The 55,429-nt window shown below is 71.0% G+C and carries 54 protein-coding genes and 1 tRNA gene (2 of these 55 running past the window's edge); 38 read left to right on the forward strand and 17 right to left on the reverse strand.

Annotated elements, in window-relative coordinates; genetic code table 11:
• Positions 1–514: the 5' portion of a cytochrome c biogenesis protein CcsA gene (ccsA, locus tag JNX00_RS05405; RefSeq protein ID WP_070399052.1), read on the reverse strand. 287 nt of this gene lie to the left of the window's left edge; only the first 514 of its 801 coding nucleotides appear in the window; its start codon is at positions 512–514; its stop codon lies off the left edge, out of view.
• 148 nt (positions 515–662) lie between these two features.
• Between ccsA and ffh the strand changes: the two genes are divergently transcribed.
• The 5 genes from ffh (at position 663) to JNX00_RS05430 (ending at position 6,541) form a co-directional block, all read left to right on the forward strand.
• Positions 663–2,033 carry a signal recognition particle protein gene (ffh, locus tag JNX00_RS05410; protein ID WP_070399051.1) on the forward strand — a complete coding sequence of 457 codons (1,371 nt, stop codon included), beginning with the start codon at positions 663–665 and terminating at the stop codon, positions 2,031–2,033.
• A gap of 43 nt (positions 2,034–2,076) precedes the next feature.
• Positions 2,077–2,700: a hypothetical protein gene (locus JNX00_RS05415; RefSeq protein WP_204744322.1), complete on the forward strand. Its 624-nt coding sequence runs from the start codon at positions 2,077–2,079 to the stop codon at positions 2,698–2,700.
• Between the two features lie 108 nt (positions 2,701–2,808).
• Positions 2,809–3,441, forward strand: a complete 633-nt coding sequence (upp, locus tag JNX00_RS05420; protein WP_070399049.1) for a uracil phosphoribosyltransferase — start codon at positions 2,809–2,811, stop codon at positions 3,439–3,441.
• A gap of 147 nt (positions 3,442–3,588) precedes the next feature.
• Positions 3,589–6,117 (forward strand): FtsX-like permease family protein, encoded by a 2,529-nt coding sequence (locus JNX00_RS05425; protein WP_070399048.1) that lies wholly within the window; start codon positions 3,589–3,591, stop codon positions 6,115–6,117.
• A 4-nt stretch (positions 6,118–6,121) separates the two neighbouring features.
• Entirely contained in the window at positions 6,122–6,541 is a 420-nt protein-coding gene (locus JNX00_RS05430; protein WP_070399047.1) for a group II truncated hemoglobin, read from the forward strand.
• Positions 6,542–6,549: 8 nt separating this feature from the next.
• Here JNX00_RS05430 and JNX00_RS05435 read toward each other — a convergent pair whose 3' ends face one another.
• From JNX00_RS05435 to radC, 3 genes are all read right to left on the reverse strand, one after another.
• The gene (locus tag JNX00_RS05435) at positions 6,550–7,344 is read right to left on the reverse strand and encodes a DUF3047 domain-containing protein (RefSeq protein WP_204744323.1); all 795 of its coding nucleotides are present in this window, start codon (positions 7,342–7,344) and stop codon (positions 6,550–6,552) included.
• Positions 7,345–7,429: 85 nt separating this feature from the next.
• Positions 7,430–8,074, reverse strand: coding sequence for a Smr/MutS family protein (locus JNX00_RS05440; protein WP_204744324.1), 645 nt, complete (start codon positions 8,072–8,074; stop codon positions 7,430–7,432).
• A gap of 34 nt (positions 8,075–8,108) precedes the next feature.
• Positions 8,109–8,801 carry a DNA repair protein RadC gene (gene radC, locus JNX00_RS05445; protein ID WP_204744325.1) on the reverse strand — a complete coding sequence of 231 codons (693 nt, stop codon included), beginning with the start codon at positions 8,799–8,801 and terminating at the stop codon, positions 8,109–8,111.
• A gap of 79 nt (positions 8,802–8,880) precedes the next feature.
• Between radC and JNX00_RS05450 the strand changes: the two genes are divergently transcribed.
• From JNX00_RS05450 to JNX00_RS22470, 4 genes are all read left to right on the forward strand, one after another.
• A complete protein-coding gene (locus tag JNX00_RS05450) occupies positions 8,881–9,327 on the forward strand; it encodes an FKBP-type peptidyl-prolyl cis-trans isomerase (RefSeq protein WP_204744326.1) in 447 nt (148 codons plus the stop codon).
• The gene (ispH, locus tag JNX00_RS05455; protein WP_070399043.1) at positions 9,327–10,280 is read left to right on the forward strand and encodes a 4-hydroxy-3-methylbut-2-enyl diphosphate reductase; all 954 of its coding nucleotides are present in this window, start codon (positions 9,327–9,329) and stop codon (positions 10,278–10,280) included. The genes JNX00_RS05450 and ispH overlap by 1 nt, the downstream gene beginning before the upstream one ends.
• Before the next feature lie 22 nt (positions 10,281–10,302).
• Positions 10,303–11,649, forward strand: a complete 1,347-nt coding sequence (serS, locus tag JNX00_RS05460; protein WP_204744327.1) for a serine--tRNA ligase — start codon at positions 10,303–10,305, stop codon at positions 11,647–11,649.
• A 94-nt stretch (positions 11,650–11,743) separates the two neighbouring features.
• Positions 11,744–13,729 carry a methyl-accepting chemotaxis protein gene (locus JNX00_RS22470; protein ID WP_204744328.1) on the forward strand — a complete coding sequence of 662 codons (1,986 nt, stop codon included), beginning with the start codon at positions 11,744–11,746 and terminating at the stop codon, positions 13,727–13,729.
• A 34-nt stretch (positions 13,730–13,763) separates the two neighbouring features.
• Here JNX00_RS22470 and JNX00_RS05470 read toward each other — a convergent pair whose 3' ends face one another.
• Positions 13,764–14,210, reverse strand: a complete 447-nt coding sequence (locus JNX00_RS05470) for a MarR family transcriptional regulator (RefSeq protein WP_116958268.1) — start codon at positions 14,208–14,210, stop codon at positions 13,764–13,766.
• A 118-nt stretch (positions 14,211–14,328) separates the two neighbouring features.
• Between JNX00_RS05470 and JNX00_RS05475 the strand changes: the two genes are divergently transcribed.
• From JNX00_RS05475 to JNX00_RS05500, 6 genes are all read left to right on the forward strand, one after another.
• Positions 14,329–15,273, forward strand: a complete 945-nt coding sequence (locus tag JNX00_RS05475; protein ID WP_070399040.1) for an amidohydrolase family protein — start codon at positions 14,329–14,331, stop codon at positions 15,271–15,273.
• 29 nt (positions 15,274–15,302) lie between these two features.
• Positions 15,303–16,289, forward strand: a complete 987-nt coding sequence (locus JNX00_RS05480; RefSeq protein WP_070399039.1) for a tripartite tricarboxylate transporter substrate binding protein — start codon at positions 15,303–15,305, stop codon at positions 16,287–16,289.
• Between the two features lie 83 nt (positions 16,290–16,372).
• Positions 16,373–17,359, forward strand: a complete 987-nt coding sequence (locus JNX00_RS05485; RefSeq protein WP_204744329.1) for an HlyD family efflux transporter periplasmic adaptor subunit — start codon at positions 16,373–16,375, stop codon at positions 17,357–17,359.
• A complete protein-coding gene (locus JNX00_RS05490; RefSeq protein WP_070399037.1) occupies positions 17,356–18,261 on the forward strand; it encodes an ABC transporter ATP-binding protein in 906 nt (301 codons plus the stop codon). The genes JNX00_RS05485 and JNX00_RS05490 overlap by 4 nt, the downstream gene beginning before the upstream one ends.
• A complete protein-coding gene (locus JNX00_RS05495; RefSeq protein ID WP_204744330.1) occupies positions 18,258–19,391 on the forward strand; it encodes an ABC transporter permease in 1,134 nt (377 codons plus the stop codon). The genes JNX00_RS05490 and JNX00_RS05495 overlap by 4 nt, the downstream gene beginning before the upstream one ends.
• 67 nt (positions 19,392–19,458) lie before the next feature.
• Positions 19,459–20,061, forward strand: coding sequence for a TetR/AcrR family transcriptional regulator (locus JNX00_RS05500; protein WP_070399035.1), 603 nt, complete (start codon positions 19,459–19,461; stop codon positions 20,059–20,061).
• Here the strand turns inward: JNX00_RS05500 and JNX00_RS05505 are convergent.
• Entirely contained in the window at positions 20,058–20,741 is a 684-nt protein-coding gene (locus tag JNX00_RS05505; RefSeq protein ID WP_204744331.1) for a TetR/AcrR family transcriptional regulator, read from the reverse strand. The two genes, JNX00_RS05500 and JNX00_RS05505, sit on opposite strands and share 4 nt — an antisense overlap.
• An 88-nt stretch (positions 20,742–20,829) precedes the next feature.
• Between JNX00_RS05505 and JNX00_RS05510 the strand changes: the two genes are divergently transcribed.
• The 10 genes from JNX00_RS05510 (at position 20,830) to JNX00_RS05555 (ending at position 30,203) form a co-directional block, all read left to right on the forward strand.
• Positions 20,830–21,651 carry a class II aldolase/adducin family protein gene (locus tag JNX00_RS05510; RefSeq protein ID WP_083293148.1) on the forward strand — a complete coding sequence of 274 codons (822 nt, stop codon included), beginning with the start codon at positions 20,830–20,832 and terminating at the stop codon, positions 21,649–21,651.
• A gap of 32 nt (positions 21,652–21,683) precedes the next feature.
• The gene (locus JNX00_RS05515) at positions 21,684–22,658 is read left to right on the forward strand and encodes a TRAP transporter substrate-binding protein (RefSeq protein ID WP_204744332.1); all 975 of its coding nucleotides are present in this window, start codon (positions 21,684–21,686) and stop codon (positions 22,656–22,658) included.
• Entirely contained in the window at positions 22,655–23,182 is a 528-nt protein-coding gene (locus tag JNX00_RS05520; RefSeq protein ID WP_204744333.1) for a TRAP transporter small permease, read from the forward strand. Before JNX00_RS05515 ends, JNX00_RS05520 begins: the two co-directional genes overlap by 4 nt.
• Entirely contained in the window at positions 23,170–24,447 is a 1,278-nt protein-coding gene (locus JNX00_RS05525; protein ID WP_070399032.1) for a TRAP transporter large permease, read from the forward strand. The genes JNX00_RS05520 and JNX00_RS05525 overlap by 13 nt, the downstream gene beginning before the upstream one ends.
• Before the next feature lie 12 nt (positions 24,448–24,459).
• Positions 24,460–25,215 carry an SDR family oxidoreductase gene (locus JNX00_RS05530; protein WP_204744334.1) on the forward strand — a complete coding sequence of 252 codons (756 nt, stop codon included), beginning with the start codon at positions 24,460–24,462 and terminating at the stop codon, positions 25,213–25,215.
• Positions 25,208–26,008 carry an SDR family oxidoreductase gene (locus tag JNX00_RS05535; protein ID WP_070399030.1) on the forward strand — a complete coding sequence of 267 codons (801 nt, stop codon included), beginning with the start codon at positions 25,208–25,210 and terminating at the stop codon, positions 26,006–26,008. The genes JNX00_RS05530 and JNX00_RS05535 overlap by 8 nt, the downstream gene beginning before the upstream one ends.
• Positions 26,009–26,018: 10 nt before the next feature.
• A complete protein-coding gene (locus tag JNX00_RS05540; protein ID WP_204744335.1) occupies positions 26,019–27,551 on the forward strand; it encodes an AMP-binding protein in 1,533 nt (510 codons plus the stop codon).
• Positions 27,552–27,612: 61 nt separating this feature from the next.
• Positions 27,613–28,761, forward strand: coding sequence for a helix-turn-helix transcriptional regulator (locus JNX00_RS05545; RefSeq protein WP_204744336.1), 1,149 nt, complete (start codon positions 27,613–27,615; stop codon positions 28,759–28,761).
• 124 nt (positions 28,762–28,885) lie between these two features.
• Positions 28,886–29,650, forward strand: a complete 765-nt coding sequence (locus JNX00_RS05550; RefSeq protein WP_070399027.1) for a hypothetical protein — start codon at positions 28,886–28,888, stop codon at positions 29,648–29,650.
• Positions 29,651–29,660: 10 nt separating this feature from the next.
• Positions 29,661–30,203 (forward strand): hypothetical protein, encoded by a 543-nt coding sequence (locus JNX00_RS05555; protein WP_204744337.1) that lies wholly within the window; start codon positions 29,661–29,663, stop codon positions 30,201–30,203.
• A gap of 256 nt (positions 30,204–30,459) precedes the next feature.
• Here the strand turns inward: JNX00_RS05555 and JNX00_RS05560 are convergent.
• A tRNA-Ser gene (locus JNX00_RS05560) sits at positions 30,460–30,551 on the reverse strand.
• 100 nt (positions 30,552–30,651) lie between these two features.
• Here JNX00_RS05560 and JNX00_RS05565 point away from each other — a divergent pair.
• On the forward strand, positions 30,652–32,076 hold the full coding sequence (locus JNX00_RS05565; protein ID WP_204744338.1) for a HAMP domain-containing sensor histidine kinase: 1,425 nt from the start codon (positions 30,652–30,654) through the stop codon (positions 32,074–32,076).
• Positions 32,077–32,128: 52 nt separating this feature from the next.
• On the opposite strand, the gene JNX00_RS05570 is transcribed toward JNX00_RS05565, so the two are convergent.
• From JNX00_RS05570 to JNX00_RS05605, 8 genes are all read right to left on the reverse strand, one after another.
• Positions 32,129–32,722 carry a response regulator transcription factor gene (locus JNX00_RS05570; RefSeq protein ID WP_009517829.1) on the reverse strand — a complete coding sequence of 198 codons (594 nt, stop codon included), beginning with the start codon at positions 32,720–32,722 and terminating at the stop codon, positions 32,129–32,131.
• A 147-nt stretch (positions 32,723–32,869) separates the two neighbouring features.
• Positions 32,870–34,171, reverse strand: coding sequence for a tryptophan--tRNA ligase (locus tag JNX00_RS05575; RefSeq protein ID WP_070399021.1), 1,302 nt, complete (start codon positions 34,169–34,171; stop codon positions 32,870–32,872).
• A gap of 1 nt (position 34,172) precedes the next feature.
• The gene (locus JNX00_RS05580; protein ID WP_070399020.1) at positions 34,173–34,841 is read right to left on the reverse strand and encodes a site-2 protease family protein; all 669 of its coding nucleotides are present in this window, start codon (positions 34,839–34,841) and stop codon (positions 34,173–34,175) included.
• A 33-nt stretch (positions 34,842–34,874) separates the two neighbouring features.
• On the reverse strand, positions 34,875–35,510 hold the full coding sequence (locus JNX00_RS05585) for an L-threonylcarbamoyladenylate synthase (RefSeq protein ID WP_070399019.1): 636 nt from the start codon (positions 35,508–35,510) through the stop codon (positions 34,875–34,877).
• A 94-nt stretch (positions 35,511–35,604) separates the two neighbouring features.
• Positions 35,605–36,513: a DMT family transporter gene (locus JNX00_RS05590; protein ID WP_204744339.1), complete on the reverse strand. Its 909-nt coding sequence runs from the start codon at positions 36,511–36,513 to the stop codon at positions 35,605–35,607.
• Between the two features lie 13 nt (positions 36,514–36,526).
• On the reverse strand, positions 36,527–37,432 hold the full coding sequence (locus tag JNX00_RS05595) for a DMT family transporter (RefSeq protein ID WP_070399017.1): 906 nt from the start codon (positions 37,430–37,432) through the stop codon (positions 36,527–36,529).
• Positions 37,432–38,295: a 3',5'-nucleoside bisphosphate phosphatase gene (locus JNX00_RS05600; RefSeq protein WP_070399016.1), complete on the reverse strand. Its 864-nt coding sequence runs from the start codon at positions 38,293–38,295 to the stop codon at positions 37,432–37,434. The genes JNX00_RS05595 and JNX00_RS05600 overlap by 1 nt, the downstream gene beginning before the upstream one ends.
• Before the next feature lie 42 nt (positions 38,296–38,337).
• Positions 38,338–41,211 (reverse strand): phosphoenolpyruvate carboxylase, encoded by a 2,874-nt coding sequence (locus JNX00_RS05605; protein WP_204744340.1) that lies wholly within the window; start codon positions 41,209–41,211, stop codon positions 38,338–38,340.
• Between the two features lie 148 nt (positions 41,212–41,359).
• On the opposite strand from JNX00_RS05605, the gene hemC reads away from it, so the two are divergent.
• The 4 genes from hemC to JNX00_RS05625 are packed head-to-tail and all read left to right on the forward strand — an operon-like array spanning position 41,360 to position 45,618.
• Entirely contained in the window at positions 41,360–42,304 is a 945-nt protein-coding gene (hemC, locus tag JNX00_RS05610; protein WP_070399014.1) for a hydroxymethylbilane synthase, read from the forward strand.
• A 4-nt stretch (positions 42,305–42,308) separates the two neighbouring features.
• A complete protein-coding gene (locus JNX00_RS05615; protein ID WP_239478262.1) occupies positions 42,309–43,136 on the forward strand; it encodes a uroporphyrinogen-III synthase in 828 nt (275 codons plus the stop codon).
• The gene (locus tag JNX00_RS05620; protein ID WP_204744341.1) at positions 43,133–44,290 is read left to right on the forward strand and encodes a uroporphyrinogen-III C-methyltransferase; all 1,158 of its coding nucleotides are present in this window, start codon (positions 43,133–43,135) and stop codon (positions 44,288–44,290) included. The genes JNX00_RS05615 and JNX00_RS05620 overlap by 4 nt, the downstream gene beginning before the upstream one ends.
• A gap of 23 nt (positions 44,291–44,313) precedes the next feature.
• Positions 44,314–45,618: a heme biosynthesis HemY N-terminal domain-containing protein gene (locus JNX00_RS05625; RefSeq protein WP_204744342.1), complete on the forward strand. Its 1,305-nt coding sequence runs from the start codon at positions 44,314–44,316 to the stop codon at positions 45,616–45,618.
• 114 nt (positions 45,619–45,732) lie between these two features.
• On the opposite strand, the gene JNX00_RS05630 is transcribed toward JNX00_RS05625, so the two are convergent.
• Positions 45,733–48,663 (reverse strand): Rne/Rng family ribonuclease, encoded by a 2,931-nt coding sequence (locus JNX00_RS05630; protein ID WP_204744343.1) that lies wholly within the window; start codon positions 48,661–48,663, stop codon positions 45,733–45,735.
• A gap of 558 nt (positions 48,664–49,221) precedes the next feature.
• Here JNX00_RS05630 and JNX00_RS05635 point away from each other — a divergent pair.
• The 8 genes from JNX00_RS05635 (at position 49,222) to JNX00_RS05670 (ending at position 55,351) form a co-directional block, all read left to right on the forward strand.
• Positions 49,222–50,196 carry an RluA family pseudouridine synthase gene (locus tag JNX00_RS05635; RefSeq protein ID WP_204745003.1) on the forward strand — a complete coding sequence of 325 codons (975 nt, stop codon included), beginning with the start codon at positions 49,222–49,224 and terminating at the stop codon, positions 50,194–50,196.
• Positions 50,197–50,268: 72 nt separating this feature from the next.
• Positions 50,269–50,577, forward strand: a complete 309-nt coding sequence (locus JNX00_RS05640) for an H-NS histone family protein (RefSeq protein ID WP_070399010.1) — start codon at positions 50,269–50,271, stop codon at positions 50,575–50,577.
• A 138-nt stretch (positions 50,578–50,715) separates the two neighbouring features.
• Positions 50,716–51,390, forward strand: a complete 675-nt coding sequence (locus JNX00_RS05645; RefSeq protein ID WP_204744344.1) for a hypothetical protein — start codon at positions 50,716–50,718, stop codon at positions 51,388–51,390.
• A gap of 718 nt (positions 51,391–52,108) precedes the next feature.
• Positions 52,109–52,876 carry a metallophosphoesterase gene (locus tag JNX00_RS05650; protein ID WP_204744345.1) on the forward strand — a complete coding sequence of 256 codons (768 nt, stop codon included), beginning with the start codon at positions 52,109–52,111 and terminating at the stop codon, positions 52,874–52,876.
• Between the two features lie 65 nt (positions 52,877–52,941).
• The gene (locus JNX00_RS05655; RefSeq protein ID WP_204744346.1) at positions 52,942–53,640 is read left to right on the forward strand and encodes an RNA polymerase sigma factor; all 699 of its coding nucleotides are present in this window, start codon (positions 52,942–52,944) and stop codon (positions 53,638–53,640) included.
• Positions 53,641–53,742: 102 nt separating this feature from the next.
• The gene (locus tag JNX00_RS05660; protein WP_070399007.1) at positions 53,743–54,312 is read left to right on the forward strand and encodes a ferritin-like domain-containing protein; all 570 of its coding nucleotides are present in this window, start codon (positions 53,743–53,745) and stop codon (positions 54,310–54,312) included.
• 47 nt (positions 54,313–54,359) lie between these two features.
• On the forward strand, positions 54,360–54,785 hold the full coding sequence (locus tag JNX00_RS05665) for a c-type cytochrome (RefSeq protein ID WP_204744347.1): 426 nt from the start codon (positions 54,360–54,362) through the stop codon (positions 54,783–54,785).
• Between the two features lie 71 nt (positions 54,786–54,856).
• Positions 54,857–55,351, forward strand: a complete 495-nt coding sequence (locus JNX00_RS05670; protein ID WP_204744348.1) for a low molecular weight protein-tyrosine-phosphatase — start codon at positions 54,857–54,859, stop codon at positions 55,349–55,351.
• Here JNX00_RS05670 and JNX00_RS05675 read toward each other — a convergent pair.
• Positions 55,339–55,429 carry the 3' portion of an NAD-dependent epimerase gene (locus tag JNX00_RS05675; protein WP_070399004.1) on the reverse strand. Its footprint extends 887 nt past the window's final position, so the window shows 91 of its 978 coding nt (coding positions 888–978); its start codon lies beyond the right edge, outside the window; the stop codon is at positions 55,339–55,341. The two genes, JNX00_RS05670 and JNX00_RS05675, sit on opposite strands and share 13 nt — an antisense overlap.

Here is a 55,429-nt window from a genome sequence, read left to right on the forward strand (position 1 = left end):
CCAGCGTGAGCAGCGGCATGGTGGTGTCGCTGGCCACGCCGCTGCGCATGGCGCGCTCGGCGCGCTGCATCAGCCAGGCGTGCACCACGGCGGCGGCGATGAGTCCATAGGCCGCGATGCCCAGGGCCCAGTGCAGCGGCATCCACACCGAGGGCAGGGTGGGGTGCTCGGCGCCGGGGAAGACGATCACCAGCAGCATGACCGCCGCCCCCATCAGCGCCAGCGCCCAGCGCGCCCGCAATTGCGGGTACAGGCGGCTTTCGACCAGGTAGACGGTGAGCACCAGCCACAGCGTGACCGACAGCGCCGGCGCGAAGCCGAAGCGCACCGGCTCGCTGAGCAGGCCGGCCAGCAGCGCGAGCAGGTGCAGGCCCCAGGTGATGGCGAGCAGGGCGCGCGCCTGCAAACTGCCCAGCCGGGGGTGCGCCCAGGCCACCAGCGCGTACGCCAGCGCGGCCAGCGTGGACAGCACGGCGGCCGGCAGGTTGGAAGCCAGTTGGGGAAACAGGTTCATGGCCACGGGCCAACACGGGAGGTGCCGAGGGCTAAAATCAGCCGCACATCTTAACGGCGCCACCCGGGCCCCTCCCTTGCCCGGCCACCCGTTCGACGGGTCCACCGTGGCGCTCCGTCGGCGCCCTCCACACCCTCCCACCGCAGCCATGGCCTCAGCCCTGTCCGACCGCCTGTCACGCATCGTCAAGGAAATGCGTGGCCAGGCCCGCATCACCGAGAGCAACGTGAGCGACATGCTGCGCGAGGTGCGCATGGCCCTGCTCGAGGCCGACGTGGCGCTGCCGGTGGTGCGCGACTTCATCGCGCGCGTGAAGGACAAGGCGCTCGGCCAGGACGTGGTGGGCTCGCTCACCCCCGGCCAGGCCCTGGTGGGCATCGTCAACCGCGAGCTGGCCGCCACCATGGGCGAGGGCGTGGCCGACATCAACCTGGCCGCGCAGCCGCCCGCCGTCATCCTGATGGCCGGCCTGCAGGGCGCGGGCAAGACCACCACCACGGCCAAGCTGGCGCGCCACCTGATCGAGAAGCGCAAGAAGAAGGTGCTCACGGTGTCGGGCGACGTCTACCGCCCGGCCGCCATCGAGCAGCTCAAGACCGTGACGGCCCAGGCCGGCGCCGAGTGGTTCCCGAGTACGCCCGACCAGAAACCCGCCGACATCGCGCGCGCCGCGCTCGACCACGCGCGGCGCCACCACTTCGACGTGCTGCTGGTCGACACGGCCGGCCGGCTGGCCATCGACGAGGCGCTGATGCGCGAGATCCGCGAGCTGCACGCGGTGCTGAACCCGGTGGAAACCCTGTTCGTGGTGGATGCCATGCAGGGCCAGGACGCGGTCAACACCGCCAAGGCCTTCAAGGAAGCCCTGCCGCTCACCGGCATCGTGCTCACCAAGCTCGACGGCGACTCGCGCGGCGGCGCGGCCCTGTCGGTGCGCGCCATCACGGGCGCGCCGATCAAGTTCGCGGGCGTGTCGGAAAAGATCGACGGCCTGGAGGTGTTCGACGCCGACCGCCACGCGCAGCGCGTGCTGGGCATGGGCGACATCGTGGCCCTGGTCGAGCAGGTCACGGCCGGCGTCGACATGGCCTCGGCCCAGAAGCTGGCGGCCAAGGTCAAGAGCGGCGAGGGCTTCGACCTCGATGACTTCCTGGGCCAACTGCGCCAGATGAAGCAGATGGGCGGCCTGTCCAACCTGATCGACAAGCTGCCCGCGCAGATGGCGGCCAAGGCCGGCACCGCCGACCTCTCGCGCGCCGAGAAGGACATCCGCCGCAAGGAGGGGATCATCTGCAGCATGACCCCCGCCGAGCGCCGCAAGCCCGAGATCATCAAGGCCACGCGCAAGCGCCGCATCGCCGCCGGGGCGGGCGTGCACGTGCAGGAGGTCAACCGCCTGCTCAAGGAGTTCGAGCAGATGCAGGGCATGATGAAGAAGATGAAGGGCGGCGGCCTCATGAAGATGATGAAGCGCATGGGCGGCATGAAAGGCATGCCCAAGCTGCCCGGCATGGGCTGAGCGGCGCCGCCACCCAGCCCGGCCTGTCGGCGCACGGGGTTGCATGGAGGGGCTTCGCATCGAAACCATCGGCACGGCGCTGGCGCTGCTGTGCGCGCTCTGGTTGCGCCCCTGGCGGCTGCTCAAGGGCCCCTTGCTCACACCGGCGCTGGCGGCGCTGGTCCTGCTGCCCTTGCTTTGGCTCACGCCGCAGTCCATGCCCGCGGGCCTTCGGGTGCAGTTGTCCGGGGCCAGCCTGCTCGTGCTGGTGCTGGGCTGGCCGCTCGCGGTGCCCCTGCTGGCCGTGGTGGCGCTGCTGGTGTGGGGGCTGGGCACCGAGGGGCCGCGGCTGGCGCTGATCCAGCTCTGGTGGCTGGGCGTGGTGCCCGCCACCCTGGCGCTGGTCCTGGGCGCGGCCCTGCGCCGCTGGCTGCCGGCGAACCCCTTCGTCTACACGCTCGGGCGCGGCTTCCTGGGCACGGCGGTGTCGGTGTTCGTCGCCGGCGCCCTGATGCGTTGGCTTCAGCCCCTGGGCCACGACGGGTCGCTGGTGGCCGTCTGGCTCATGGCCTGGGGCGATGCTTTCCTGACCGGCATGGTGTGCGCGGTGTTCGTGGCCTTCGTGCCGCAGTGGCTGGCCACCTGGTCGGACGCGCGCTACCTGCGCCCGCCCGGCGCGGACCGGTAGGCCCGCCGGGCCGCAGGCGCCTGGGCGCGGCGCTGGCCAGGCCCTACACTCGACGGCCGCGCCGATACCCCCCGGCGATCCGCCTCTTTCACGCCGACCGACCCTGCCATGCCCCGCGACGTCCACGTCATCACCCACCCGCTGGTGCAGCACAAGCTCACGCTGATGCGCCGCAAGGACACCAGCACCAAGAGCTTTCGCGAGCTCGTGCACGAGCTCAGCGCGCTGCTGGCCTACGAGCTCACGCGCGACATGCCCATGCAGGAAATCGACATCGAAACCCCGTTGGAGCCCATGAAGTCGCGCGTGATCGACGGCAAGAAGATCGTGCTGGCCTCCATCCTGCGAGCGGGCAACGGCTTCCTCGACGGCATGCTGCAGGTGATCCCGGGCGCGCGCGTGGGTCACATCGGCCTCTACCGCGACCCGGCCACGCTGCAGGCCGTGGAGTACTACTTCAAGATGCCGCAGGACATGCACGAGCGCGACGTGATCGTGCTCGACCCGATGCTGGCCACGGGCAACTCGGCCGTGGCCGCGGTGGACCGGCTCAAGAAGACGCACCCGCGCTCCATCCGCTTCGTCTGCCTGGTCACCTGCCCCGAAGGCCTCAAGACCTTCCACGACGCCCACCCCGACGTGCCGGTCTACACGCCCGCGATCGACCGCGGCCTGAACGACCACGGCTACATCGTGCCGGGCCTGGGCGACGCCGGCGACCGCATCTTCGGCACGAAGTAGGCCCCCCTGCGGCGCTGCGCGCCTCCCCCCGAGGGGGCGATGCCGACGGACCGGCGGAGCCGGATCCGTGGCATCCCCGGTTTCGGGGCTGGCCTGCCGGTGTCCGGATGACAGCTTTGTTATTCCGTTTGCGATAGGGTCGCGGCCATGAATCCCCAAGCCCCTTCCTTCTGGCGCATCGGCTGGACCTCGCTGCTGCGCGACTGGCGCGCGGGCGAGCTGCGCCTGCTGGTGGTCGCCGTGACGCTGGCGGTGGCCGCGCTCACCGCCGTGGGCTTCTTCGCCGACCGCCTGCAGGGCGGCCTGGCGCGCGACGCGCGCGCCCTCATCGGCGGCGACGCCGTGGTGGTGTCCGACCAGCCGGCCGATCCGGCCTTCGCGGCGCGCGCCGAGGCCCTGGGCCTGCGCCACACGCTGAGCCTGGGCTTTCCCACCATGGGCCGCGCGCCCGACGAGCAGGGCGGCGCCGCCCGGCTGGTGGCGCTCAAGTCGGTGGGCGAGGGCTACCCGCTGCGCGGCACGGTGCGCGTGTCCGAATCGCCGGACGCGCCCGACGTGGTCGCCCCCGGCATTCCCGCGCGTGGCACCGCCTGGGTGGACGCGGCGCTGCTGGTGCAGCTCGACCTGCGCGTGGGCCAGCCGCTGCTGCTGGGCGATGCGCGCTTCACCATCGAGCGGGTGCTCACGGTGGAACCCGACCGGGGCAGCGGCTTCATGAGCTTCGCGCCGCGCGTGATGATCCGCAACGACGACCTGCCCGCCACCGGCCTGGTGCAGCCCGCCAGCCGCGTGAGCTACCGACTCGCCGTGGCCGGGCCCGACGCCGCCGTGGCCGCGTTCAGCCGCTGGGCGAAGGAAGCGCTCGAACGCCCGGGCGTGCGCGGCGTGCGGCTGGAGTCGCTGGAGGGCGGCCGGCCCGAGATGCAGCGCACCCTGGGCCGGGCCGAGAAGTTCCTCAACCTCGTGGCCCTGCTGGCCGCGCTGCTGTGCGCCGTGGCCGTGGCCATCGCCGCGCGCGGCTTCGCCCAGCGCCACCTGGACGACTGCGCCATGCTGCGCGTGCTGGGCCTGTCGCAGGGCAACATGGCGCGCGCCTACACGGTGGAGTTCGCCGCCGTCGGCCTGCTGGCCAGCGCGCTGGGCGTGCTGCTGGGCTGGGCCGTGCACCACGTCTTCGTGTGGCTGCTGGCGGGCCTGGTGGAATCCAGCCTGCCACCGCCCGGCCCGGTGCCGGTGCTGCTGGGCCTGGGCATGGGCCTGACGCTGCTGCTGGCCTTCGGCCTGCCGCCGGTGCTGCAGCTGGCCAAGGTGCCGCCGCTGCGCGTGATCCGCCGTGACGTGGGCCAGCTCAAGCCGGCCACGCTGGGCGTGCTGGGCCTGGGCGTGCTCGGCTTCGCGGCCCTGTTGCTGGCGGCCAGCCGCGACCTGCTGCTCGGTGGCATCGCGGTGGGCGGCTTCGCGGCCGCCGTGCTGCTGTTCGCGGGCGCCAGCTTCCTCGCGGTGCGCGTGCTGCGGGCCAGCGTGAACGAGGCCACCGCGCCGCGCGCCCTGGTGATGGCCACGCGCCAGCTCTCGGCGCGCCCGGTCTATGCGGTGGTGCAGATCAGCGCGCTGGCCGTGGGCCTGCTGTCGCTGGTGCTGCTGGTGCTGCTGCGCACCGACCTCATTGACAGCTGGCGCCAAGCCACGCCGCCCGACGCGCCGAACCGCTTCGTCATCAACGTGCAGCCCGAGCAGGCCCAGGCCTTCCAGCAGGCGCTGCGCGGCGCGGGCGTGGACCGGTACGACTGGTTCCCCATGATTCGGGGCCGCCTGGTCAACATCAATGGCAAGGCCGTGCAGCCGGAGGACTTCGAGGCCGAGCGCGCGCAGCGCCTGGTCGAACGCGAGTTCAACCTCTCGCACACCGCCGAGCGGCCCGAGAACAACCCCATCGTGGCCGGCCGCTGGACGCCCGAGGAGGCCGACGGCCTGAGCGTGGAGGAGGGCCTGGCGGACGAGCTGGGCCTGAAGCTGGGCGACACCCTGGGTTTCGACATCGCCGGGCAGCTGGTGCAACGCCGCATCACCAGCCTGCGCCATGTGGACTGGGGCTCCATGCGGGTCAACTTCTTCGTGCTCTTTCCGGTGGCCGAGATGAACGACGTCCCGGTCACCTACATCAGCGCCTTTCGCGCGCCCGAGTCGCGCGGCTTCGACAACGCCCTGGTGCACGAATTCCCCAACATCACCAACGTCGACATGAGCCAGGCCATCGCCCAGGTGCAGCGCGTGCTGGGCCAGGTGATCGCGGCCATCGAGTTCCTCTTCGCCTTCACGCTCGCGGCCGGGCTGGTGGTGCTGCTGGCGGCCGTCACGGCCACGCGCGGCGAACGCGAACGCGAGTTCGCCATCCTGCGCGCGGTGGGCGCGGGCTCGGGCCTGCTGCGCCAGGTGCAGCGCATCGAGCTGCTGGGCGTGGGCTTGCTGGCCGGCTTCCTGGCCTCGGTGGTGGCGGTGGCCGTGGGCTGGGCGCTCGCGCGCTATGCCTTCGAGTTCACCTGGACGGCTTCGCTCTGGGTGCCGCTGGGCGGCGCGCTCGCCGGCGCGGTGCTGGCGCTGGCGGCGGGTTGGTGGGGGCTGCGCGCCATCCTGCGCACGCCGGTGGTCGAAACCCTGCGCCGCGCGGCGACCTGAAGACATGAGCGATCCACTCCTGCAACCCGAAGAACCGGCGAAATTCGCCACCCCGTTCGAATGGATCGGCGGCGAGGCGCGCGTGCGCGCCCTGGTCGACCGCTTCTACGACCTGATGGACCTGGAGCCCGGCTACCGCGCGTTGCGCGCCGCGCACGGCAGCACGCTGGACAGCGCGCGCGACAAGCTGTTCTGGTTCCTGTGCGGCTGGCTCGGCGGGCCGGACCACTACGTCTCGCGCTTCGGCCACCCGCGCCTGCGCATGCGCCACCTGCCGTTCGCCATCGGTATCCTGGAGCGCGACCAGTGGCTGGCCTGCATGGACCAGGCCATGGGCGAGACCGGGGTCGACGCCGAGCTGCGCGAGCGCCTGAAACGCAGCTTCTTCCAGACCGCCGACTGGATGCGCAACAGCCCGGGCTGAAACCGGCCTCAGCGCGTGGTGGGCGCGGCGTCGCGCAGCACCAGCGGGCCGTACCAGGCCTCGGCCATGGCGGCCAGGTTGTTGGCGTCGGTCATCAGGCCGAGGGCCGTGAGCGGGCCTGGCGGGCGCTCGAAGGCCGCGAGGTAGTCGGCCCGCACATCGCGCTCGTGCTCCACCCAGCGCCCCAGTTGCAGCGGCCCCTGCTGCACCACCAGTTTGCGGATGCGCCGCGTGTGCGGGTTCTCGATCACCGTGCCCACGGGGTAGCGGCTGTCCCACACGTACATGAGGGTGGCGTAGGGCAGGGGCTCGCCGGTCATCAGCTGCGCCAGCTCCGAGAGCATGTGGTCGCGCCGGCTCCAGGTCTGGCGGTCGCCGTCGAAGCTGAGCATCACGCGGGCGACGGCATCATCGGCCTGCGGGTCTTTCATGTCGGCCTGCTCCAGCAGCGCGTCGGCCCACCACGAGAACCGCAGCCGCGCGCCCGGTGGCAAGTCCGCCGCCTTCAGGGGCAGGCGCATGAGGCTGTTGCCCGCGGCGCTGCGCGCGTGCACGGCCGGGCGGCCACCGTGCTCAGTGGCGCGGTAGTCGGTGGGGCGGCGGTTGCCGTAGCGGCGGTGCGTCCAGGGGCCGGCGGGCGCCAGGCCGTCGAACGAGCAGGCGCGGGCCCAGGCCGATCCGTCGACGCCCCCGTCGTCGGGTCCGGGCGAGGGCCCTGGCGCGGCGCAGCCCGCGAGGGCGGCGCCGGTGGCCAGCAGCCAGTGGCGGCGATCGGGGCGCGAGGGGTGGGAGGAAACCGGCATGGCGCGGATCATGCCGTGCGCCGGTGACAGCGGTCTCGTCCGGGCCGGCCGGCGGCGCCACGCGGGGCGGCGGGCGTGCAGGGCGTCACGCCGGGCGCAGCAGCACCACCAGGGCGCCCGCGCCGCCGTCGGCCGGGCGGGCCTGCACGAAGGCCAGCACTTCCTTCTTCTGCACCAGCCAGCGCAGCACCCGGCCCTTGAGCACCGGCGCGCGGCCTGGCGAGCCCAGGCCCTTGCCGTGCACCACGCGCACGCAGCGCAGGCCCTGCTGGTGGCTCTCGCGCACGAAGCGGCCGAGGGCGTCGCGCGCCTCGTCGGTGCGCAGGCCGTGCAGGTCGATCTCGCGCTGGATCGCCCAGCGGCCCTCGCGCAGCTTGCGCGCCACGTCCAGCCCCAGGCCGGGGCGGCGGTAGCTCAGCAGTTCGTCGGTGTGCAGCAGGGTTTCGACGTCGAACTCGTCGGACAGGGCCTCACGCATCACAGCGGCCTCGTCGCGCTCGCGCTGCAGGGGCCGGGGCTCGGGCGGGCGGCGGGCGGGCTCGGCGCGGCCGTGCGCGGGCAGGCGTTCCACGGGGCCCACGGCGAGTTCGAACAGGCGGCGCTCGCGCTCGCGCCGCGCGGCGGCCAGGCGCTCGGCTTCGCGCTCGGCGGCCTCGCGCGCGCGGCGCTCGGCCAGCGCGTGGCGGATGGACTGGAGCTCGCTGAGGGCGTTCACCTTCATGGCCCGCATTGTCGGGCCGGGCCGCGCACGCGTGGCGCGGGGCTCAGAGAAGCCCGAGCTGGGCCAGGGAGGCGGCGCGCTCGCGCGTGACCACGATGTGGTCGAGCACCCGCACGCCCACCAGGGCCAGCGCGTCGCACAGGCTGCGGGTGAGCGCCACGTCGGCCGCCGAGGGCTCGGCCACGCCGCTGGGGTGGTTGTGGGCCAGCACCACGGCGGCGGCCTGGTGGTGCAGGGCGCGCAGCACCACCTCGCGCGGGAACACGCTGGCCTGGTTGAGCGTGCCGCGAAACAGCTCCTCGAAGGCGATCAGGCGGTGCTGGCTGTCGAGCAGCAGCACGGCGAAGACCTCGTGCGGGCGGTCGCCGAGCTGCAGGCGAAGGAAATCGCCGGCCGCCGCCGGGTCGTTGAGCAGGTCGCGGGTTTTCAGCGGCTGGGCCAGGGCGCGGCGCGCGATCTCCATCACGGCCGCGATGAGCGCGCGCTTGGACGGCCCCAGCCCCTTGATCCGGCCGAGCGCCGCGGCGTCGGTGGCCACCAGGCCCGCGATGCCGCCGCAGGTGTCCAGCAGCTCCTGGGCGAGCTGCAGCACGTGCTTGCCGGCCAGGCCGGTGCGCAACAGCACGGCCAGCAGCTCGGTGTCGCTGAGGGCGTTCGCGCCGCGCGCGAGCAGTTTTTCGCGCGGTCGCGCGTCGCTGGGCAGGGCCTTGAGCCCGACCCCCGGATGGACTTGCATGCCTTGGCTCCCTGGGTGGCCGGCGCTTTTTACAATACGCGTTTCACCCCATCCCCCCGGGTGCATCGCCACCCCCGCCATGTCCCACGTCCAGCCCGGCTCCTTCCTGACCCTGCACTACCGCATGAGCGATGCGGGCGGCCAGGTCATCATCGATACCTTCCATGGCCAGCCCGCCACGCTGAGCCTGGGCCAGGGCGAGCTGTCGCCGGCCATCGAACAGCGCCTCATCGGCCTGGAGGAGGGCACGCGCACCGTCATCGACCTGGCGCCTGGCGAGGCCTTTGGCGAGCGCCAGCCCGAGATGCAGCAGTGGGTGGCGCGCAAGCTGCTCGACCAGCTGGGCGATCCGCTGGAGTGCTACGCCGTGGGCGACGTGGTGCAGTTCCCCACGCCCGACGGCACCGGCACCTATGCCGGGGCCGTGCGCGAGGTGCGCGAGGACGGCGCGGTGCTGTTCGATTTCAACCACCCGCTCGCCGGCCAGCCCGTGCGCTTCGAGGTGCAACTGATCGGGGTGCTGTGATGGCGTCGCTGCAAGACATCGTTTTGGCCGAGCCGCGGGGCTTCTGCGCCGGGGTCGACCGCGCGATCGAGATCGTCGAGCGCGCGCTGGCCAAGTTTGGCGCACCCATCTACGTGCGCCACGAGATCGTGCACAACACCTACGTCGTCAACGACCTCAAGTCCAAGGGCGCGATCTTCATCGAGGACCTGGCCGACGTGCCGCCGGGCGCCACCCTGGTGTTTTCGGCCCATGGCGTGAGCAAGGCGGTGCAGAACGAGGCCGCGCAGCGCGGGTTCCAGGTCTTCGACGCCACCTGCCCGCTCGTGACCAAGGTGCACGTGGAAGTGGCCAAGCTGCACCGCGAGGGCTACGAGTTCATCATGATCGGCCACAAGGGGCACCCCGAGGTGGAAGGCACCATGGGCCAGCTCGACAGCGGCATCCACCTGGTGGAGGACGTGGCCGACGTGGCGCGCCTGAGCCCGGCGCTGGGCGACAAGCTCGCGGTGGTGACGCAGACCACGCTGTCGGTGGACGACGCGGCCGAGATCCTGGCCGCCGTGAAGGCGCGCTTTCCCCAGGTGCGCGAGCCCAAGCAGCAGGACATCTGCTACGCCACGCAGAACCGGCAGGACGCGGTGAAGCTGCTCAGCGCCCAGGTCGACGTGGTCATCGTGGTGGGCAGCCCCACCAGTTCCAACAGCAACCGCCTGCGCGAGGTCGCGCTCAAGCGCGGCACGCCGGCCCACATGGTGGACAGCGCCGACGAGTTGCGCCCCGAGTGGTTCGAGGGCCGCGCGCGCGTGGGCCTCACGGCCGGCGCCTCGGCGCCCGAGATCCTGGTGCGCCAGGTGGTCGACCGCATCAAGGCCTTCGGCGCCATATCCGTGCGCTCCATGGACGGCCTGTCGGAGACCGTCAAGTTCCCGCTGCCCAAAGGCCTCAAGCTCGGCGGCACCAGCGCCCCCTGATTCCATCCACCGCCCCTTTTCCATGCTCGACATCGTTCAACTGCGCAAGGACCTGCCCGCCACCGTGGCCCGGCTCGAGACGCGCAAGCAGCCCCAGCCCTACCTCGACGTCGCGGCCTACCAGGCCCTCGAAGGCGAGCGCAAGACCTTGCAGACCCGCACCGAGGAGTTGCAGGCCCAGCGCAACAGCGTGTCCAAACAGATCGGCATGCTCAAGGGCAAGGGCCAGCACGCCGAGGCCGAGGCGGCCATGGCCCAGGTCGGCGCCATCAAGGCCGAGCTGGAGGCCGGCGCCGCGCGGCTGGACGTGATCCAGGCCGAGCTGCAGGCCCTGCTGATGGCCGTGCCCAACCTGCCGCACGAGAGCGTGCCGGTGGGCGGCGACGAGTCGGGCAACGTGGAGGTGCGCCGCTGGAGCCCTGGCGGCAAGGGGCCGCGCGCCTTTGACTTCCCGGTGCGCGACCACGTCGACCTGGGCGCGCCGCTGGGGCTGGACTTCGAGACCGGCGCCCTGCTCTCGGGCTCGCGCTTCAGCTTCCTGCGCGGCCCGATCGCGCGCCTGCACCGCGCGCTCGCCCAGTTCATGCTGGACGTGCAGACCCTGGAGCACGGCTACACCGAGTGCTACACGCCCTACATCGTCAACCGCGAGGCACTGGAGGGCACGGGCCAACTGCCCAAGTTCAAGGACGACATGTTCTGGGTCTACCGGGGGAGGGGCCCCGGTGATGCCGCAGCGGGTGGGGGCGATGAAGCCGCGGCCGAGCAGTACCTCATCTCCACCTCGGAGATTTCCCTCACCAACACCGTGCGCGAGCGCGTGCTGGCCGAGTCGGATCTGCCCATCAAGCTGACCGCGCACAGCCCCTGCTTCCGTTCGGAGGCCGGCAGCGCGGGCCGCGACACGCGCGGCATGATCCGCCAGCACCAGTTCGACAAGGTCGAGATGGTGCAGATCACCCACCCCGACCAGAGCTACGCGGCGCTGGAGCAGATGGTGGGCCACGCGGAGGCCATCCTGCAGAAGCTGGAGCTGCCCTACCGTGTGGTCGCGCTGTGCACGGGTGACATGGGCTTTGGCGCCGCCAAGACCTACGACCTGGAGGTCTGGGTGCCGGCGCAGGACACCTACCGCGAGATCTCGAGCTGCTCCAACTGCGAGGCCTTCCAGGCGCGGCGCATGCAGGCGCGCTTCAAGACCGCGCAGGGCAAGAACGAGCTGGTGCACACGCTCAACGGCTCTGGCCTGGCGGTGGGCCGCGCGCTGGTGGCGGTGCTGGAGAACCACCAGAACGCCGACGGCAGCATCACCGTGCCGGCCGCGCTGCGACCCTACCTCGGCGGGCTGGAGCGGCTGGCGGCGGAATAAGCGCCGCTTCGCCGCGCTGTTCCCGGCTTCACGGGGCGGCGGACGTGGGAGATTCCCTGGCGGTCATGTCGGCCGACGAAAGGAATCGCGCGTGTTGTCTTCCCAGTCCCCTTCCCCGGGCCCCTGGCTCGCTTCCCTGAGCCTGCGCACCAAGCTGCTGCTGATGGTGGTGGGCGTCGTGCTGGCCGGTTTCGCGGCCACGGTGGTATCGCTGACGCGCCAGGCGGGCCAGCTGCAGGAGAAGACGGCGCTCATGTACGCCGAGGAACTTGCGACGCGCAACGCGGCGCAGATCGGCGCCGAGCTCAACGCCACCATGACGGCCGCGCGCACCCTGGCGCAGTCGCTGGCTGGCTTGAAGGCGAGCGGTCGCGCCGATCGCGCGCAGGCCGACGCCTTGCTCAAGAGCGTGCTGGAGGGATCGCCGCAGTTCCTGGGCGTGTGGACCGCGTGGGAGCCCGACGCCTTCGATGGCCGCGACGCGGAGTTCGCGGGCAAGCCCGGGCACGACGCCTCGGGTCGCTACATCCCTTACTGGAACCGCGGCAGCGGCGTGGCGTCGGTGGAGGTCCTGGTGGACTACGACAAGCCCGGCGCCGGTGACTACTACCAGCTGCCCAAGCGCAGCGGCCAGGAGACGCTGATCGAGCCGTACAAGTACACCGTGGCGGGCAAGGAGGTGCTGATCACCACCACGTCCGTGCCCATCGTGATGGGCGGCCGCCTGGTCGGCGTGGCGGGCATCGATGTGGCGCTGTCCAGCCTGCAGGACAAGGTCGGCGCGATCCGCGTCTACGACACCGGCTACGCCAGCCTGCTGTCCGCGGGCGGCCTGTTCGTGGGCGACCGGGATCCCGCCAACGTGGGGCGCGAGCTGACGGCGGCCGACGAGCGCGAGCCGCTGAACGCCTCCCTGCGCGATGGCCGGGTGGTGCGGGTCAACCACGAAGACCCGCGCCTGGACACCGAGGTCACGCGCATCTACGTGCCGGTGCAAGTGGGCAAGGACCGCTCGCTCTGGGCCTTTGCCGCCACCGTGCCGCAGGACCGCATCCTGGCCGAGGTGAACGCCTTGCGCGTCACCGCCGGGACGCTGGGCGCCGTCTCGGTCGCGCTGGTCTCGCTGGGCCTGCTCTGGGCCCTGCAGCGGCTGGTGCTGCGCCCGCTCGGCGGTGAGCCGGCCGAGGCCGTGGCGGTCAGCGAGCGCGTGGCGCGCGGCGACCTGGGCCAGCCCGTGCCCGTGCGCCCGGGCGATCAGCACAGCCTGATGGCCCAGCTGGCGCGCATGCAGCGCGACCTCGCGGGCGTGGTGGCGCGCGTGCGCCAGGGCGCCGAGGCGGTGGCCACGGCCAGCTCGGAGATTTCGCAGGGCAATCAGGACCTCTCGGGCCGCACGGAAGGCCAGGCCAGCGCGCTGGAAGAGACGGCCGCGTCCATGGAACAGCTGGGCACGGCGGTCGGCCAGAACGCGGGGCACGCGCGCGAGGCCGATCAGCTCGCGCGCTCGGCCAGCGAGCTGGCCGAGCAGGGCGGCGCGGCCGTGCAGCGGGTGGTGGACACCATGGGCGACATCAACGCCGGCTCGCGCAAGATCGCCGACATCATCGGCGTCATCGACGGCATCGCCTTCCAGACCAACATCCTGGCGCTGAACGCTGCCGTGGAAGCGGCGCGCGCGGGCGAGCAGGGCCGCGGCTTCGCGGTGGTGGCCAGCGAGGTGCGCCACCTGGCCACGCGCTCGGCCCAGGCCGCGCACGAAATCAAGGCCCTGATCGGCAGCAGCGTGGACAGCGTGGACCAGGGCACCGTGCTCGTGAACGAGGCCGGCCAGACGATGCGCGAGGTGATCGCTTCCATCCAGAAGGTGTCGCGGCTCATGTCCGACATCAGCACCGCCAGCGGCGAACAGAGCGCTGGCGTGGGCCAGGTGGGCGAGGCGGTGGTGCAGCTGGACCAGACCACGCAGCAGAACGCCGCCTTGGTGGAACAGATGGCCGCGGCCGCCAACAGCCTGCGCCAGCAGGCGGACGAACTGGTGTCGACGGTGTCGGTGTTCCGCCTGGGGGCCGTCGAGGCCTGAGCCCGCCCGGGCGCCGGCGCGCGCCCGCGGCTTCCTACTCCCCGACCTTGCCCAGCAGGCGGATCAGCTCCGCCACGTCGCTGTCCGACAGGCCGCTGCGCAGGTGGTTCTCGTGCTCGCGCACCACGCGCGCGGCGCGCGTCCAGAAGCGCCGCCCCTCGGGCGTGAGCTTGAGGTGCACGCTGCGGCGGTCGTGCTCGTGGCGGCAGCGCTCCACCAGGCCGCGCTCGGCCAGCTTGTCCACCAGCGGCACCATGGACGGGTTGGTCAGTCCCACCGCCTTGGCCAGCCGCCCCTGCGACAACTCCGCATTGCAGCTCAGCAGCTCCAGCACGCCGTACATGGCCGTGGTGAGCTGCAGCTTGGCCAGCGCCTGGTCGATGCGCTTGAGCGAGCGGTTGTGCGCCCGGCGCAGGTGGTAGCCCAGGTAGGCGTCGAGGTTGCCCAGGGCGGGCGAGGGGGTGTCGGGGGGAGCGGCCATGCGGGGCGGCAGGATAGCACGCGCCCCCTGTTGATTCGACGTCTATTAGTTTGACATCAAATTATTCGACGTCTACCATTCGACTCCCGTCACGGACCACCAAGAGACAGGAGACCGCATGTTCGTCGTCGACAACCACATCCACCTGGGCCAGCCCGGCGTGCACGTGTCCGAGCACGTGTACAAGCAGCTGCGCAAGAACTGGAGCGAGCGGGGCTTCCGCTACCACAGCACCGAGGTGAAGTCCGAGCGGCGCGACGGCGAGATGCTGGTGCACGTGATGGACGAGGTCGGCATCGACGTCTGCTGCGTGCTCGCGGGCAACTGGAACCGCGTGCTCAAGCCCGAGCACCGCCCCTACGACGTGCCCAATGACTTCGTGGCCAAGCAGGTGGCGGCGTCCAACGGCCGCCTCATCGGCATCTGCAGCGCCGACCCCATCGTCGACCCCTGGGGCGCGGCCGACGAGCTGGAGCGCTGCGTGCGCGACCTCGACTTCCGCGGCATCAAGCTCTACCCCACCTACGCGCATTTCGATCCGCGCGACAAGGCCTGCGACCCGCTGTACGAAGCGGCCACGGCGCTGGGCGTGCCGGTGCATTTCCACATGGGCTTCACGCCCGTGTGCGGCGCCGACATGAAACTGCAGCAGCCCTGGCTGCTCGACGAGGTCGGCCAGCGCTTCCCCGACATGAAGGTGGTGATCTGCCACCTGGGCTACCCCTACGCGGCCGAGGCCATGGGCGTGGTCGCGCGCAACCCCAACTTCCACGCCGACCTCAGCGCGCTGGGCTTCTACCACCCGCGCACCGTCTACCAGCTGATCCACGACTTCGGCTGCGTGAATCCCTGGGAGCGGCTGCTCTACGGCTCGGAGAACCCCTTCATGTGGACTTTCCACAAGACCGTGCAGGGCATCAACGAACACGCCAAGGCGCTGGGCATGCCGGAGATTCCGGACCACGCCATCGAACTCATCATGGGCGGCAATGCCACCCGCCTGTACCGCATCGACCAGGCCCGGCAGGGCCGCGGCGCGCGCGCCGACAAGGCCGCTGCCTGATTCCCATCCCCCTCACCGGAGACAAGCCCATGACGTTCCATCGCCGCACTTTGCTGGCCGCCGCCGCGGCCTCGGCCCTGAGTCCCATCGCCCCCCTGGCCTTCGCGCAGGCCAGCTACCCCGCGCGCCGCGTGTCGCTGGTGGTGCCCTTCCCCGCGGGCGGGCCCGCCGACATGGTGGCGCGCGTCATGCAGCCCCTGGTGCAGAAGGCGCTGGGCGAGGTGGTGATCGTCGAGAACTTCGCCGGCGTGGGCGGCGCGCTCGGCGTGGGCAAGGTGCTGTCGGCGCCGCCCGACGGCCACTCGGTGCTGCTGGCCACGGTGGCCGAGCCCATCCTGCCGCCCCTGACCATGCCCAACGTGCGCCACAAGCCCGAGGACCTGGTCCTGGTGTCGCAGCTGTCGTACACCAACATTGCGCTGGTGGTGCGGCCCAGCCTGAACATCCGCTCGGTGCAACAGCTGCTGGAGCACATGAAGAACCCGTCGGCCAAGGCGCTGAGCTACGCCACGCCGGGCAGCGGCACGCTCTACCACCTCATGGGCGAGCACTTCAAGTCGCTCACGGGCGGACAGCTGCTGCACGTGCCCTACAAGGGGCTGGCGCCGGCGCTCAATGACCTGCTCGGCGGACAGGTCGACATCGCCTTCCTGCCCATGGCCGGCAGCACGGCCAAGCTGATCGAGCAGGGCTCGCTGCGCCTGATCGCCAACGCCGCGGCCGAGCCGGTGGCCGGCGTGCCGCGCCTGGGCGACGGGGATGGCCTGAAGGACTTCGTCTACACCGTGTGGACCGGTGTCTTCCTGCCGCGCCAGGTGCCGGCCGAGGTGGTGGCCACGCTGCACCGCGCGGTCGACACCGCCCTGCAGGGACCTGAATTCGAGAACTACACACGCGAGGCGGGCGGCGTGGCGCTCAAGCGCGCCATGCCCCTGGCCCAGGCGCAGAAGTTCTACAGCGCCGAGGCCCAGCGCCTCACGCGCATCTTCCAGGCGGTCAAGCTCAAGGTGGATTGAGGCGGTCGCCGGCAGCGCGCCGGCTTGATCCAGGTCATGGCCAGCCGGGGGACACCGGCGGCCATTTCCTCTAAGCTGGCGCCATGTTCTGCCGTGCCAGCGCACCCCCCGTCGCCCGCGGACTTTGCGCCGCCGCCGCGCTGGCGCTCGCGGCCTGTTCGCCCGAGCCGCCCGCCACCTGGTCCGGCTATGCGGTGGGGGATTTCGTCTACGTGGCCGCGCCGCTGGCGGGCACCCTCGAGTCCCTCGAGGTGCGCGCCAGCGACACCGTGGCGCGCGGGGCGCCGCTGTTCGAGCTGGATTCGGCCAGCGAAACCGCGGCCCGGGACGAGGCCGCCGCGCGGCTGCAGGCCGCCCAGGCGCAACAGGCCAATCTGGAGAAGGGGCGCCGCGCCGACGAGCAGGCGGTGATCCGGGCGCAGCTGGCGCAGGCCCAGGTGGCGCTCGCGCTGGCCCAGCGCGAGGTCGAGCGCCAGCAGCGCCTACTGGCGCAGGGCTTCGTGTCGCTGGCCCAGGTCGACGACGCCAGCACGCGGCAGCGCGCGGCGGCCGCGCGGGTCGACGAGTTGTCGGCCGCGCTGCGGGTCGCCCAGCTGCCCGCGCGCGGCGACGAGCAGCAAGCCAGCCGCGCCAACGTGGCGGCGGCGGGCGGTGCCCTGCGCCTGCTCGAGCGCCAGCTGGAGAAGACGCGGCGGTTCGCGCCGGCGGCCGGCGTGGTGAACGACGTCTTCTTTCGCCCCGGCGAGTTCGTGCCGGCCGGCCAGCCGGTGCTGGCGCTGCTGCCGCCGGGGAACATCAAGCTGCGCTTCTTCGTGCCCGAGGCGGAGCTGTCCGGTATCCGCCTCGGCCAGTCCCTGGCGGCGCGCTGCGACGGCTGTGACGCGCCGCTGCAGGTCCGTGTCTCGCACATCGCCGCGCAGGCGGAGTACACGCCGCCGGTGATCTATTCAAACGCGCAGCGCGCGCGGCTGGTGTTCATGGTCGAGGCCCGGCCCGAGTCCGCCGACGCGGTGCGCCTGCACCCGGGGCAGCCGGTCGACGTCGAGCGCCCCGCCGCGGGCACGCCATGAGCGCGCTGGCCATCGACGTCAGTGGCCTGACCAAGGCCTACGGCGGACGCAAGGTGGTCGATGGCGTGCAGCTGCAGCTGGCCGCCGGGCGCATCTGCGGTTTCCTCGGCCCCAACGGCAGCGGCAAGACCACGACGATCCGCCTGCTGTGCGGCCTGCTGCGCCCGGACGCGGGCAGCGGCACCTGCCTGGGCCTGGACCTGCGCGAGCAGGCGGCGCGCATCAAACGCCAGGTGGGCTACATGCCACAGCGCTTCGGGTTGTACGAGGACCTGTCGATCCGCGAGAACCTGGACTTCGTCGCGCGCCTGTACGAACTGCCGCGGCGGCGCGAGGTGGTGGCGCGCACGCTGGAACGGCTGGGACTGGCCGCGCGCCAGGGGCAACTGGCCGGCGCCTTGTCCGGCGGCTGGAAGCAGCGCCTGTCGCTCGCCGCCTGCCTGATCCACGAGCCGCGCCTGCTGCTGCTCGACGAGCCGACGGCTGGCGTCGACCCCAAGGCGCGGCGCGAGTTCTGGGACCAGATCCACGACCTGGCGGACCAGGGCATCACCGTGCTCGTGTCCACGCACTACATGGACGAGGCCGAGCGCTGCCACGAGCTGGTCTACATCGTCGACGGCCGCGTGTTGGCGCGCGGCAGCGAGCGGCAGATTCTGGACGCGGCCGGGCTGGTGGTGTGGTCGCTGAAGGGGGAGGGGGTGGGCGCGCTCGCCGCGCCGCTGCGCGCCTGGCCCGGCGTGCTCGGCGTGGCCGCGTTCGGCAATGCCTTGCACCTGAGCGCGCGCGACGCGGCACCCGTGGAGCCCCGCCTGCGGGCGCTCGAGCAGCAGGGCTTCGGCGTGCAGCGCATCGAGGCCAGCCTGGAGGACGTGTTCATCAACCTGATGGGGCGCGCATGAACGGCCTTTCCTGGGCGCGCACGCTGGCCGTGTTCGTCAAGGAGTTCCAGCAGATGCTGCGCGACCGCCTGACCTTCGCCATGGCGGTCGGCGTTCCGGTGCTGCAGCTGGTGCTGTTCGGCTACGCCATCAACACCGACCCCAAGGGCCTGCCCACCGCCCTGGTGAACGCCGACCGGGGCGCGCTGGCCCAACCCATCGTGAGCGCGATCGAGAACACGGGCTACTTCCGCATCACCCACCAGCCGGCCGGCGAGGCCGAGGCCGAGCGCCTGATCGCCCTGGGCGAGGTGCAGTTCGTGGTGGCGATCCCGGCCGACTTCTCGCGCCGGCTGCTGCGCGGCGAGACGCCCGCGCTGCTGGTCTCGGTGGACGCCACCGACCCGTCGGCGGCGGCCAACGCCATCGCGGCGCTGTCGCAGCTGGTGCCGCGGGCGCTGGAGCACGACCTCGTGGGCCCCTTGCGCGGCCTGCAGGCGGCCGCGCCGCCGTTCGATCTGCGCGTGCACCGCCGCTACAACCCGGAGGGGCTGTCGCGCTACAACATCGTGCCGGGCCTGATCGGCACCATCCTGACCATGACCATGGTGATGCTGACCTCCCTGGCCATGACCCGCGAGCGCGAGCGCGGCACCATGGAGAGCCTGCTGGCCACGCCGGTGCGGCCGGCGGAGGTGATGCTGGGCAAGATCCTGCCCTACGTGCTGATCGGCTACCTGCAGCTCGGCGTGATCCTGGGCGCGGCCTTCGTGCTGTTCGAGGTGCCGATGGTGGGCAGCGTCTGGCTGCTGCTGGCCATGATCGGGGTGTTCATCGTGGCCAACCTCGGCGTGGGCTTCACGTTCTCGACCATCGCCCGCAACCAGCTGCAGGCGGTGCAGATGACCTTCTTCTTCTTCCTGCCCTCGATGCTGCTGTCGGGCTTCATGTTCCCGTTCCGGGGCATGCCGGCCTGGGCGCAGGCCATCGGCGAGGTGCTGCCGCTGACGCACTTCCTGCGCATCGTGCGCGGTATCCTGCTCAAGGGCAGCACGCTGGCCGACGTGTTGCCCGAGCTGTGGCCCATGCTGGCCTTTCTGCTGGTGGCGGCCGTGGTCGCGCTCGCGCGCTACCGGCAGACCCTCGATTGAGGGCCCCACCGGCGGACCGGCCTCAAGGCGTGTTTTTCCCCAACCCATCCCACCGACGACTGCCTCTATGTCCAGCACCAAACCGGCCCGATCGCCCCGATCCGACAACCGACTGCCGGAGCTGCTGGATGCCGCGGCGCGCCTCTTTGCCCGCCGCGGATACGCCGCGACGTCCATGCGGGACATCGCCGTCGAAATCAAGATGCTGCCGGGCTCGCTCTACTACCACTTCCCTTCCAAGGAAGACCTGCTGCTCGCGGTGTACCAGGCCGGCGTGATCGAACTGGAAAAGGCGGCCACCGAAGCCGTGGCGAAGGAGACCGATCCCTGGGACCGCCTGGAGGCGATGTGCAAGGCGCACCTGGAGACCGTCTTGCGCGACAGCGACTACGCCCAGGTCCTGATCCGTGTGTTGCCCGATGACATTCCGCAGGCCGCGGACCGCTTGCGGGAGCTGCGGGACAGCTACGAGCAGGTCTTTCGCCAGGTTGTGGCGCAGCTGCCCCTGCCGGCGGGGACCGACCGGCGCGCCCTGCGCCTGATGCTCATGGGCGCGCTGAACTGGGCGACCCTGTGGTTCAACCCGGACGGCCGCGATTCACCGCGCGTGCTGGCGCGCAAGTTCGTGGGCCTGGTGAGGGAGGCGCAAGGCAGCCGGGCCCCCGCCTAGGAGGAGCGGGTGCCCGCGCGAGCGGCGGGCGCCTTCGTGTCCTGGCCCTTTTTCGGTGGTTTCGCCGGCTTCTTGGCCCGGACTGCGTCGAGCTTGACGTTCTCGCTCAGCACGCCGTGCATGGCGAGGTCGAGGTACTCGCGCACGAACTTCGGCGTCAGGGTCTGGTGGCCCACGAGCAGGCGGTAGTACAGCGGCGCGTAGAGCACGTCCAGGATGACCTCGGGGTCGGCGTTGCGCACGGTGCCATCGGCGATGCTGGACTTGACGATGCGAACACCTTCCTCGCGCCGGGCCCGGATATAGCCTTCGCGAAACGCCTCGGCCAGCGCCGGGTCGGACTGCCCTTCCGCGATCAGCGCGGCCATCATGCGCCCCAGGGGGCCTCGGAACTGCTCGCTCATGTTGAGCAGCCGGTCGATCACCACGTCCAGCGACAGCCGATCGGGATAGGGGATCGCCACCAGCGACTCGCGCCGGAAGGCCGACATGATGATCGCGGCGCGGTTGGGCCACCACTTGTAGATGGTGGCCTTGCTCACCTTCGACCGGGCCGCGATGGCATCGACCGTCGTGGCCTGCAGGCCGTGCTCCGACAGCAGGGCATAGGCGGCATCCAGCACCGCCTCTTCGGCCTCCTTGCTGCGCGTGCGCCCGCGCGGTCTCTTGCTTTCAACCACTGAATTGTCGGAAGGCGTTCGAGTAGACATGGTGTCGCGATGTTAATATACTGAACGTTCAGTTTATAAAAAGGAGACGCTCCCCATCATGCAGCAATCCGCCGAACAGGCCGCGCAGGCCGGCCAGACCAGCTTTCGCAGCTTCGAACTCGACGCGAACCGGCGGCCCGACCCCGTGGGCATCACCGCCGAAGAGTGGGCGGTGCGCGTGGACCTCGCCGCAGCCTACCGCCTGTGCGCAATGCACGGCTGGGACGACCTCATCTACACCCACATCTCGGCGCGTGTGCCGGGCACGTCGGGGCACTTCCTCGTCAACCCGCTGGGGCTGGCCTTCGACGAGATCACGGCCTCCTCGCTGGTGAAGATCGACTACGACGGCAATGTCATCGGCGACACGCCTTATCGCCCCAACGCCGCCGGCTTCGTCATTCATGGGGGTGTCCACCAGGCGCGCGAAGACATGGGCAGCGTCATGCACCTGCACACCATTCACGGCATGGCCCTGTCCATGCTGCCCGACGGCCTGCAGCCGCTGAGTCAGCACGCGCTGCGCTTCTACGGGCGCATCGGCTACCACGACTACGAAGGCATCGCCCTGTCGACGGGGGAGCGCGAGCGCATCGTCGCGGCGCTGGGCCAGCACCGCGCGCTGGTGCTGCGCAACCACGGCACCCTGACCGTGGGCAAGACGGTGGGGGGCGCCTTCGTCGAGATGTACTACCTCGAGAAAGCGGCGCAGGCCCAGATCACGGCCCAGTCGACCGGCCAGCGCCTGCTGGTGCCCGAGCCACAGGTGTGCGCGCTGACCGACCAGCAATGGCAGGAGGACTTCAGCAGCGACGCCAACCGCGAATGGCCGGCCCTGCTGCGCAAGCTCGACCGCCTTGACCCGTCCTACAAGAACTGATCCCGATTCAACCGACAACCAGGAGACACAACATGAGCACCTTCCGCACCCTCGCGGCGGCGATCGCCGTGGCCGGCGCCACGCTGGCCGGCGCCGCCGCCCACGCCCAGCAGATCGTCAAGATCGGCTACGCGGTGTCCCGCGACAGCCACTATGGCGCTGGCGCCGATGCGTTCTGCGACACGCTGGAGAAAGGGTCCGCGAACCGCTTCAAGTGCAGCCAGGCCCCCAACGCGACCCTGGGCAACGAGCGTGAGATGGTCGAGTCCGCGCAGATCGGCTCGCTCGACGTCGCCTTCGTGTCGAGTGGCACGGTGGGCAACTTCGTGCCCGACATCCGCGTGCTGGACGTGCCCTTCCTGTTCCGCGACACCGAACACGCCCGCGCCGCCCTCGACGGCGCGGTGGGCCAGAGGCTGCTCGCCGCCTTCCCGGCCAAGGGCCTGATCGCCATGGCCTGGGGCGAGAACGGCTTTCGCCACCTGACGACCTCGCGGCGCGAGATCCGCGCGCCGGGCGACCTGGCCAACATCAAGCTGCGCACGATGGAAAACCGCGTGCACGTGGAGAGCTTCCGCGCCCTGGGCGCGCTGCCCACGCCGATGGCCTGGCCGGAGGTCTACACCGCGCTCCAGCAGGGCACCATCGACGGACAGGAAAACCCGCTGTCCATCCTGGTGACGGCCAAGCTGTGGCAGGTGCAGAAGCACCTGGCGCTCACCTCGCACGTGTATTCGCCGACCCTGCTCATCGCCAGCCCGGCGCTGTGGGCCAAGCTCAACGCCGCCGACCGGCAGCTGTTCCTCAACGCCGCCAAGGCCGGCGCGGCGGCGCAGCGTGAGCGCGTGACCCGCGAGGCGCAGACCGCCGTGGCCCTGCTGGAGAAAGAAGGCATGAGCATCACGCGCCCGGACACTGCCGAGTTCCGCAAGGCGCTGGCGCCGACCTTCAAGAAGTTCGAGGCTCAGTTCGGCCCCGACATCGCGGCCATCCAGCGCGTGCAGTGAGCCCGAACGTGCGCCGCGCCTACCTGGGGTTTGCCAATGGGTGCGAGCGCCTGTGCGCGCTCGCGCTCACTGTGTTGATGGGTGCGATGGCCCTGCTGGGTTTCTTCCAGGTGGCCACGCGCTTCGTGCTGCATGAACCCTCGCCCTGGTCGGAGGAGTTCCTGCGGCGGGCCATGATCTGGCTGGTGGCGATCGGGCTGTCCATCGGCTTTCGCTACGGCGCGCACATCTGCGTCGATGTCATCAACCGCGTGCGGGCAGCCTGGCTGCGGGCCTTCGTGCGATCGAGCGTGTTCCTGCTCTCGCTGGTGTTCCTGGTGACGGTCGCCTGGATCGGCACCGACATGGCCTGGCGGGTTCGCTTTCAGAGCTTCGCCAGCGTGGAGCTGTCCATGACCTGGGCCTACGCGGCCATTCCGGTGGGCGCGGCCTTCGCCGCCATCGCCCTGGTCGCCCAGTTCATCGCCCCGTCGCAAGACACGCCGGGCCGGCAGGAGTTTGGAGGCATGGCATGCCAGGAATGATGTTCGGCACGATGCTGCTGTGCTTCGCGCTCAGCGTCAGCGTGGCCGTGTCGATCGGCCTGGCCAGCCTGGGCGGCGTGCTGATGTCGGGCAGCCTGCCGCTGGTGGTGGTGCCCAAGGAGATGTTCTCCAGCCTCGACAAGTTTCCGCTGCTGGCGGTGCCCTTCTTCGTCCTGGCCGGCAAGCTGATGGAGGAGGGCGGCATCTCGCAGCGCCTGGTGGAGTTCGCCCGCGCGCTCGTGGGCGGCATCCAGGGCGGCCTGGCGCTCAGCTGCGTGCTCACCTGCCTGATCTTCGCGGCGGTGTCGGGCTCGTCCGTGGCCACCACGTTCGCCGTCGGCTCCATCCTCATCCCGGCCCTGGTGCGCATGGGCTATCCCACGAACTGGGCGGCGTCGCTGCAGGCCACCTCGGCGGAGCTGGGGGTGATCGTGCCGCCGTCGGTGCCCATGATCCTGTACGGCGTCGCGGCCGAGGTCTCGATCGGCGAGATGTTCGTCGCCGGCATCGGCCCGGGCGTGCTCATCGCGGGGGCGCTGATGCTCTACGTGCTCATCTGGGCGCGCGTGACGGGCATGGGCAAGCGCGACGGCGAGGGCCGGCTGGCCCTCTGGGTGGCCGGGCGCAACGCGTTCTGGGCGCTGATGATGCCGGTGATCATCCTGGGCGGCATCTACGGCGGCATCTTCACGCCCACCGAGGCCTCGGCGGTGGCCGTGGTCTACGCCGTGCTCGTGGGCCTGTTCGTCTACAAGGGGCTGAGCTGGCGCGCGCTGCCGCGCGTGCTGCGCCAGTCGGCGGTCACCACCTCGGTGATCATGTTCATCATCATGAACGCGGGCCTGTTCTCCTACCTCGTGAACTACGCTGGTATCCCGGAGACCCTGGGCCACTACCTGCAGGAAACGCTCAAGACGCCGATGAACTTCCTGCTGGGCGTCAACCTCGCGCTGTTCCTGATCGGCATGTTCGTCGAGACCGGGGCGGCCATCATCGTGCTGGCGCCGATCCTGGCCCCGGTGGCGGTCTTCTTCGGCATCGACCCGGTGCACTTCGGGCTGATCGTCATCGTGAACCTGGCCCTGGGCATGATCACGCCGCCGGTGGGGGTGAACCTGTTCGCCGCCTGCGCGGTGGCGCGCATCCCCCTGGACCAGCTCGTCAAGCCGCTGCTGCCGTTCGTGGGCGTGGTCATCCTCTGCCTGGGGCTGATCTCGGCGGTGCCGGAGATCTCGCTCACGCTGCGCGACGCGGTGTTTCGATAGGGAGACGACACGATGAACCCGGAAGAAGGCATCGACGCGCTGGGCGTCGACCTGAGGGGACAGCACGCGCTGATCCTGGGCGTGGGCGGCATCGGCTGGGCGCTCGCGCGCATCGGCGCGGCCCTCGGCGCGCGCCTGACCCTGGTCGACCGGCAGCTGCCCGGCGAGGACCTGCGAAACGCCTTGTGCGAGGCGGCCTCGCACCGGTGGCTGGCGATGGACCTGTCCGACACCTCGGAGCAGGACCGCCTGCTGGCGCTGTGCGGCGACGTCGATGCGCTGGCCATCACCAGCGCGGTGTGCCCGGACGAGTCCGGGCTCGACCCCGCATCCGCGGCATGGGACGAGAGCTTCGAGGCCGTGTTCCGCATCAACGTGGCGGCACCGCTGCGGCTGAGCCTGCGCATGCTCGACGCCATGGCCGCGCGCGGCCGGGGGCGCATCGTGCTCGTCGGGTCCATGGCGGCGCGCAACGGCGGCCTGCTGGCCGGCGGGCAGTACGCGGCGAGCAAGGGCGCCCTGCACACCGCGGCGCGCTGGCTGGCGCAGCGCGCCGCGCCGCGCGGCGTGAGCGTCAACGCCGTCGCGCCCGGGGTCACGCTGACCCCCATGATCGAGGGTCGCTCGTACGACGCCTCGCGCATCCCGCTGGGGCGGGCCGCGGAGCCGGTGGAGGTGGCGCGGATCATCGCGTTTCTGATGAGCCCGGCGGCCAGCTACGTGCAGGGCCAGGTCATCGACGTCAACGGAGGGGCCTGGATTGGCTGAGACACAAGCATTCGGGGGGCGCTGGTCCCTCGTCACCGGCGGTGCCAGCGGCATCGGCCTGGCCTGCGCGCAGGCGCTGGCGCAAGAAGGCAGCGCCCTGGTGCTGCTGGACGTGGACGCAGCCGGCCTGGCGGCGGCGCGCTCGCGCCTGTCCCCGCTGGGCGTGGCGGTCGAGACGCGCGAGGTCGACGTGTCCGACGCGGCCGCGCTGGAGGCCATTGCCGCCGATCTCGACGCGCGCGGCGTGCGGGTCGAGCACATGGTGTTGGCCGCCGGCGTGCTGCAGCCCATGCACGGCATCGAAACGCTGGACCTGGCCGTGCACGAGCGGGTCTGGCGCATCAACTACCACGGCAGCTACCACTGCTGCCGCCTGTGGGGCGAGCGCATGCGGGTGGCCGGGCGCGGCGCCATCGTCACCGTGTCCTCGGTCACCGCGCAGCGCGCCACGCCGCTGCTGGCCTACGGTCCCGCCAAGGCGGCGCTGGAGAACCTGACGGCCTCGCTGTCCGTGGCCTACGCGCCGCACGGTGTGCGCATCAACGCCGTGGCGCCCGGCTTCACGCTGACGCAGGCGCTGCAGGACAAGATCGACGCCGGCCTGCGCGACGCGGACGCCATCCTGTCGCAAGTGCCCATGGGCCGCTTCGCGACCCCCCAGGAGATCGCCGCGAGCGTGCGCTTCCTGCTGTCCGACCAGGCCGCCGCGGTCACGGGCACCACCCTGGTGGTGGACTGCGGCTGGCTGGCGGGCTCCGGCTGGCAGACTTACCAGCCGATGCCGCGGCGCTGAAAGGGTCCCCATGCATTTCAATCACGGTGTTTTCGGCCTGTTGTGGCGCACCGCCACGCAGCGGCCCCAGGCCCCGGCCGTGGCCCTGGGCGAACGGGTCGTGGCGCGCTACGGCGATCTGCTCGCGCGCGCCCTGGACGTGTCGGCCGGGCTGGCCCGCCTGGGCTGCCGGCCCGGCGACCGGGTGGTGATGTTCATGAAGAACCAGCCCGAGTGGCTGGCCCTGATGTTCGGCTGCTGGGCGCGTGGTCTGGTGGTCGTGCCGGTCAACGTGAAGCTGCACGCGCGCGAGCTGGCGTTCATCCTGGACGACTGCCAGGCGCGCGCGCTGTTCCACGACCCGGGCCACCAGGACGCGCTGGACGCGCTCGGCCTGGTGCCGCGCACGCCCGGGATCGCGGTCGGCGGTGCCGACTACCAGCGCCTGCTGGGCGCGCCCCCGATGGCGCCCGAGCCGGTGGCACCGGACGCCCTGGCCTGGCTGTTCTACACCAGCGGCACCACCGGACGGCCCAAGGGCGCCATGCTCAGCCACGCCAACCTGCTGGCGATGGCCAGCGCCTACACCAACGACGTCGAGCCCGAAGGCATGGGCCGCGCCATCCTGCACGCCGCGCCCATGTCGCACGGCTCGGGCCTGTACATCCTGCCGCACGTGCTGCACGGCTCGCTGCACATCTGCCCCGAGTCGCGCGGCTTCGAGGTCGACGAGATCGACCGCCTGATGGCCGTGCACCGGGGCGTGTCGATGTTCGCCGCGCCGACCATGGTCACCCGGCTCACGCTGTCGGCGGCCACCGACCTGCCCGGCCTGCAGACGCTCGTCTATGGCGGCGGGCCGATGTACGTGGCCGATTGCGTGCAGGCCATGGACCGTTTTGGCGAACGCCTGGCGCAGATCTACGGCCAGGGCGAAACGCCCATGACCATCAGCTCGCTGACGCGCTCGCAGCACGAGCGCGGCCACCCCCGGCTGCAGGCGCGCCTGGCGTCCTGCGGCTACGCGCAGACCGGCGTGCAGATCCGCATCCTGGACGACCGCGGCGAGGCCCTGCCGGTGGGCGAGACGGGCGAGATCGTGGTGCGCGCGCCCACGGTCATGCTGGGGTACTGGAACCTGCCGGACGCGACCCGCAAGACCCTCAGGGACGGCTGGCTGTACACGGGCGACGTCGGCGCCTTCGACGCGGACGGCCTGCTGACGCTGAAGGACCGCAGCAAGGACGTGATCATCAGCGGCGGCACCAACATCTACCCGCGCGAGGTCGAGGAGGTGTTGCTGCGCCACCCCGCAATCCGCGAGGTGTGCGTGCTCGGCATGCCGGACGCCGATTGGGGCGAATCGGTGGTGGCCGTCTACAGCTGCCGCGACGGCGAGGTCGCCACGGTGCAGGAGCTGGACCAGCTCTGCATCGAGCACATCGCGCGCTTTAAGCGACCCAAGCGCTACCTGCAGGCCGCGGAACTGCCCAAGAACGCGGCCGGCAAGATCCTCAAGGCGAAGTTGCGCGAGCAACTGGCGGCATCCGGCCGGGCCGGCTGAGCGGTCCTGCGGCGGCCGTCGGACGCGCCGGCCGAGTGCCGATATCGGTTAAAACGCCGGCATGTCCCGACCCGATGTCCTCATGCACCGGGCCACCGAGGCCCTGTACGACGCCGTGATCGACCCAGCCGCCTGGGACGATGCCATGCGGGCGCTGCGTGCCCTGTTCCATTCGCGGGTGGAAGCCTTGTACTGCCTGGACCTGCGCGCGCGCGCTCTGCGGCCCGTTCGCATCGAAGGCGTCGATCGGGCACACATCAAGCGCTTCTCGGCCAGTTTCTACCTGCCCGACAACCCCTGCCTGAAAACGCCCGAGCTGCACCGGCCAGGCGTGGTCCGCACCGAGGAACGCATGCTCGCTCACCTGGGTGACCCGGCGGCCTTGCGGCGCTCGACCTACTTCAACGAGTGGCTGCGGCCGCAGGGCCTCGCGCACACCATGGGCATCACGCCGTGGGTGCAGGAGGGCCTGGTGCTCAACTTCAGCCTGTTGCGCGAGCCCGGTCGCGGCGGCTTCGGCCTCGCCGAGCAGCGCCGCCTCGATCGGCTCGCGAAGCACATGGAGCGCGCCATGCGCATGGTGGTGAAGCTCGACACGCTGACGCAGCGTTGCAGCGACAGCACGACGGCCCTCGATCGGATCGAGCAGGGCATGGCCGTGCTCGACGCGCAAGGGGCCTTGCTGCAGGCCAACCAGGCGGCGCTGCGGCTGCTCGCGCGCGGCAAGGGCTTCTGTTTGCGCGGCGGCCGGCTCGCCGCGCGCGAGCCGCAAGACCAGGCGCGTCTCGATGCCCTGCTGAACGCCTGCACGGCCGGCAGCACCTGGGCCGAACCGCTCCAGCCGGCCGCGCTCGTGGTTCAGGGGCTGGTGCTGCAGATGACACCCCTGCGCAGCACGCGCAGCGTGTTCGTGTCGCCGCAGGCGGCCGTCCTCGTGAGCCTGTCGGAACCGCTGGCGCCGCCGGTCGCACAGGCGCGCGAGACGCTGGCCGCGCTGTTCGGACTCACCGGGGCCGAAGCGCGGCTGGCGCTGTCGCTGATGGACGGGGGAGGGCTGCGCGAAGCCGCGTCGCGCGCGCGCATGAGCTATGCCACCGCGCGCTGGTACCTGAAGATCCTGTTCCAGAAAACCGGGTCCACGCGACAGAGCGAACTGATCGCGCTGCTGGTGCGGGTCACGCAGTCGGCCCGGCCGCTGCAGATGCACTGAGGTCGTGACCCCGCCCGGCATCGCCGCGCGCCTCGCACCGCCCATGGGCGCACCTCCCATTTGGGAGGTGCCTCGCATGCCCGCGCGACCTAGCATGGGCCCATCACAACCGAGGACAGTCGATATGCGTTACGCCGTTTTCCGGCGCGCTTCGGCCGGGCTGCTCGCCATGGCCGCCGCGCTGTGCCAGCCCGCCGCGGCCCAACCGTCGTTTGACATCGTGGGCCTGCGCCCGGGCATGAGCGAAGCCGAAGCGATGGCGGCGCTCACCGCACACCGCCCCGGCATGCGCGTGCAGAAGCGCAACATGACCTACAACTACAGCGACGGCGTGCAGCAGCTCAACACGCCGCCCTTTCTGTACGAGCTGTGGGTGACCTTCGACGACGCGCAAGGCCGCGAGGATTTCCGGCTCTACTTCGCACCGCCGCCCAGCGCGTCGCGTGTGCTCGGCATGACGCGTCAGGTGAGCCTGAAGTCTCCTCCCACGCAGGCCCAGCTCGGTGCCCAGCTGGCGCAGCGCTACGGCTCGCCCACCACCAGCGGCAAGAGCAACACCACCACCAACTTCGTTTGGGGGGAGCCCGGCAAACCCATGTGCTGGCGCAGCACGCCCAACACCACGGTGATCGGGGTGGGCGAAGCATCCGACATCCTGAGCGGCCTCAAACGCGGCCAGGACAAGGGCTATGTGCCGCGAGACCCCTCGACCTGCGGGCTGGCCGCCGCCGCCAGCATGGCCGGCGAGCCGGTGCACAACCTCACGGTGCGGCTGGTGGACTACGGCGCCTGGGCCGGCACGCACCAGAAGGCCAGGGACTGGGTGGAGCAGCAACGGCAAGAGGCCGTGAAGGCGCGGTTGTCGCGCGGTGCGGCACCCAAGCTCTGAGGAGCGCTTCGTGGCATGGTGCTCGCGCTGGCTGGCCGCGCTGTGGTTCACCACCGCTGCGGCGGCCTGGGCCCAGCCGGCGGGGCCGCGCCTGTTGTTCGGCGACGCGGCCAGCCGGCTGCCCGAGGCCGATCAGCAGGCCATCTTCCGCCTGCTCGACTACCGGATCGCCCCGGGCGGCAAGGCCTTGATCGCGCCCGATTGCGGCGAGATCGCGCACGAGACCCAGGTGCTCGACCTGAACAGCGACGGTGTGCCCGAGGTGCTGGTGATCGCGGGCAATGGCTGCACCTCGGGCCACACCGGCTCCTCGGTGTTCCTGTTCGTGAAAGACGCGCAGGGCCGCTATGCGCAGCAACTGGGTTTTCCCGGCGCGAGCGTCACGCCATTGCCGACACGAAGCCAGGGCTGGCGGGACCTGCGCATCGGCACGGCGGGCTTCTGCGAGCCGGTGTGGGCGTGGAAGGGTTCGGCCTACGACCTGAAGTGCAGCGTGGAAACCCAGCGCCGGGGCTGCCAGGGGCTGGGGCCGGTGAAGCTGTGCCGGCGTTGAGGGCCTGTCTAACGCCCTGCAAGTGAATGCGTCGGGTTCACGGCACCCCCCCCATGAAAAGCTGACGCTGCCTGCCGCCTCGTCCGGATCGAGCACCTCCCCGCTCAAGAGCAGGTCGGCCTCTGCCGAACCGAGCGCGTCGCTGCCGGTACTTTTGAGCGCCGAGACAAACGCTTAAGCCCTGCGCAACTCAGCGCCAGGCCTCACGCGTTCACCCAACAAAAAAGCCCCTGCACTGCAGGGGCCTCAGACTCGCTGGCGGAGAGAGAGGGATTCGAACCCTCGGTACAGGAGAACCTGTACGCCGGATTTCGAATCCGGTGCATTCGACCACTCTGCCATCTCTCCGTGTCGAAGCCCGCGATTCTAGCAGGCGGCGAAACCCCTCCAGGTTCCGCCGCAGCCGCCGTTTCGCCGTGCACAATCGCGCGACCCTTCCGCCGCCGCCATGCTCGTCGACACCCAGCCCGCCACCCACCAGCACGTTCCGGCCGCGCCAGAGGTGCGCGACGCCTGGGTCAATTCCCAGCTCGTGGGGGTGATGATGGACAACCTCGGGTCCACCCTGCTGCTGGGCGGGCTGTCGCTGCCGATCCTGGTCTACCTCATGGCCGGCGAGGTCTCCACCCCGGCCCTGGTGCTCTGGACGGCGGCCATGCTGATCAGCCTGGTGCTCCGTTTTCGACTCATTGGCATCTACCGCCTGCGCTACGACAGCGTGGACGGCCCGCAGCGCCAGGCGTTCATCGAGCGCTACGGCTGGTCCTGGCCCGCTATCGGCCTGCTCTGGGGCGGCCCAGTGGCGCTCAGCTACCTGCAGGCCAGTTTCATCACCCAGTTCGTCTGCGCACTGGTGGTGGTGGGGCAGGGCCTGGTGACGCTGGCCGCCTACAGCGCCTACCGGCCCATCTACCGCTCCTACACCAACGCGCTGTCGCTGTCCGCCCTGATCGGCCTGGTGCTGGCCACCGTCCTCTATTTCGATCGCACCGACCCGCTGCAGACCACGGCCCTGTTCGCGGTGCTGGTGGTCTTCTGGGCCCTGCTGCAGATGGCCGGCGTGCGCCTGCACCAGGTCTACCGGTCCAGCTTCGAGCTGCAGTTCTCCAACCAGGAACTGATCGACTCGCTCACGCTGCAGACGCGCGCTTCGCTGCGCGCCGTGTCCACCAAGAACCGATTCCTGGCTTCGGCCGCGCACGACCTGCGCCAGCCGGTGCACGCGCTCAGCCTGTACGCCGACTGGCTGGCCAGCGAGCCCGAGATGGCGCGTGACATCGCGCCGCGCATCCTGCAGTCCACGCGCGCCATCAACGAGCTGTTCGACTCGCTGTTCGACCTCACGCGCATCGACGCCGGCAACTACAAGGTGCGCCTGCAGCACGTGGAGGTGAACAAGCTGTTCGCCGACATCGCGCTGCAGTTCGAGCCGGTGGCCGCGGGCAAGCAGCTGCGGCTGCGCACGCGGGCCCAGCCGATCACGCTGTGGTCCGACCCGGTGGTGCTGCGCCGCATTCTGGGCAATCTGGTGTCCAACGCGCTGCGCCACACCACGCGCGGCGGCGTGTTGCTGGCGCTGCGCCGCCGCCAGGACATGGTGGTGTTCGAGGTCTGGGACACGGGCGTGGGCATCGCGCGCGAGCACCAGCAGGCCATCTTCCAGGAGTTCTTTCGCGTCTCCCAGCACCAGGGCACCGAGGACAGCCTGGGCCTGGGCCTGACCATCGTCTCCAAGCTGGCCACGCTCATGGGTTACCAACTGGCGCTGCAGTCCGAGGCCAGCCGGGGCAGCGTGTTTCGTGTGATGCTGCCGGCCTATACCCAGCAGGACGACACCGCCGACCCGCAGCCCACGGTGGTGGCACGGGGCTGACAAAACAAAACCGCCGTGTGGACGGCGGTTTTGGCGGGAAGGGGCGCGGTCTTCAGAGGTCCAGCAGGCCAGCGGTGCGGGCCAGGTGGCTGGCCTGGGAGCGGCTCTTCACGTTCAGGCGGCGGAACAGCCGCCACAGGTGCACCTTGACGGTGTGCTCGCTGATCTGCAGCTGCTCGGCGATGTCGCGGTTGGACAGGCCGCGGTCCAGCATCACGAGCAACTGCTTCTGGCGCTTGGACAGCTTGTCGGGGATGGTGGGGGCGTTCTCGTCCTCGACCTCATCGGCCAGGAATTCGCGCAGCACCTTGGCGATCTGGGCCGCGCCAGCGGACTTTTCCACGTAGGCGTCGGCGCCGGCCTCGCGGGCCAGGTCTTCGTAATCGGATGAAGGGGACGCCGACAGCACGATCAGCGAGGTGTCGGGCAGCATCTGACGGATCTCGCGCACACCGGAGACGCCGTTGGTGTCGGGCAGTTTCAGGTCAAGACAGACGAGCTCGGGCTCGCCGTGTTCGGCGATGGCCTTGCTCACCGAGGCCAGGCGCTCGAGCTCGACCACCTGGGTCGATGCGCGCAGGCGGCGCAGCAACATGACCACGGCCTCGCGCATCAGCGGGTGATCGTCAATGACAAAAATACTCATGTCAGGATGCGCAATTCATGATTTGGTTTAACGGCACAGCATATCGGCATATAACCGATTTGGCGATAGCCGGGCGCCCTTCCCCAGGGGCACGCTGAAGGCGGAGGAGGGTTGCGCTATCCGCCTGGGGGCCGATTGTGAACCAATTCAGGTGGCCGATTCGCGCAACTGCAGCAGCGCGGACGTGACGCGCTCCACATCATTGGGCGCAATCAATTGGGGTGCCAAGGCATCGAGCGCGGTCTTTCCCTCGGCTTGCAGCCGGGCCATGGCCTGGGCGGCCTCGCGCGGGGCGGCGAAACCCTGGCTTTGCAGCAGCAACTCGCCTTTGGCGTCGGCGAGCTTGAAATAGAAGAGGCCGTCCTTCTCGCGGTACTGCTTGAAGACCGGCAGGGCCGCCTTGGCGGCCTTGGCCGAGGCACCGGCCCTATCGGCCTGGGCGTCCAGTGGGCGCAGACCCACCGCGTGGCGCAGGCGCTGGGTGAAGGGGGTGGCGGTGGCGCGCGCCTTGGCCGCGCCCATCTTCAGGGTTTTCTCGATGCGCGCGGGGTCCTGGATCAGGTCGTCGTAGACCTCGCGCAGGGGCGCGATCTCGCGGTCCAGCCGCTCGAACAGCAGCTGCTTGGCCTCGCCCCAGGCGATGCCCTCGGCATAGGCCTTGGCCAGGGCAGCGGTTTCCTCCGCGCTGGCGAAGGCCTGGTAGAGCTGGTACAGGGCCGAGCCCTCGGTGGACTTGGGTTCGCCGGGCGCACGCGAGTCGGTGACGATGCCCATGATGAGCTTCCTCAGCTGCTCGCGCGGCACGAACAGCGGGATGGTGTTGTCGTAGCTCTTGCTCATCTTGCGGCCGTCCAGGCCGGGCAGGGTGGCCACCTGTTCCTCGATGACCACTTCGGGCAGCGTGAAGTGCTCGCCATAGAGGTGGTTGAAGCTGGAGGCGATGTCGCGCGCCATCTCCAGGTGCTGGACCTGGTCGCGCCCCACGGGCACCTGGTGGGCGTTGAACATCAGGATGTCGGCCGCCATCAGCACCGGGTACATGAACAGGCCGGCGGTCACGCCGTCGTCGGGCTCGGCGCCGGCCGCGGCGTTCTTGTCCAGCGCGGCCTTGTAGGCGTGGGCCCGGTTGAGCAGGCCCTTGCCGGTCACGCAGGTGAGCATCCAGGTGAGTTCGGGAATCTCGGGGATATCGGACTGGCGGTAGAAGGTGACCTTCTCGGGGTCGAGCCCGCAGGCCAGCCAGGTGGCGGCGATCTCCAGCGTGGAGCGCTGCACGCGGGCCGGGTCGCCACTGGTCTTGATGAGCGCGTGGTAGTCGGCCAGGAAGTAGAAGCTCTCGACGCCGGGCAGGCGGCTGGCGCGAACGGTGGGCCGGATGGCACCGACGTAGTTGCCCAGGTGGGGCGTGCCGGACGTGGTGATGCCGGTGAGGACGCGAACGGGATTCATATCAGAGCAGGAGCAGACGGATCGGGGTGAGCAGCCATTCGATGGCGCTGCCGGTGATGTTCATGAGCGGGCGCAGCCAGAGGTTGCCCACGATGCCCGTGACCACCAGCGCCAGCACGATGAAGAAGCCGTAGGGCTCGATGCGCGAGAAGGCGGCGGCCTGCTTCCAGGGCAGCAGGCCGGTGAGGATGCGCCCGCCGTCCAGCGGCGGCAGCGGGAAGAGGTTGAAGGCGAACATCACCAGGTTGACGACGAAGCCGGCGCGGCACATGGCGAGCCAGAAGCGCTCGCTGACACCGATGGACTGCAGCACGTAGAGCAGCAGCAGCCACAGCGCGGCCTGCAGCAGGTTGGAGGCCGGGCCCGCGAGGGCCACCCAGATCATGTCGCGCTTGGGGTTGCGCAGCCGCCCGAAGTTGACCGGCACCGGCTTGGCGTAGCCGAACAGGAAGGTGCCGGCCGTGGCGAAGTACAGCAGCAGCGGCATGAGGATGGTGCCCAAGGGGTCGATGTGCTTCATCGGATTGAGCGTGACGCGACCGAGCTGCCAGGCCGTGGGGTCGCCGTAGTGGCGCGCCACGTAGCCGTGCGCCGCCTCGTGCAGGGTGATGGCGAACAGCACCGGGATGGCGTAGAGCGTGACCGTCTGGACGATGAGGGCGATATCCATGCGCGGATTGTCCCAGACGCGGGCGCCGGGGCGTCAGAGCCCCAGCGGGGCCAGCGAGCCCTGGCCCTGGCGCACCACCTCGGGCTCGCCGCCGGTGCCCATGGGCACCAGGTCGAGCACGGTGGTGGGCTCCAGCGCGCAGGCGCCGGCGTCGATCACCGCGTCCACCTCGTGCTGCAGGCGGTCGCGGATGGTCTCGGGGTCGTTCAGCGGGTGTGGCTCGCCGGGCAGGATGAGCGTGGTGGCCAGCAGGGCCGCGCCGTGCTGCTCCAGCAGCTCGCGCAGCGCGCGGTGCTCGGGCACGCGCAGGCCGATGGTCTTGCGCGAGGGGTGGCTGACGCGGCGCGGCACCTCCTTGCTGGCCTCCAGGATGAAGGTGTAGGGCCCGGGCGTGGCGAGCTTGAGCAGGCGGTACTGGCGGTTGTCCACCTTGGCGTAGCTGGCGAGCTCGCTCAGGTCGCGGCACAGCAGGGTGAGGTGGTGCTTGTCGTCCACCTGGCGGATGCGGCGCAGCCGGTCGGCCGCGGCCTTGTCGTCCAGGTGGCAGGCCAGGGCGTAGCTGGAGTCGGTGGGCACGGCGATCACGCCGCCGCGCTGCAGCACGGCCGCCGCCTGCTTGAGCAGGCGCGGCTGCGGGTTGTCGGGGTGGACGCTGAAGAGCTGGGACATGGTTCAGACCACCCGCCGGGCCGCCCCAAGGGCGGTCTGCGCCCCCTCGGGGGGCAGCGAATACACGAAGTGATGGGCGTGGGGGCTCATGTGGTCAGTCCTCCGGCGGGCGGATCGGCAGGTGGCCGCGCGCGGTGCGCCAGCCGCTGAGCGCACCGCACAGCACGATGAGCGCCGTGCCGGCGAGTTCGACCGCCCCCGGCACGTGGCCGAACACGAGCCAGCCGAAGGCCATGGCGAAGGCGATCTGCGAGTACAGGTAGGGCGAGAGCGTGGAGGCCGGGGCGCGCTGGTAGGCCATGATGAGCAGCAGGTGGCCGACGGTGCCCGCGATGCCCACCAGCACGAGCAGGCCCAGGGTGCGCCCGTCGGGGATGGTCTGCCACACCAGGGGCAGCAGGGCGCTGGTGACCAGGGCGCCGACCCAGCCGGTGTAGAAGTGCATGGTCATGGGGTCCTCGGTGCGCGCCATCTTGGCGGTGAGGATCTGGAACCAGGCGCTGAGCAGCACCATGGCCAGCGGCAGCGCGCTGGCCCAGCCGATGTCGCCGCCATCGGGGCGCACCACCAGCAGCACGCCCGCGAAACCGCCGGCCACCAGCAGCCACTGTCCGGCCGACACGCGCTCGCGCAGCACGGTGGCGCCCATCAGCGTCACGGCCAGTGGCGTGAACATGAGGATGGCGGTGAACTCGCCCACCGGCATCCGCTGCAGCGCCACGAAGCCCATGAGGCTGAGCGAGAGCAGCAGCGCGCCGCGCAACAGCTGAAAGCGCGGGTGGGCGGTGCGCAGCGCGGCGCGGCCCCGGCGCGGCAGCAGCCAGGCCGTCATGGCCACCGCGTGGAACAGGTAGCGGAACCAGATGACCAGCAGCACCGAGACCACCGCGCCCACCAGTTTGACGGTGGTGTCGAGCACCGCGAAACAGGCCGTGGCCGCGATCAGCAAGGCGATGCCCGCGAGGGCGCGGGCGGCGGGGGCGGACGCGGTGAGGGCCGTCATGGTGCGGGCGCGCTCAGGCCTCCGGCGGCTCCACCGGCAGGCGCTGCTCGCGCGCGGTGAGCCAGCTCGCGCTCGCCCCGCAGAGCACGATCAGGCCGATGCCGGCGAGTTCGAGCGCGCCGGGCACATGGCCGTACACCAGCCAGCCGCAGAACATCGCGAAGCCGATCTGGGTGTAGAGGAAGGGCGAGATGGTGGAGGCCGGCGCGCGCTGGAAGGCCAGGATGAGCAGGAAGTGCCCGACCGTGCCCATGAGCCCGATGAGGCAGAGCAGGGCGAGCGTGCGCGCGTCCGGCACGGCCTGCCACACCAGGGGCAGCGCCAGGCTGGCGATCAGGGCGCCGACCCAGCCGGTGTAGAAGTGCATGGTCATCGGGTCCTCGGTGCGCGCCATCTTGGCGGTGAGGATCTGGAACCAGGCATAGAGGAAGACCATTCCCAGCGGGATCAGCGCGGCCCAGCCCAGCACACCGCCGCCCGGGCGCACCACCATCAGCGCCCCGGCGAAGCCGCCCGCCACCAGCAGCCAGCGCAGCGGGGCCACGCGCTCGCCCAGGAACAGGGCGGCCAGCAGCGTCACCGCCAGCGGCGTGACCATGACGATGGCGGTGAACTCGCCCACCGGCATGTACTGCACGGCGACGAAGGACACCAGGCTCACCGACAGCAGCAGCGCGCCGCGCAGCGCCTGGTAGCGGGGGTGCTCGGTGCGCAGCAGCGCGCGCCCGCGCAGCGGCAGCATGACGGCCGTGACCGCCACCGCGTGGAAGGTGTAGCGGAACCACAGCGCCAGCAGCACCGAGACCACGGCGCCCACCACCTTCACGGTGGTGTCGAGCACCGCGAAGCAGGCCGTCGCGGCCACCAGGAAGCCGATGCCGGCCAGGGCCTGACCGGGCCGGGGCGCGGCGGCGCCCATCAACGCACCCGCTCTTCCAGCAGGGTCCACACGGGGGTCACACTGCCGGGCAGGTCCGGCAGCTGCCCGAGGTCGGTGTGGCTCTCGTCGGGGCTGTGGAAGTCGCTGCCGCGCGAGGCGGCCAGACCGAACTCGGCGCAGAAGCCGGCGTACTTGGCGTACTCGGCCTGGCTGTGGGCGCCGGTGACCACCTCCACCGCCCGGCCCCCGTGCTGCTTGAACTCGGTGAACAGGGCGTATTCCTCGGTGGGGGTGAACTTGTAGCGGCCCGGGTGGGCGACGACGGCGATGCCGCCAGCGCCGGTGATCCAGCCCACGGCATCGCCTAGCGCGGCCCAGCGGTGCGGCACGAAGCCGGGCTTGCCTTCGCTGAGGTAGCGGCGGAAGACCTCGGGGATGTCCTTGCAGACGCCGGTGTCCACCAGGTGGCGCGCGAAGTGCGAGCGCGAGATCAGGTCCGGGTTGCCGACGTAGCGCAGCGCGCCGTCGAAGGCGTCCGGTATGCCGACCTGGGCCAGTCCATCGGCCATTTCGCGGGCCCGCTGCTCGCGCCCGCCGCGCGTGGCGCGCAGGCCGTCGAGCAGGGCCTGGTCGCCCGGGTCCATGCCCAGACCGACGATGTGCACGGTGATGCCGGCGAAGGTGACGGAGATTTCCACGCCGGTGAGGTAGGGCAGGTCCTGGGCGCGCGCGGCGGCCAGGGCGCGCTGCTGGCCGCCGAGTTCGTCGTGGTCGGTGAGGGCCCAGAGCTCGACCCCATTGGCCTTGGCGCGTGCGGCCAGGACCTCGGGCGCCAGCGTGCCATCCGAGACGGTGGAATGGCAGTGCAGGTCGGCGTTGAGCAGGGGGTTCACGCTTGACATTGTAAAAGTGGGGGTATTGGCCGCGCTGTCACCGGGGTCGGCTCAGCCGGTGTTGCGCAGACCCGCCGCGATGCCGTTGATGGCGATGTGGATGCCACGCTTGGCCCGGCCCTCGTCGTCGGCATTCAGCCTGCCGGCCCGGTGCCGGCGGATCAGCTCGACCTGCAGGTGGTGCAGCGGGTCGATGTAGGGGAAGCGGTGCTCGATGGAGCGGCGCAGCGCGACGTTGCCCGCGAGGCGCTCACGCTCGCCGGTGATCAGCGCCAGCGCCTGCGCCGTGCGCTGCCACTCGGCCTCGATGGCCTTGAACACGCGCCGCCGCAGCGCCTTGTCTTCCACCAGCTCGGCGTACAGCGAGGCCAGCGCCAGGTCGCTCTTGGCCAGCACCATGTCCATGTTGGACAACAGGGTGTTGAAGAACGGCCAGTCGCGGTGCATGCGCTTGAGCAGCGCGGCGTTCTTCGGGTCTGCGGCGACGAAGGCCTGCACCGCCGAGCCGAAGCCGTACCAGCCCGGCAGCGTGAGCCGGCACTGGCCCCAGCTGAAGCCCCAGGGAATGGCGCGCAGGTCCTCGATGCGGCCCGTGGCCTTGCGGCTGGCGGGGCGCGAGCCGATGTTGAGCTCGGCGATCTCGCGGATCGGCGTGGCGCTGAAGAAGTAGTCGGCGAAGCGCGGCGTCTCGTAGACCAGCGCGCGGTAGGCCGCCATGCTGGCTTGCGACAGCGCCTCGGCCGCCTTCAGGAACGCGGGCGAGGCGTCCCGCGTGGGCTGCAGCAGCGTGGCCTCCAGCGTGGCGGCCACCAGGGTTTCCAGGTTGCGCCGGCCGATCTCGGGGTTGGCGTACTTGGCGCCGATCACCTCGCCCTGCTCGGTCAGGCGGATCTGGCCGCGCACGGTGCCCGGCGGCTGCGCCAGGATGGCCTGGTAGCTCGGCCCGCCGCCGCGTCCCACGGTGCCGCCGCGGCCATGGAACATCCTCAGGTTGATGGGCCGAACGGGCCCCCCACGCTTCCCCGCTGCGCGTGGTGCGCTGCCCCCCGGGGGGGCTGATTCGCCTTGGGGCGGCCCGGCGGCGAATGCTTCCTTCCCTGCGTTGAGCTCGTCGAACAACGCCACCAGGGCCGTCTCGGCCTGGTAGAGCGACCAGTTGCTGGTGAAGATGCCGCCGTCCTTGTTGCTGTCCGAGTAGCCCAGCATCACGTCCTGCTCGCCGTAGCCGTCGGCCGCGCCGCGCTGCACCATGGCCCGCACGCCGGGCAGGGCGTAGTAGTCGCGCAGGATGGGCGCGGCGTTGCGCAGGTCTTCGATCGTTTCGAACAGCGGCACCACGATCAGGTCCGCCTGCGCGCCGTCGTTCAGCGTGCCGTGCAGCAGCCCGGCCTCTTTCTGCAGCACCAGCACTTCGAGCAGGTCGCTCACGGTTTCGGTGTGGCTGATGATGGCGTGGCGGATGGCCTGCGGGCCGAAGCGCTCGCGGCCGCGCCGCGCCGCCTCGAAGATGGCGAGTTCGCTGCGCGTGTGCTCGCTGTAGGCGGTGCCGGGCACGCGCAGCGGGCGCACGTCGTCGAGCGCGCGCAGCAGCACGGCGCGCTTGGCGGCCTCGTCGAGCGCGGCGTAGCCGGGCGCCAGGCGCGCGGCGGCCAGCAGCTCGGCCACGGCGAGCTCGTGCTGGTCGGAGCTTTGCCGCAGGTCGATGGTGGCGAGGTGAAAGCCGAACACCTCCACCGCGCGGATCAGGCCGCTCAGTCGCATGTCCACCAGGGCTTCGCCGTGGTGGGCGCGCAGCGAAGCCTCGATGGTGCGCAGATCGGCCAGGAAGTCGGCCGCGCTGGCGTATGGGTCCTGCGGCGCCACGGCGTGGCGCGCGGCCTCGGCGCCGGTGAGCGCGGTGAGCGTGGCCGCCAGCCGCGCGTAGATGCCGGTGAGCGCGCGGCGGTAGGGCTCGTCCTGGCGGTGCGCGTTGGTGTCGGGCGAGCGCGCGGCCAGGGCCTGCATGGCCTCGCTGGCGCCCACCAGCATGCCGGACATGGACAGCTCGCCGCCCAGCAGGTGCACCTGGGTGAGGTGGTGGCGCAAGGCCACCTCGGCCTGGCGCTGCAGGGCCAGCTCCAGCGTGCCGGCGGTGACGTTGGGGTTGCCGTCGCGGTCGCCGCCGATCCACTGGCCCATGCGCAGGAAGGGCGCCACGGGGCGGCCCAGGCCGGCCTCCAGCTCGGCGTACAGGCGCGGGATCTCGGGCAGGAAGGTGCTCTCGTAGTAGCTCAACGCGTTCTCGATCTCGTCGGCCACGCTGAGCTTGGTGAAGCGCAGCAGCCGCGTCTGCCAGAGCTGGGTGACGCGCGCGCGCAGTTGCGCGTCGATGGCCGCCTGCTCGCGCGGCGTGGCCTCGTCGCGCGCCGCCAGCAGCCGCGCGATGGCGCGCTCGGCGTCCAGGATGCTCTTGCGCTGCACCTCGGTGGGGTGGGCGGTGAGCACCGGCGAGAGGTGGGCGCTGGCCAGCGTGCGCGCCACCTGGGCGGGCGCGACACCGGCCTCGCGCAGGCGCCCCAGCGCGAACGCCAGGCTGCCGGTCTGCGAGCGTTCGCCCGCGCGTTCGTGCACGGCGCGGCGGCGAATGTGGTGGCGGTCCTCGGCAAGGTTGGCGAGGTGGCTGAAGTAGGTGAAGGCGCGGATCACGCTCACCGTCTGGTCGGCGCTGAGCGACTTGAGCAGCTTCTTCAGCGACTTGTCGGCCGAGCGGTCGTCGTCGCGGCGGAAAGCCACCGAGAGCTGGCGGATGCGCTCGATGAGTTCGAAGGCGTCCTTGCCTTCCTGCTCGCGGATCACGTCGCCCAGGATGCGGCCGAGCAGGCGGATGTCGAGGATGAGGGGTTGGTCCTTGTCGCGTCGGGCGGCGCCCGCGGTGGATCGGCTCATGGCGGGAGGGGCCTTGACGGAAGGCTTACCAAGTGTGGGGGAGGGGGCATGCTAGCATCGCCCGCGCCCTGTTCCGGTTCCGAAACGGGTACCGAATTCCCCGTGTTCCGCGCTCCGTCAGCCGGGTGTCCGTCCTTCGAGTTTGCCCATGTCTTCGCCCCCGGCCATCACCATCGCCACGCGCGAAAGCCGCCTCGCCCTGTGGCAGGCCCGGCACGTGCAGTCCCTGCTCGAAGCGCGCGGTCACGCGGTCACGCTGCTGGGCATGACCACCCTGGGCGACCAGATCCTCGACCGCACGCTGTCCAAGGTGGGTGGCAAGGGCCTGTTCGTGAAAGAGCTGGAGCACGCGCTCGCCGACGGCCGCGCCGACATCGCCGTGCACTCGCTCAAGGACGTGCCCATGGAGCTGCCCGAGGGCTTCGCCCTGGCCTGCGTGATGGAGCGCGAGGACCCGCGCGACGCCTGGGTGTCGCCGCACGCGGCGGGCCTGGCCGATCTGCCCCAGGGCGCGGTGGTGGGCACCTCCAGCCTGCGCCGTGTCGTGCTGCTGCGCGAGGCGCTGGCCACCCTGGGCCGCGCCGACGTGCGCATCGAGCCCCTGCGCGGCAACCTCGACACGCGCCTGCGCAAGCTCGATGAGGGCCAGTACCAGGGCATCGTGCTCGCCGCCGCCGGGCTCAAGCGCCTGGGCCTCGGCGATCGCATCCGCGCTGTTTTCGAGCCCACGCAATCGCTGCCGGCGGCGGGGCAGGGTGCGCTCGGCATCGAGGTGCGCGCCGACCGCGCCGACCTGATCGAGGCGCTGCGCCCGCTGGCGCACCAGGCCACCTGGCTGCGCGTGGCGGCCGAGCGCGCCGTCTCGCGCGCCATGGGCGGCAGCTGTTCCATGCCGCTGGCCGCGCACGCCGAATGGGTGGGCGAGCGCCTGTGGCTGCGCACCGCCTGGGGCGAACCCGAGGGCGCCACCACCCTGGTGCGCGCCGAGGACACCGCCTCGGTGGCCAGCCTGGAAGAAGCCGAGGCCCTGGGCGCGCGCGTCGCCGCCGCCTTGCGCGCCGCCGGCGCGCACGCCCCGCACGGGGAGGCCTGAGGCCTTGGCCGCCGCTGCCGCGCACGCCATCGAACGGGTGATCGTCACGCGTCCCGAACCCGAGGCCGGGCGCTGGGTGGCGTCGCTGCGCGAGCGCGGCTGGCCCGCCGAGGCCTGGCCGCTGCTGCGCATCGCCGAGCCGTCCGAAGGCCCCGCGCTGGAGCGCTTGCGCACCTGGCGCGCGGCCTGGCCGAAGCAGGACGCGCTGATGTTCGTCAGCAGCGCCGCCGCGCAGCGCTTCTTCGCCGAGCCCGTGGCGCCGCCGAACGCGCACACGCGCTTCTGGGCGCCCGGCCCCGGCACCGCGCGCGCGCTGGCCCAGGCGCTGTGGCCGCTGGGCGTGGGCGAGGACCGCATCGACACGCCCCCGCCGGCGGCCGAGCAGTTTGACTCCGAGCACCTGTGGCCCGTGGTGCGCGCCCAGCTGGCGCCGGGCCGGCGCGTGCTGGTGGTGCGCGGCACCAGCGGCGCCGCCGAGGGCGATCCGTCGGGCCAGGGGCGCGACTGGCTCATCGAACAGTGCCGTGCGGCCGGTGCCGAGGTCGAGGCCTGCGTCGCCTACCGGCGCGAGCGCCTGCCGCCTGGCGAGTCCGATCGCGAGCGCCTGCGCGCCGCCAGCGGCGCCGCCACCGTGTGGCTGTTCAGCAGCAGCGAGGCGGTGCAGGCCCTGCAGGGCCACTGGCCCGCCGACGCGCGCGCGGTCGCCCTGGCCACACACCCGCGCATCGCCGAGGCGGCGCGGGCCCTGGGTTTCACCCGGGTGATCCGGTGCCGTCCTACATTGGCCGACGTGGGGCGCGGCCTAGAATCCTGGGCATCTGCTTCGCCATGAACGCACCCGACAACGATCCCGCGCCCGTGGCGGCCCCCGCGCCCAGCGCCCCTTCCTCCACCAGTCCTGCGCCCGAGGCGCCGCGGCGTGCGGGCGTGGGCCTGACCCTGCTGGCCCTGCTGGTGGCCGCCGCCGCGCTGGTCATGGCCGGCATGATGTGGCAGCGCCTGAACCTCACGCAGGCCGAGCTCGCGCGGCGCGCGCACGACGCCGAGCTGCAGGTGGTGGAGGCCCGCACGGTCGCTTCGCAGGCCGAGGCGCAGGTGCAGGAACTGCAGGCGCGCCTGGGCGTGGCCGAGGTGCGCCTGTCCGAGGTCAGCCTGCAGCGCAGCCAGCTCGAGGAGCTGATGCTTTCGCTGTCGCGCTCGCGCGACGACAACCTCATCCAGGACCTCGAGGCCTCGCTGCGCCTGGCGCTGCAGCAGGCCCAGCTCACCGGCAGCGCACAGCCCCTGGTGTCGGCCCTGCAGGCGGCCGACCAGCGCATCCAGCGCGCCGCGCAGCCGCGCCTGAACCCGGTGCAGCGCGCCATCGCGCGCGACGTCGACCGCATCCGCGCCGCCGCGCTCGCCGACATCCCCAACCTGGCCTTGCAGATCGACGAACTGGTGCGCCAGGTCGATGGCTGGCCGACGCTCAACGCCGTGGGCGTGGAGCGCGCCGCGCCGCGCAAGCCGCGCCGGCCCGCGCCGCAGGCGGGCGCGCCCGCCGCGGCACCCGACACGCCCGCCGCCGAGGGGGACCCGGCCGCCGACGCCTCGCCCTGGCAGCGCTTCGCCGAGCGCTGGAACCGCTGGTGGCGTGAGGCCTTCGGGCAGGTCGTCCAGGGCTCGCGCGATCTCGTGCACGTGAGCCGCATCGACCACCCCGACGCCGCGCTGCTCGCGCCCGAGCAGGCCTTCTTCCTGCGCGAGAACATCAAGCTCAAGCTGCTCAACGCGCGCCTGGCCCTGCTGGCGCGCCAGATGAGCGCCGCGCGCGCCGACGTGGTGGCCGTCGAAGGCCTGCTGCAGCACTACTTCGACACCAGCGCGCCGGCCGTGGCCAGCGCGCTCGGCGGCCTGGGCCGCCTGCGCCGCGACCTGGTGGCACAGGACCTGCCGCGCCCCGACGACACGCTCGCGGCGCTGGCCGCGGCCGCCGGAGGCCGCTGATGCGGGCGCGGCAGCGGGGCGCCATGCGCAGTGTGTTCTGGCTGCTCGGCCTGGCGGCCCTGGCCGTGGCCCTGGCCATGCTGATGGGCGACAACCGCGGCACCGTCACGCTGTTCTGGCCGCCCTGGCGCTTCGACGTGTCCTTCAACCTCGTGCTGTTCGTGCTGGTGGGGGGCTTTGTGCTGCTGTACGCCGCGCTGCGCGCGCTGGCCCTGCTGCGCGAGTTGCCGCTGCAGGCGCGGCGCTGGCGCAGCCAGCAGATGGAACGTGCGGTGGTGGGCTGGGTGCTGGACGCGCTGTCCAACCAGCTGGCGGGGCGCTTCGTGCGCGCGCAGTCGGCGGCGCAGAACGCGCTCGACCACCTCAACGGCAGCACCAGCGCCGACTGGCCGCGCCGAGAGCAACTGCGCGCCCTGGCCCACCTGCTGGCGGCCGAGAGCGCGCACTCCCTGCAGAACCGCGCGCAGCGCGACGAGCACCTGCAATCCGCGCTGAATCCCGCCATGGCGCGCCACTCGCCCGAGGTGCTGGAGGGCGCCTTGCTGCGCGCCACGCGCTGGGCGGTGGAAGACCGCGACGCCAGCGCCGCGCGCGCGCGCCTGGCCGAGCTGCCGCAGGGCGCGCAGCGCCGCGTGCAGGCCCTGCGCCTGAAACTGCGCGTGGCGCGCCTGGGCGACGCCACCGGCGAGGCGCTGGAAACCGCCCGCCTGCTCGCCAAGCACCGCGCCTTCTCGCCCGAGGCCGCGCGCAGCCTGCTGCTGGGCCTGGCCCTGGACGCGCTGCGCGGCGCGCACGACCTGACCCAGCTGCAGCGGGTATGGGACGGCCTGGACGCCGCCGAACGCGCCATGCCCGAGTTGGCGCTGGCGGCGGCCGACCGCGCGCACGCGCTGTCGCGGCTGGACGAGGACGAAGGCGCCGACGAGACCCGCGAGGACATGCGCCGCGAGGACGTCGCCTCACGCGTGCGGGACTGGCTCGCGCCCCTGTGGGACGATTTCGGCGCACTCGACGAGCGCCACCAGGCCCGCCTCGCGCTCGCGCTGGAGCCGGACCTGGCGCAACTCGACGCCGCCGGCCTGGCGCGCCTGGAGCTGCTGCAACGCCAGTGGCCGCAGAACCCCCACCTGCAGTACCTGGCGGGCCAGGCCTGCCTGCACCGCCAGCTGTGGGGCAAGGCCGCGCAACTGCTGGGGCTGGCGCGCAGCGGGCTGCGCGACGCCACGCTGCGCCGGCGCACCTGGCGTTCGCTGGCGCGGCTGGCCGAGGAGCGGGGCGACACCGAGGCCGCGCAAGAGGCCTGGCGGCAGGCCGCGCAGATCGACTGACGCCGTCGCCGTAGGGCGGACCCAGGGCGAAGCCGCCAACAAAAAGGCCAGCGCGTGCGCTGGCCTTTTGTTTCCGGGACCACCCCGCGGCGCCAGTGGCGCCGCGCCGGCCGGTCAGCGCTGCTCGAAGGGCAGCGTCATGTCGCGCAGATCCTTGCGGGTCTCGACCAGCACCAGCGGGCCTTCGTCCACAACCACCGGCGGCTTGGGCTCGCGCGGCGCGTGGATGGGGGCGGGCTCGGCGGCGATGGCCGCCTGCACCTGGGCGACCTTCTCGGCGTCGGAGTTGACCCATTCCAGGCCGCTGGAGGCGGCCACGGCGCGCAGTTCGTCGACGCCGAGCTGGTAGGCCTGCACCTTGGGCATGCCACGCGGCGCGTCGGCCGGGGCCGGCGCGGGTGCGACGGCGAGCGGGGCGGCGGCCACCGGCGCGGCGGCGCGCGGGGCGCTCTCCGCCACCGGTGCGGGGGTGGGAGCGGGCGCGTTCACCGGGGCGGCCACGGGCGCGGCGGGCAGGGTGAAGTAGCTGCGCACCGGCGGCGTGTCCTCGGTGGCCTCGCCTTCCATGGCCATGGGCACGGTGTCGCCGGCTTCGGCGGGCGCCTCGGCGGCGGTTTCCTCGCGCGGGCCGCGTTCGCGGCGGTCGCGGCCGTAGCGGTCGCGGGTGCGGCGCTCGCGCGGCGCGCGCTGGGCGTTGTCGTCGCCTTGCTCCGGGCTGGCGGCGACGGCGTCGGCGGAAGCGGCGGTTTCCTCGTCACCGCGCGGCGCATCCAGGCCCTCGGGGCGGCGGCGCTGTTCGCCTTCGCGGCCCTCGCGACCGTCACCACGTCCGCGGCCACGGCGCGGCTCGCGCCGGTTCGGCGCGTCGGCGTTGTCGGCCGTGTCGGTGGACGGCACGGCGTTGGCGTTCAGCTCGGCGGTCTCGGCGGCGGGTGCGTCGCGGCGCTCGCCCCGGCGTTCGCGGCGCTCGTTCTGGCCGCGGGCGCCTTCGCCGCGCCCTTCGCGGTTGTCGGCGCGGCCTTCGCCGCGGTTGTCCTGGCGGCCCTCACCGCGGCGGCTCTCGCCGTTGCGGCCACCGGCCGGGCGCTGGCCCTCGGCCGCCTGCGCCTCGCGCGGCTGGCCGTCGCGCTGGCCACGGCCTTCGCGGTTGTCGCGGCCTTCGGCGCGGCCCTCACGGCCTTCGCCGCCACGGCCACCGCGGTTGCCACGGCCCCGACCGCCGTCACGGCCGGCATCGCGGCGGCCATCGCCCCGGCCAGCGTCCTTGGCGGCGGGGGTGGTGGCCGGCGCCGGCGCGGGGGTGGCGGCGGGCGCGCCACCAAAGAGGCCCTTGAGCCAGCCGAAGAAGCCTTTTTCGGCCGGCGCGGCGGCCGGTACGGGCGCGGCCACGGCCACCGGGGCCGCGGGGGCGGGTGCCGGCTTGGGCACGGCCACGGGCGCCGGCGCATCGGGCAGCACGCCCTTGATGACTGGTTCCTGCTTGTTGGTGCGTTCCTGGCTGCGGCGCGTGAAGCTGGCCACGTCGTCCACCTCCTCGGCCAGCTTGTAGCTGGAGTCGAGGTTGTCCAGGCGCGGGTCGTCGTGCTTGAGGCGCTCGAGCTTGTAGTTGGGCGTGTCGAGCGACTTGTTGGGCACCAGCAGCACGTTGATGCGCTGCTTGAGTTCGATCTTGGTGATCTCGGTGCGCTTTTCGTTGAGCAGGAAGCTCGCCACCTCGACCGGCACCTGCACGAGCACGGCGGCCGTGCTGTCCTTGAGCGACTCTTCCTGGATCACGCGCAGGATCTGCAGCGCCGAGGATTCGGTGTCGCGGATGTGGCCGGAGCCGCCGCAGCGCGGGCAGGGGATGGAGGCGCCCTCGCTGAGCATGGGCTTCAAGCGCTGGCGGCTCATTTCGAGCAGGCCGAACTTGCTGATGGAGCCGAACTGCACGCGCGCGCGGTCCTGGCGCAGCGCGTCGCGCAGGCGGTTTTCCACCTCGCGCCGGTTCTTGCTCTCCTCCATGTCGATGAAATCGATCACGATCAGGCCGCCGAGGTCGCGCAGGCGGGCCTGGCGCGCCACCTCGTCGGCGGCCTCCAGGTTGGTGCGTGTGGCGGTTTCTTCGATGTCGCCGCCCTTGATGGCGCGCGCCGAGTTCACGTCCACGGCCACCAGGGCCTCGGTCTGGTCGATCACGATGGCGCCGCCGCTGGGCAGCTGCACGATGCGGCTGTAGGCGGTCTCGATCTGGTGCTCGATCTGGAAGCGGCTGAACAGCGGCGCGTCGTCGCGGTAGCGCTTCACGCGGTGCCCGTGCTCGGGCATCACGTGGCTCATGAACTGGTGCGCCTGCTCGTAGATGTCATCGGTGTCGATGAGGATCTCGCCGATGTCGCTGTTGAAGTAGTCGCGGATGGCGCGGATCACCAGGCTCGATTCCTGGTAGATCAGGAAGGCGCCCTTGCCGGCCCCGGCGGCGCCGTCGATGGCGGTCCAGAGCTTGAGCAGGTAGTTCAGGTCCCACTGCAGCTCGGCGGCGTCGCGGCCGATGCCGGCCGTGCGCGCGATGATGCTCATGCCGTTGGGGTACTCGAGCTGGTCGAGCGCGGCCTTGAGTTCGGCGCGTTCTTCACCTTCGATGCGGCGCGAGACCCCACCGCCGCGCGGGTTGTTGGGCATCAGCACCACGTAGCGGCCGGCCAGGCTGATGAAGGTGGTGAGGGCCGCGCCCTTGTTGCCACGCTCCTCTTTCTCGACCTGGACGATGAGCTCCTGGCCTTCCTTGATCACGTCCTGGATGCGCGCCTGCGAGGGCGAGACGTTGCCCTGGAAGAACTGGCGGGCGATTTCCTTGAACGGCAGGAAGCCGTGGCGGTCTTCGCCGTAGTCGACGAAGCAGGCCTCCAGTGAGGGCTCGACGCGCGTGACGACGGCCTTGTAGATGTTGCCCTTGCGCTGTTCGCGCCCCTCGATCTCGATTTCGTAGTCGAGCAGTTTCTGCCCGTCCACGATCGCCAGCCGGCGCTCTTCGGCCTGCGTGGCGTTGATCAGCATGCGTTTCATGGTGCGTTTCCCTTCGTTGGCACACGGCGGCGCTCGGGCCGATCTGCCCGGGCCGCCCGCAAGGCCGGGAAGCCGCACACGCAACGAACGTAGGAGGAATTGCCGGAGAGCCGTGACCGGGCACGGTGCGCGCGCGCTCGGGCGCTGCGACAGGGTGCCGGGTCGGGCATGGGCGCGTGGAGCCGAGGGCAGGGCCGCTAGGGGCCGACGGCTGTCGGTGACAGCGTCGGGCCTCGGTGGCTGCTGGGTCGTCTCCTCGTCCAGGCCGTTGCTGTCGGGGCCTGGGCGATTGGGGTATTCCGTTGTCGGTTCGCTGTGGGTCTGCGGATTCCACCGCGGCGTCCTCCGGCACGGGGGCCGACCGGGATGCGCGAAGCGGCATCGGGGTCTGGCGCGAGGGCCGGGTGCCGCGGCTGGCCACCTTCGCCCGCCGGGCTCCCGGCATCCGGGTTGGCCGCTGCCGTGTTGGCTGCCTTAAACTCAAGGCAAATCAAACACTTACAGCACACAACGGGCGTCGCGCATTATAGACACGTCCCCCGCGTCCGTGGTGGATACATGAAAGCCCCGATAGACACCCCGCCCGCCGTCCGCCATCTCACCGTCGACGAGGAATCCGACGGCCAGCGGCTGGACAACTTCCTCATGCGCCACCTCAAGGGCGTGCCCAAGACCCACATCTACCGGGTCATCCGTTCCGGCGAGGTGCGCCGCAACAAGGCGCGCGCCAGCGCCGACGAGCGCGTGGCGGCCGGCGACGTGCTGCGCATCCCGCCCATTCGGCTGTCCGCGCGCATCGAGGAAAAGGCCGAACGGCCGGCCCCGGCGCGCGAATTCCCGGTGGTGCACGAAGACGAGGGATTGCTCGCGATCGACAAGCCGGCGGGGGTTGCCGTGCACGGCGGCAGCGGCGTCAGTTTCGGCGTCATCGAGCAATTGCGGCAATCGCGGCCGACCGCCCGTCTGCTCGAATTGGTGCACCGGCTGGACCGCGAAACCAGTGGTCTGTTGCTCATTGCGAAAAAGAAGAGCGTGCTGAAGGCCTTGCAAGACCAGTTTCGCGAACGGGAAACCGGCAAGACCTATCTGGCACTGGTGCTGGGCGATTGGCCGGCGGCGCGCAAGGTGATCGACGTGCCGCTGCACAAGTACCTGCTGGCCGACGGCGAGCGGCGCGTGCGCGTGACCTCGGCCGACGATCCCGATGGCATGCGGGCGATCACTCTCGTTAAAGTGGCGCGCCGCTGGGCTTCCTCGCCCGGCGGGGGCGGGCCGCTGAGCCTGCTGGAGGTGACCATCAAGACCGGGCGCACGCACCAGATCCGCGTGCACCTGGCGAGCGCCGGCCACCCGATCGCCGGCGACGACAAATACGGCGATTTCGAACGCAACCGGGAATTGGCGCGGCATGGCCTCAAACGCATGTTCCTGCACGCCTGGCGCCTGCGCCTGACCCATCCGCAAAGTCAATCTCCTTTGCAATTGCAAACGGAATTGCCGAACGAACTGCAAGGCTTCGTCGATTCGCTGTGAAAACCGAATAGAATTCGCGGCGCATCGCATCGATGCCCCGATTCATTTCACAGAGCGACAAGGATTACCGGTATGGCAACGTATTCCGAACTGATGGCCCAGGCGCAATCGCTGATGGCGCAGGCCGAGCAGGCCCGCAAGGACGAACTGTCCAATGTGATCGCCGACATCAAGGCCAAGATGAAGCAGTACGGCATCAGCGTGGCCGATCTGGGCGGCGCCAGCGCGGGCGGGCGCAAGGCGGCCAAGTCCAAGTCCGGCGCGGCGCCCAAGTACCGTGGCCCCAACGGCGAACTCTGGGCCGGCGGCCCGGGCCGCAAGCCGCAGTGGGTGCGCGACGCGCTCGCCGCTGGCAAGGATCTGGACGCGTACAAGATCTGACCCCACCGCCCCTGTTCGGGGTGTTATCAAGCTGATGGCCCAAACTGATTGAAAACGGCCCCTCGTGGGCCGTTTTGCTTATTCGTTGAGCACTTCGAGTCGCTTCACGAAGGTATCTTGACTTGATGCGATACCTTCGTGAACGACTCACCCCACCCCTTCCGAGCCTCCCCCGAGCTGAAATGGCTCCTGAACGAGCGTGCTGCTCTCGTTGGACTTGTCAAAAAGACCCAAGAGCGAGCCGAGCTGCTCGACAAGAAGATTCGCCGCTACGAGCACGTGTTGGCCGTGGCCACCGAACAACGGGCTGCTGCCGAGCGGTCCGTCGCAGAGAAGACCAAGGCCATTGCTGCTATGGATGTGTCGATTTCCATGGCAAACGCACAGATACGGCCCGACGCTGCAGGGTGCGTCGTGCCGTGGAAGGGCAAATACGGCAAATGGGGAGGCCTATCCGTGTTCCTCAAAGAAACACTGGCGAGCGCGGCACCGCACCCAGTCTCCAGTTTCGAGCTGACCGGATTGGCCCGAGCCCGTTTCGGGTTGATGCTCATCACTCCCTCGGAGCGGGCCTCATTCCGAAAATGCGTCAAGAAAACCCTGTGGGCGGTAGCCCAGAGGGAAGGGGTTTTGGAGAGACTCCCCAGCCCCGACAGTACGCAGAAGTACGCCCTCTATCGATGGAAAGGCAGCTCCGGCCTCGACGCGCTGCGCTCGCTCTCCGGGACGCCGGAGGTGCCCGAGCATGAGTCGGCAGAGGACTCCGTCGGAGGTGAAGTGGCTGGTCAGCGCGCTTGCCGCCGCCCGGGGTGATTTGGCACGCATACGGACGCCCAGATTGACCGCTTCACCCTTCAGGCCAACGACGTAGTCGTCACGAAGGACTCTGAAGAGCCGACGGACATTGGCATCCCTGCATACGTGCCCCGTGACTTGCCTGGAGTCGTATGCGGCTAGGCACGCCTGCTTTCTCTGCCAACGCCGCTGACAACTGAGCCTGCGAGTTGCACAACGTTCTTCCCGCGCCGAGTGAGGGCACCCGCGAAGTGCTTGCCCGTCACCAACCCCCATTGAGCCAGCAGTTTGGGTTCAGTTCGCGCCATGGCATAGGAGAGTTCCTGCGCCATCCGACTGGACCGCGTACCCCGGCGGGCCAAGGTGGCGGGAACCAGCTGGGAGGTCAATGAAGAGGGCATGCCTGCGTTCTAGCAGAGTGCCGAGGCCTTGGAAAACAGGTTTTCGCGGGTTCAGCGGCTCAATAGTTGGCCAACTCCTCATTAGGCGCAATGACACTTTGAGCTCCGCCTACGGAAGCGACGGTCTAATTTTCCTCAAACACACCCGAAACCTTCGACAAAAGTGCAAGGAAAGTCTTTTAGAATCATATACTTAAGCTCTTCTTGGGCCATCAGCTTAATAACACCCCCTGTTCGACAAAAACCCGCCATCCGGCGGGTTTTTTTCTTTTCACCAGACTGGCGGCACCCGATCAGCCGCCGCGCGCCGCCAAGGCCGGTGAAAGGGCCATCGCATGAAACTGCACGTGCTGTCGGATCTGCACCTGGGCGTCCAGGGCATGGCGCCGCCGCCCACCGAGGCCGACGCGGTGGTATTGGCGGGCGACATCGCGCGGCCCCGGGAGGCGGTGGCCTGGGCCCTGGGCCTGGGCAAGCCGGTGCTCTACGTGCCGGGCAACCACGAGTTCTACGGCTCCAGCCTGCCCGAGGTAAGGGACGAGCTGCGGCGCCTGTGCGAAGGCACGCCGGTGCACCTGTTGGACGGCGACGCGGTGATCCTGCAGGGCGTGCGCTTCCTGGGCACCACGCTCTGGACCGACTTCCGATTCCAGGGCGAGGGGGAGCGTGAGGCCGAGGCCATGGCCGAGGCACAGCGCTTCATGCGCGACTTCAGCCGCATCCGCCGGGACGCGCCGCCCTCGGACGCGGTGCTGGCGCCGCGGGATACGGCCGATCTGTTCGCTGTGCAGTCGCGCTGGCTGGATGGGGCGCTGTCGGTGCCACACCCAGGGCCGACCGTGGTGATCACGCACCATGCGCCCTCGCCGCGCAGCATCCACCCGCGCTTCGCCGGCTCGGCCCTGAACGCCTGCTTCGTGTCCGACGCCGAGCACCTGTTGGACGGCCGGCGCGCGCAACTGTGGATTCATGGCCACACGCACGACAGCTTCGATTACCCCTTGCATGGCACGCGTGTGCTGTGCAACCCGCGCGGCTATGCCCGTGACGGCGTGAATGAGAACGCCGCCTTCGATGCGGCGCTGGTGGTCGAGGTGGCCTGACGCCACCGCCCGGCGGCGGCGGGAACGGCGCCGCCGGGCCGGCCATCCAATGGGCGGAGGTTCTTATGCACAGCACCCAAGGCGGCACGCCCGTGCCGGCCGATGAGCAGCCGGCGGACGCCGCAGACAACACGCTGGCGGCGCGCGCCGCCCACGGTGACGAGGCCGCCTTCGAGACCATCATGCGACGCCACAACCGACTGCTCTTTCGCACGGCCCGCAGCATCCTGAAGAACGACGAGGAGGCACAGGACGTGCTGCAGGACGCCTACCTGCGCGCCTGGCGCGCGCTGGGCGGCTTTCGCGCCGACGCCAGGCTGTCGACCTGGCTGGCGCGCATCGTGATCAACGAAGCCCTGGGGCGGCTGCGCCGGCGCGAGGTGCCGGTGATTCCGCTCGACGCTGCGATGGCGTCCCTCGAGCCCGACATGCAGCGCTGGCTGAGCGACGACGTGGACCGCCAGCCGGACCGCCTTGCCATGCGCGAGCAGATCCGCCGGCTGATGGAGGCGCGCATCGACGGGCTGCCCGAGGCTTTTCGCAGCGTCTTCGTGCTGCGCGGCGTGGAAGAGCTGAGCGTGGAGGAGGTGGCGCAGGCGCTGGACATTCCCGAGGCCACGGTGCGCACGCGCTTCTTCCGCGCGCGCAGCCTCTTGCGCGAAGGGCTCTCGCGCGATGTGGACATGGCCATCGCCGACGCCTTCTCGTTCGATGGTGAGCGCTGCGACCGCATCGTGGCCCACGTGCTCCAGCGCCTGAGCTGAGGCCGCCTCCCCGTTCCCGCGCCGCGCGGGAACGGGGCGCAAAAGCGCTCCATCCAATGGGCAAAGGGTCGATCGTGACCCCAACCCCCGATGGAGACCCCCATGTCTTTCCTGCAGATGCCCCACCCCGCCGCGGCCCGCCGCCGCTTCCTCGGCCAGTCCGGCCTCATCCTCTCCGGCACCACCGTCGCGCTGCTCGCCGGCCGCGACGCGCTCGCGGCGCAGGCCGGCGCCGCCGCGCCGCAGGACGTGCAAATCCTCAACACCGCCCTGGGCGCCGAGCTCGAGGCCATCGCGGCCTACCAGCTGGGCGCCGAGAGCCAGCTGCTGCAAAAAACCGCGCTCGACCTGGCGTTGAGCTTCCAGGCGCACCACAAGGAGCACGCCGAGGTACTGGCCAAGACGGTGGAGAAGCTGGGCGGCAAGCCCGTGGCCGCCAAGGCCGCCTACGGCTTTCCCGTGGAGCAGTTGAAGTCGCAGGCCGATGTGCTGCGCTTCGCGGCGCGGCTGGAGCAGGGCGCCGTGAGCGCCTACCTGGGTGCCGTGCCGCTGTTCGGCAACCGCGACCTGTCCAAGGCCGCGGCCAGCATCCTGGGCGACGAGGCCATGCACTGGGCCGTGCTGCGCCAGGCCCTGGGCGAGACGCCGGTGCCCTCGGCCTTCGTGTCATGAGCGCCGCCGGGCCGTTCCCCAGGCACACGGCCCCCGCCGCGCGCCGCATGCAGGGCCGTCCAGTGAACGGTGTGCGGCTGGGACTGGTCGGGGCATTGGCGCTGGCCGCGCTGGGCGTCGCCTGGGCCGAGGAGCCGTCCGCGCAGCGCGGCGCGCAGGTCTACAACCGTTGTCTGGCCTGCCATGCGCTGGCCCAGGACCGCGTGGGTCCACGTCACTGCGGCCTGCTCGGCCGGCGCGCGGGCAGCGTGCCCGGTTTTGCCTATTCGCAGGCCATGAAGGATTCGCGCCTCAGGTGGGACGAGAAGACGCTGGACCGCTTCCTGGCCCGCCCCCTTCAGGTGGTGCCGGGCAGCAGCATGACCTACGACGGCGTGGCCGATCCGCGCGAGCGCGCCGACCTCATCGCCTACCTGCGCCAGGCCAACGGCACGCCCGAGTGCCGCGCGCTGGGCAGCGCCGGACCGCGCTGAGCGCGGTCCGGCGGGGGCGGGCGAACCGGCCAGTGAAGGGGCGCGGCCCGCGCCTCGTTATGCTCGGGCCCATGCAACAGGTACTGGTGGTCTGCATGGGCAATATCTGCCGCTCGCCCATGGCCAGCGCGGTGTTGCAGGCTGAGGTGCAACGCCGCGGCCTGCAAGGGCGCGTCGCGGTGGACTCGGCGGGCGTGTACGGCGGCCACACGGGTGAGCGCGCCGACAGCCGCGCAGTCAAGCTGGCGCGCGCGCGCGGCTACGCGGCCATCGACGCCGAGCGGGCGCGCGCCGTGCGGCCCGAGGATTTCGAGCGCTTCGACGCCATCCTCGCCATGGACGAGGGCAACCTTGCGCAGCTGCGGCGCCGCTGCCCGCCGCCGCAGGCGCACAAGCTGCACCTGTTCCTGGATTACGCGGGTCTGGGGTTCGAAGAGGTTCCCGACCCCTACTACGGCCCCCTGCAAGGCTTCGAGAACGTGATGGTCCTGTGCGAGCGCGCGGCGCCGCGCGTGATCGAGCGCCTGGCGGGTCTGGCGCCCGAGGCCGCGCCTCAGACCTTGTAGTAGTCGCGGTACCAGCGCACGAAGCGCTCGATGCCCTCGGCCAGCGGCGTGGCCGGGGCGAAGCCCACCCAGTCGTTC

Origin of the sequence: Hydrogenophaga sp. YM1 (assembly GCF_016903055.1) — a bacterium.
GTDB lineage: Bacteria > Pseudomonadota > Gammaproteobacteria > Burkholderiales > Burkholderiaceae_C > Hydrogenophaga > Hydrogenophaga borbori.

Coding starts and splice junctions, on each gene's coding strand:
- ffh (WP_070399051.1), top strand. CDS start 663: ATGGCCTCAGCCCTGTCCGACCGCCTGTCACGCATCGTCAAGGAAATG.
- JNX00_RS05415 (WP_204744322.1), top strand. CDS start 2,077: ATGGAGGGGCTTCGCATCGAAACCATCGGCACGGCGCTGGCGCTGCTG.
- upp (WP_070399049.1), top strand. CDS start 2,809: ATGCCCCGCGACGTCCACGTCATCACCCACCCGCTGGTGCAGCACAAG.
- JNX00_RS05425 (WP_070399048.1), top strand. CDS start 3,589: ATGAATCCCCAAGCCCCTTCCTTCTGGCGCATCGGCTGGACCTCGCTG.
- JNX00_RS05430 (WP_070399047.1), top strand. CDS start 6,122: ATGAGCGATCCACTCCTGCAACCCGAAGAACCGGCGAAATTCGCCACC.
- JNX00_RS05435 (WP_204744323.1), bottom strand. CDS start 7,344: ATGCCGGTTTCCTCCCACCCCTCGCGCCCCGATCGCCGCCACTGGCTG.
- JNX00_RS05440 (WP_204744324.1), bottom strand. CDS start 8,074: ATGCGGGCCATGAAGGTGAACGCCCTCAGCGAGCTCCAGTCCATCCGC.
- radC (WP_204744325.1), bottom strand. CDS start 8,801: ATGCAAGTCCATCCGGGGGTCGGGCTCAAGGCCCTGCCCAGCGACGCG.
- JNX00_RS05450 (WP_204744326.1), top strand. CDS start 8,881: ATGTCCCACGTCCAGCCCGGCTCCTTCCTGACCCTGCACTACCGCATG.
- ispH (WP_070399043.1), top strand. CDS start 9,327: ATGGCGTCGCTGCAAGACATCGTTTTGGCCGAGCCGCGGGGCTTCTGC.
- serS (WP_204744327.1), top strand. CDS start 10,303: ATGCTCGACATCGTTCAACTGCGCAAGGACCTGCCCGCCACCGTGGCC.
- JNX00_RS05470 (WP_116958268.1), bottom strand. CDS start 14,210: ATGGCCGCTCCCCCCGACACCCCCTCGCCCGCCCTGGGCAACCTCGAC.
- JNX00_RS05475 (WP_070399040.1), top strand. CDS start 14,329: ATGTTCGTCGTCGACAACCACATCCACCTGGGCCAGCCCGGCGTGCAC.
- JNX00_RS05480 (WP_070399039.1), top strand. CDS start 15,303: ATGACGTTCCATCGCCGCACTTTGCTGGCCGCCGCCGCGGCCTCGGCC.
- JNX00_RS05485 (WP_204744329.1), top strand. CDS start 16,373: ATGTTCTGCCGTGCCAGCGCACCCCCCGTCGCCCGCGGACTTTGCGCC.
- JNX00_RS05490 (WP_070399037.1), top strand. CDS start 17,356: ATGAGCGCGCTGGCCATCGACGTCAGTGGCCTGACCAAGGCCTACGGC.
- JNX00_RS05495 (WP_204744330.1), top strand. CDS start 18,258: ATGAACGGCCTTTCCTGGGCGCGCACGCTGGCCGTGTTCGTCAAGGAG.
- JNX00_RS05500 (WP_070399035.1), top strand. CDS start 19,459: ATGTCCAGCACCAAACCGGCCCGATCGCCCCGATCCGACAACCGACTG.
- JNX00_RS05510 (WP_083293148.1), top strand. CDS start 20,830: ATGCAGCAATCCGCCGAACAGGCCGCGCAGGCCGGCCAGACCAGCTTT.
- JNX00_RS05515 (WP_204744332.1), top strand. CDS start 21,684: ATGAGCACCTTCCGCACCCTCGCGGCGGCGATCGCCGTGGCCGGCGCC.
- JNX00_RS05525 (WP_070399032.1), top strand. CDS start 23,170: ATGCCAGGAATGATGTTCGGCACGATGCTGCTGTGCTTCGCGCTCAGC.
- JNX00_RS05530 (WP_204744334.1), top strand. CDS start 24,460: ATGAACCCGGAAGAAGGCATCGACGCGCTGGGCGTCGACCTGAGGGGA.
- JNX00_RS05540 (WP_204744335.1), top strand. CDS start 26,019: ATGCATTTCAATCACGGTGTTTTCGGCCTGTTGTGGCGCACCGCCACG.
- JNX00_RS05545 (WP_204744336.1), top strand. CDS start 27,613: ATGTCCCGACCCGATGTCCTCATGCACCGGGCCACCGAGGCCCTGTAC.
- JNX00_RS05550 (WP_070399027.1), top strand. CDS start 28,886: ATGCGTTACGCCGTTTTCCGGCGCGCTTCGGCCGGGCTGCTCGCCATG.
- JNX00_RS05565 (WP_204744338.1), top strand. CDS start 30,652: ATGCTCGTCGACACCCAGCCCGCCACCCACCAGCACGTTCCGGCCGCG.
- JNX00_RS05570 (WP_009517829.1), bottom strand. CDS start 32,722: ATGAGTATTTTTGTCATTGACGATCACCCGCTGATGCGCGAGGCCGTG.
- JNX00_RS05575 (WP_070399021.1), bottom strand. CDS start 34,171: ATGAATCCCGTTCGCGTCCTCACCGGCATCACCACGTCCGGCACGCCC.
- JNX00_RS05580 (WP_070399020.1), bottom strand. CDS start 34,841: ATGGATATCGCCCTCATCGTCCAGACGGTCACGCTCTACGCCATCCCG.
- JNX00_RS05585 (WP_070399019.1), bottom strand. CDS start 35,510: ATGTCCCAGCTCTTCAGCGTCCACCCCGACAACCCGCAGCCGCGCCTG.
- JNX00_RS05590 (WP_204744339.1), bottom strand. CDS start 36,513: ATGACGGCCCTCACCGCGTCCGCCCCCGCCGCCCGCGCCCTCGCGGGC.
- JNX00_RS05595 (WP_070399017.1), bottom strand. CDS start 37,432: ATGGGCGCCGCCGCGCCCCGGCCCGGTCAGGCCCTGGCCGGCATCGGC.
- JNX00_RS05600 (WP_070399016.1), bottom strand. CDS start 38,295: ATGTCAAGCGTGAACCCCCTGCTCAACGCCGACCTGCACTGCCATTCC.
- JNX00_RS05605 (WP_204744340.1), bottom strand. CDS start 41,211: ATGAGCCGATCCACCGCGGGCGCCGCCCGACGCGACAAGGACCAACCC.
- hemC (WP_070399014.1), top strand. CDS start 41,360: ATGTCTTCGCCCCCGGCCATCACCATCGCCACGCGCGAAAGCCGCCTC.
- JNX00_RS05620 (WP_204744341.1), top strand. CDS start 43,133: ATGAACGCACCCGACAACGATCCCGCGCCCGTGGCGGCCCCCGCGCCC.
- JNX00_RS05625 (WP_204744342.1), top strand. CDS start 44,314: ATGCGCAGTGTGTTCTGGCTGCTCGGCCTGGCGGCCCTGGCCGTGGCC.
- JNX00_RS05630 (WP_204744343.1), bottom strand. CDS start 48,663: ATGAAACGCATGCTGATCAACGCCACGCAGGCCGAAGAGCGCCGGCTG.
- JNX00_RS05635 (WP_204745003.1), top strand. CDS start 49,222: ATGAAAGCCCCGATAGACACCCCGCCCGCCGTCCGCCATCTCACCGTC.
- JNX00_RS05640 (WP_070399010.1), top strand. CDS start 50,269: ATGGCAACGTATTCCGAACTGATGGCCCAGGCGCAATCGCTGATGGCG.
- JNX00_RS05650 (WP_204744345.1), top strand. CDS start 52,109: ATGAAACTGCACGTGCTGTCGGATCTGCACCTGGGCGTCCAGGGCATG.
- JNX00_RS05655 (WP_204744346.1), top strand. CDS start 52,942: ATGCACAGCACCCAAGGCGGCACGCCCGTGCCGGCCGATGAGCAGCCG.
- JNX00_RS05660 (WP_070399007.1), top strand. CDS start 53,743: ATGTCTTTCCTGCAGATGCCCCACCCCGCCGCGGCCCGCCGCCGCTTC.
- JNX00_RS05665 (WP_204744347.1), top strand. CDS start 54,360: ATGCAGGGCCGTCCAGTGAACGGTGTGCGGCTGGGACTGGTCGGGGCA.
- JNX00_RS05670 (WP_204744348.1), top strand. CDS start 54,857: ATGCAACAGGTACTGGTGGTCTGCATGGGCAATATCTGCCGCTCGCCC.